General features: G+C 65.2%; 59 protein-coding genes and 2 tRNA genes (1 of these 61 running past the window's edge). 28 read left to right on the top strand and 33 right to left on the bottom strand.

Features of this window, described 5'->3' with window-relative positions; genetic code table 11:
• Positions 1–135 carry the 3' end of a choline ABC transporter ATP-binding protein gene (gene choV, locus WCJ41_RS04475; protein ID WP_336904635.1) on the top strand. 1,056 nt of this gene lie to the left of the window's left edge, so 135 of the gene's 1,191 nt are visible here — the last part of the coding sequence; its start codon lies beyond the left edge, outside the window; its stop codon occupies positions 133–135.
• On the opposite strand, the gene WCJ41_RS04470 is transcribed toward choV, so the two are convergent.
• From WCJ41_RS04470 to WCJ41_RS04435, 8 genes are all read right to left on the bottom strand, one after another.
• Positions 119–1,309 carry a phosphopentomutase gene (locus WCJ41_RS04470; RefSeq protein WP_336904634.1) on the bottom strand — a complete coding sequence of 397 codons (1,191 nt, stop codon included), beginning with the start codon at positions 1,307–1,309 and terminating at the stop codon, positions 119–121. The two genes, choV and WCJ41_RS04470, sit on opposite strands and share 17 nt — an antisense overlap.
• A gap of 12 nt (positions 1,310–1,321) precedes the next feature.
• Positions 1,322–2,629, bottom strand: a complete 1,308-nt coding sequence (gene deoA / locus WCJ41_RS04465) for a thymidine phosphorylase (protein ID WP_336904633.1) — start codon at positions 2,627–2,629, stop codon at positions 1,322–1,324.
• 1 nt (position 2,630) lies between these two features.
• Complete coding sequence (locus WCJ41_RS04460; RefSeq protein ID WP_336904632.1) at positions 2,631–3,413, bottom strand: purine-nucleoside phosphorylase; 783 nt, start codon at positions 3,411–3,413, stop codon at positions 2,631–2,633.
• Entirely contained in the window at positions 3,410–3,802 is a 393-nt protein-coding gene (gene cdd, locus WCJ41_RS04455) for a cytidine deaminase (protein WP_336904631.1), read from the bottom strand. The genes WCJ41_RS04460 and cdd overlap by 4 nt, the downstream gene beginning before the upstream one ends.
• A gap of 1 nt (position 3,803) precedes the next feature.
• Entirely contained in the window at positions 3,804–4,751 is a 948-nt protein-coding gene (locus tag WCJ41_RS04450; protein WP_336904630.1) for an ABC transporter permease, read from the bottom strand.
• Positions 4,748–5,857 carry an ABC transporter permease gene (locus WCJ41_RS04445; protein WP_336904629.1) on the bottom strand — a complete coding sequence of 370 codons (1,110 nt, stop codon included), beginning with the start codon at positions 5,855–5,857 and terminating at the stop codon, positions 4,748–4,750. The genes WCJ41_RS04450 and WCJ41_RS04445 overlap by 4 nt, the downstream gene beginning before the upstream one ends.
• Positions 5,857–7,374 (bottom strand): ABC transporter ATP-binding protein, encoded by a 1,518-nt coding sequence (locus tag WCJ41_RS04440; RefSeq protein ID WP_336904628.1) that lies wholly within the window; start codon positions 7,372–7,374, stop codon positions 5,857–5,859. The genes WCJ41_RS04445 and WCJ41_RS04440 overlap by 1 nt, the downstream gene beginning before the upstream one ends.
• A gap of 66 nt (positions 7,375–7,440) precedes the next feature.
• A complete protein-coding gene (locus WCJ41_RS04435; protein WP_336904627.1) occupies positions 7,441–8,439 on the bottom strand; it encodes a BMP family ABC transporter substrate-binding protein in 999 nt (332 codons plus the stop codon).
• A gap of 210 nt (positions 8,440–8,649) precedes the next feature.
• On the opposite strand from WCJ41_RS04435, the gene WCJ41_RS04430 reads away from it, so the two are divergent.
• Positions 8,650–9,072, top strand: a complete 423-nt coding sequence (locus WCJ41_RS04430; RefSeq protein ID WP_336904626.1) for an Hsp20 family protein — start codon at positions 8,650–8,652, stop codon at positions 9,070–9,072.
• Between the two features lie 4 nt (positions 9,073–9,076).
• Positions 9,077–9,331 carry a DUF1150 family protein gene (locus WCJ41_RS04425; protein WP_336904625.1) on the top strand — a complete coding sequence of 85 codons (255 nt, stop codon included), beginning with the start codon at positions 9,077–9,079 and terminating at the stop codon, positions 9,329–9,331.
• 345 nt (positions 9,332–9,676) lie between these two features.
• On the opposite strand, the gene ptsN is transcribed toward WCJ41_RS04425, so the two are convergent.
• The 8 genes from ptsN to WCJ41_RS04385 form a co-directional block, all read right to left on the bottom strand.
• Positions 9,677–10,153 carry a PTS IIA-like nitrogen regulatory protein PtsN gene (gene ptsN, locus WCJ41_RS04420; RefSeq protein ID WP_336904624.1) on the bottom strand — a complete coding sequence of 159 codons (477 nt, stop codon included), beginning with the start codon at positions 10,151–10,153 and terminating at the stop codon, positions 9,677–9,679.
• 30 nt (positions 10,154–10,183) lie between these two features.
• Complete coding sequence (gene raiA, locus WCJ41_RS04415; protein WP_336904623.1) at positions 10,184–10,753, bottom strand: ribosome-associated translation inhibitor RaiA; 570 nt, start codon at positions 10,751–10,753, stop codon at positions 10,184–10,186.
• Between the two features lie 196 nt (positions 10,754–10,949).
• On the bottom strand, positions 10,950–12,467 hold the full coding sequence (gene rpoN, locus WCJ41_RS04410) for an RNA polymerase factor sigma-54 (protein WP_336904622.1): 1,518 nt from the start codon (positions 12,465–12,467) through the stop codon (positions 10,950–10,952).
• 16 nt (positions 12,468–12,483) lie between these two features.
• Complete coding sequence (gene lptB / locus WCJ41_RS04405) at positions 12,484–13,266, bottom strand: LPS export ABC transporter ATP-binding protein (RefSeq protein ID WP_336904621.1); 783 nt, start codon at positions 13,264–13,266, stop codon at positions 12,484–12,486.
• 85 nt (positions 13,267–13,351) lie between these two features.
• The gene (locus tag WCJ41_RS04400) at positions 13,352–13,894 is read right to left on the bottom strand and encodes an LptA/OstA family protein (protein ID WP_336904620.1); all 543 of its coding nucleotides are present in this window, start codon (positions 13,892–13,894) and stop codon (positions 13,352–13,354) included.
• Entirely contained in the window at positions 13,891–14,523 is a 633-nt protein-coding gene (gene lptC, locus WCJ41_RS04395; protein ID WP_336904619.1) for an LPS export ABC transporter periplasmic protein LptC, read from the bottom strand. The genes WCJ41_RS04400 and lptC overlap by 4 nt, the downstream gene beginning before the upstream one ends.
• Positions 14,507–15,118, bottom strand: a complete 612-nt coding sequence (locus tag WCJ41_RS04390; protein WP_336904618.1) for a ribonuclease H-like domain-containing protein — start codon at positions 15,116–15,118, stop codon at positions 14,507–14,509. Before WCJ41_RS04390 ends, lptC begins: the two co-directional genes overlap by 17 nt.
• A 32-nt stretch (positions 15,119–15,150) precedes the next feature.
• Positions 15,151–15,235 (bottom strand) — tRNA-Leu (locus WCJ41_RS04385).
• Positions 15,236–15,359: 124 nt separating this feature from the next.
• Here WCJ41_RS04385 and WCJ41_RS04380 point away from each other — a divergent pair.
• Complete coding sequence (locus tag WCJ41_RS04380; protein WP_336904617.1) at positions 15,360–16,349, top strand: complex I NDUFA9 subunit family protein; 990 nt, start codon at positions 15,360–15,362, stop codon at positions 16,347–16,349.
• Here WCJ41_RS04380 and WCJ41_RS04375 read toward each other — a convergent pair.
• A complete protein-coding gene (locus tag WCJ41_RS04375; RefSeq protein ID WP_336904616.1) occupies positions 16,316–17,140 on the bottom strand; it encodes an undecaprenyl-diphosphate phosphatase in 825 nt (274 codons plus the stop codon). The genes WCJ41_RS04380 and WCJ41_RS04375 overlap by 34 nt on opposite strands.
• A 158-nt stretch (positions 17,141–17,298) precedes the next feature.
• Between WCJ41_RS04375 and WCJ41_RS04370 the strand changes: the two genes are divergently transcribed.
• The 3 genes from WCJ41_RS04370 to WCJ41_RS04360 are packed head-to-tail and all read left to right on the top strand — an operon-like array spanning position 17,299 to position 19,962.
• Complete coding sequence (locus tag WCJ41_RS04370) at positions 17,299–17,982, top strand: glutathione S-transferase family protein (RefSeq protein WP_336904615.1); 684 nt, start codon at positions 17,299–17,301, stop codon at positions 17,980–17,982.
• Positions 17,963–19,096 carry a tRNA epoxyqueuosine(34) reductase QueG gene (queG, locus tag WCJ41_RS04365; RefSeq protein ID WP_336904614.1) on the top strand — a complete coding sequence of 378 codons (1,134 nt, stop codon included), beginning with the start codon at positions 17,963–17,965 and terminating at the stop codon, positions 19,094–19,096. The genes WCJ41_RS04370 and queG overlap by 20 nt, the downstream gene beginning before the upstream one ends.
• Positions 19,093–19,962, top strand: coding sequence for an SDR family oxidoreductase (locus tag WCJ41_RS04360; RefSeq protein ID WP_336904613.1), 870 nt, complete (start codon positions 19,093–19,095; stop codon positions 19,960–19,962). The genes queG and WCJ41_RS04360 overlap by 4 nt, the downstream gene beginning before the upstream one ends.
• Here the strand turns inward: WCJ41_RS04360 and WCJ41_RS04355 are convergent.
• Positions 19,952–20,746, bottom strand: coding sequence for an alpha/beta fold hydrolase (locus WCJ41_RS04355; protein ID WP_336904612.1), 795 nt, complete (start codon positions 20,744–20,746; stop codon positions 19,952–19,954). The two genes, WCJ41_RS04360 and WCJ41_RS04355, sit on opposite strands and share 11 nt — an antisense overlap.
• 103 nt (positions 20,747–20,849) lie before the next feature.
• Between WCJ41_RS04355 and WCJ41_RS04350 the strand changes: the two genes are divergently transcribed.
• Genes WCJ41_RS04350 through WCJ41_RS04340 form a run of 3 tightly spaced genes read left to right on the top strand, consistent with a single transcriptional unit; the run spans position 20,850 to position 24,033 of the window.
• Positions 20,850–22,124, top strand: coding sequence for an efflux RND transporter periplasmic adaptor subunit (locus WCJ41_RS04350; protein ID WP_336904611.1), 1,275 nt, complete (start codon positions 20,850–20,852; stop codon positions 22,122–22,124).
• The gene (locus WCJ41_RS04345; RefSeq protein ID WP_336904610.1) at positions 22,121–22,825 is read left to right on the top strand and encodes an ABC transporter ATP-binding protein; all 705 of its coding nucleotides are present in this window, start codon (positions 22,121–22,123) and stop codon (positions 22,823–22,825) included. The genes WCJ41_RS04350 and WCJ41_RS04345 overlap by 4 nt, the downstream gene beginning before the upstream one ends.
• Complete coding sequence (locus WCJ41_RS04340; protein ID WP_336904609.1) at positions 22,825–24,033, top strand: ABC transporter permease; 1,209 nt, start codon at positions 22,825–22,827, stop codon at positions 24,031–24,033. Before WCJ41_RS04345 ends, WCJ41_RS04340 begins: the two co-directional genes overlap by 1 nt.
• Before the next feature lie 152 nt (positions 24,034–24,185).
• Here the strand turns inward: WCJ41_RS04340 and WCJ41_RS04335 are convergent, their stop codons facing one another.
• The 11 genes from WCJ41_RS04335 to WCJ41_RS04285 form a co-directional block, all read right to left on the bottom strand.
• Positions 24,186–25,394, bottom strand: coding sequence for a lytic murein transglycosylase (locus WCJ41_RS04335; RefSeq protein ID WP_336904608.1), 1,209 nt, complete (start codon positions 25,392–25,394; stop codon positions 24,186–24,188).
• Between the two features lie 150 nt (positions 25,395–25,544).
• Entirely contained in the window at positions 25,545–25,817 is a 273-nt protein-coding gene (locus WCJ41_RS04330) for a hypothetical protein (protein ID WP_336904607.1), read from the bottom strand.
• 66 nt (positions 25,818–25,883) lie between these two features.
• Positions 25,884–26,573, bottom strand: coding sequence for an ATP phosphoribosyltransferase (gene hisG / locus WCJ41_RS04325; RefSeq protein WP_336904606.1), 690 nt, complete (start codon positions 26,571–26,573; stop codon positions 25,884–25,886).
• A complete protein-coding gene (locus WCJ41_RS04320; protein WP_336904605.1) occupies positions 26,570–27,709 on the bottom strand; it encodes an ATP phosphoribosyltransferase regulatory subunit in 1,140 nt (379 codons plus the stop codon). The genes hisG and WCJ41_RS04320 overlap by 4 nt, the downstream gene beginning before the upstream one ends.
• Positions 27,709–29,145 (bottom strand): histidine--tRNA ligase, encoded by a 1,437-nt coding sequence (hisS, locus tag WCJ41_RS04315; RefSeq protein ID WP_336904604.1) that lies wholly within the window; start codon positions 29,143–29,145, stop codon positions 27,709–27,711. Before hisS ends, WCJ41_RS04320 begins: the two co-directional genes overlap by 1 nt.
• A 179-nt stretch (positions 29,146–29,324) precedes the next feature.
• Positions 29,325–30,170, bottom strand: coding sequence for a fumarylacetoacetate hydrolase family protein (locus WCJ41_RS04310; RefSeq protein WP_336904603.1), 846 nt, complete (start codon positions 30,168–30,170; stop codon positions 29,325–29,327).
• A 68-nt stretch (positions 30,171–30,238) separates the two neighbouring features.
• Positions 30,239–30,757: a hypothetical protein gene (locus WCJ41_RS04305; RefSeq protein WP_336904602.1), complete on the bottom strand. Its 519-nt coding sequence runs from the start codon at positions 30,755–30,757 to the stop codon at positions 30,239–30,241.
• Positions 30,720–31,388, bottom strand: coding sequence for a lactate utilization protein (locus WCJ41_RS04300; protein WP_336904601.1), 669 nt, complete (start codon positions 31,386–31,388; stop codon positions 30,720–30,722). The genes WCJ41_RS04305 and WCJ41_RS04300 overlap by 38 nt, the downstream gene beginning before the upstream one ends.
• On the bottom strand, positions 31,385–32,800 hold the full coding sequence (locus WCJ41_RS04295) for a LutB/LldF family L-lactate oxidation iron-sulfur protein (protein ID WP_336904600.1): 1,416 nt from the start codon (positions 32,798–32,800) through the stop codon (positions 31,385–31,387). The genes WCJ41_RS04300 and WCJ41_RS04295 overlap by 4 nt, the downstream gene beginning before the upstream one ends.
• Positions 32,800–33,564 carry a (Fe-S)-binding protein gene (locus WCJ41_RS04290; protein WP_336904599.1) on the bottom strand — a complete coding sequence of 255 codons (765 nt, stop codon included), beginning with the start codon at positions 33,562–33,564 and terminating at the stop codon, positions 32,800–32,802. Before WCJ41_RS04290 ends, WCJ41_RS04295 begins: the two co-directional genes overlap by 1 nt.
• Positions 33,565–33,628: 64 nt before the next feature.
• Entirely contained in the window at positions 33,629–34,009 is a 381-nt protein-coding gene (locus tag WCJ41_RS04285) for a cytochrome c family protein (RefSeq protein WP_336904598.1), read from the bottom strand.
• A 93-nt stretch (positions 34,010–34,102) separates the two neighbouring features.
• Between WCJ41_RS04285 and WCJ41_RS04280 the strand changes: the two genes are divergently transcribed.
• The 11 genes from WCJ41_RS04280 to WCJ41_RS04230 all read left to right on the top strand — a co-directional run bounded on the left by WCJ41_RS04280 (position 34,103) and on the right by WCJ41_RS04230 (position 43,218).
• Positions 34,103–35,593, top strand: a complete 1,491-nt coding sequence (locus WCJ41_RS04280; RefSeq protein ID WP_336904597.1) for an FAD-linked oxidase C-terminal domain-containing protein — start codon at positions 34,103–34,105, stop codon at positions 35,591–35,593.
• Positions 35,593–36,744, top strand: coding sequence for a glycolate oxidase subunit GlcE (gene glcE, locus WCJ41_RS04275; RefSeq protein WP_336904596.1), 1,152 nt, complete (start codon positions 35,593–35,595; stop codon positions 36,742–36,744). Before WCJ41_RS04280 ends, glcE begins: the two co-directional genes overlap by 1 nt.
• Complete coding sequence (glcF, locus tag WCJ41_RS04270) at positions 36,744–38,024, top strand: glycolate oxidase subunit GlcF (RefSeq protein ID WP_336904595.1); 1,281 nt, start codon at positions 36,744–36,746, stop codon at positions 38,022–38,024. The genes glcE and glcF overlap by 1 nt, the downstream gene beginning before the upstream one ends.
• Entirely contained in the window at positions 38,021–38,803 is a 783-nt protein-coding gene (locus WCJ41_RS04265; RefSeq protein ID WP_336904594.1) for an urease accessory protein UreD, read from the top strand. Before glcF ends, WCJ41_RS04265 begins: the two co-directional genes overlap by 4 nt.
• A 9-nt stretch (positions 38,804–38,812) precedes the next feature.
• The gene (locus WCJ41_RS04260; RefSeq protein ID WP_336904593.1) at positions 38,813–39,115 is read left to right on the top strand and encodes an urease subunit gamma; all 303 of its coding nucleotides are present in this window, start codon (positions 38,813–38,815) and stop codon (positions 39,113–39,115) included.
• 9 nt (positions 39,116–39,124) lie between these two features.
• Complete coding sequence (locus WCJ41_RS04255) at positions 39,125–39,430, top strand: urease subunit beta (RefSeq protein ID WP_336904592.1); 306 nt, start codon at positions 39,125–39,127, stop codon at positions 39,428–39,430.
• A gap of 1 nt (position 39,431) precedes the next feature.
• Positions 39,432–41,135: an urease subunit alpha gene (gene ureC, locus WCJ41_RS04250; RefSeq protein ID WP_336904591.1), complete on the top strand. Its 1,704-nt coding sequence runs from the start codon at positions 39,432–39,434 to the stop codon at positions 41,133–41,135.
• A complete protein-coding gene (locus tag WCJ41_RS04245) occupies positions 41,135–41,578 on the top strand; it encodes an urease accessory protein UreE (RefSeq protein ID WP_336904590.1) in 444 nt (147 codons plus the stop codon). Before ureC ends, WCJ41_RS04245 begins: the two co-directional genes overlap by 1 nt.
• The gene (locus WCJ41_RS04240; protein ID WP_336904589.1) at positions 41,562–42,212 is read left to right on the top strand and encodes an urease accessory protein UreF; all 651 of its coding nucleotides are present in this window, start codon (positions 41,562–41,564) and stop codon (positions 42,210–42,212) included. Before WCJ41_RS04245 ends, WCJ41_RS04240 begins: the two co-directional genes overlap by 17 nt.
• Positions 42,209–42,826 carry an urease accessory protein UreG gene (gene ureG / locus WCJ41_RS04235; protein WP_336904588.1) on the top strand — a complete coding sequence of 206 codons (618 nt, stop codon included), beginning with the start codon at positions 42,209–42,211 and terminating at the stop codon, positions 42,824–42,826. Before WCJ41_RS04240 ends, ureG begins: the two co-directional genes overlap by 4 nt.
• A 188-nt stretch (positions 42,827–43,014) precedes the next feature.
• The gene (locus WCJ41_RS04230; RefSeq protein WP_336904587.1) at positions 43,015–43,218 is read left to right on the top strand and encodes a hypothetical protein; all 204 of its coding nucleotides are present in this window, start codon (positions 43,015–43,017) and stop codon (positions 43,216–43,218) included.
• A 3-nt stretch (positions 43,219–43,221) separates the two neighbouring features.
• On the opposite strand, the gene WCJ41_RS04225 is transcribed toward WCJ41_RS04230, so the two are convergent.
• Both WCJ41_RS04225 and phaP read right to left on the bottom strand, forming a co-directional pair.
• Positions 43,222–43,298 (bottom strand) — tRNA-His (locus WCJ41_RS04225).
• Positions 43,299–43,458: 160 nt separating this feature from the next.
• Positions 43,459–43,917, bottom strand: a complete 459-nt coding sequence (phaP, locus tag WCJ41_RS04220) for a TIGR01841 family phasin (protein ID WP_336904586.1) — start codon at positions 43,915–43,917, stop codon at positions 43,459–43,461.
• Positions 43,918–44,135: 218 nt separating this feature from the next.
• On the opposite strand from phaP, the gene WCJ41_RS04215 reads away from it, so the two are divergent.
• Together WCJ41_RS04215 and WCJ41_RS04210 are read left to right on the top strand one after the other, a co-directional pair.
• Positions 44,136–46,679 carry a PAS domain-containing sensor histidine kinase gene (locus tag WCJ41_RS04215; protein WP_336904585.1) on the top strand — a complete coding sequence of 848 codons (2,544 nt, stop codon included), beginning with the start codon at positions 44,136–44,138 and terminating at the stop codon, positions 46,677–46,679.
• A 7-nt stretch (positions 46,680–46,686) separates the two neighbouring features.
• Positions 46,687–48,357: an iron ABC transporter permease gene (locus tag WCJ41_RS04210; protein WP_336904584.1), complete on the top strand. Its 1,671-nt coding sequence runs from the start codon at positions 46,687–46,689 to the stop codon at positions 48,355–48,357.
• On the opposite strand, the gene WCJ41_RS04205 is transcribed toward WCJ41_RS04210, so the two are convergent.
• Positions 48,347–50,287, bottom strand: a complete 1,941-nt coding sequence (locus tag WCJ41_RS04205) for an acetoacetate--CoA ligase (protein ID WP_336904583.1) — start codon at positions 50,285–50,287, stop codon at positions 48,347–48,349. The two genes, WCJ41_RS04210 and WCJ41_RS04205, sit on opposite strands and share 11 nt — an antisense overlap.
• 97 nt (positions 50,288–50,384) lie before the next feature.
• On the opposite strand from WCJ41_RS04205, the gene WCJ41_RS04200 reads away from it, so the two are divergent.
• The 3 genes from WCJ41_RS04200 (at position 50,385) to WCJ41_RS04190 (ending at position 53,192) form a co-directional block, all read left to right on the top strand.
• Positions 50,385–52,148, top strand: coding sequence for an AsmA family protein (locus WCJ41_RS04200; RefSeq protein ID WP_336904582.1), 1,764 nt, complete (start codon positions 50,385–50,387; stop codon positions 52,146–52,148).
• 31 nt (positions 52,149–52,179) lie between these two features.
• On the top strand, positions 52,180–52,629 hold the full coding sequence (locus WCJ41_RS04195) for a molybdenum cofactor biosynthesis protein MoaE (RefSeq protein WP_336904581.1): 450 nt from the start codon (positions 52,180–52,182) through the stop codon (positions 52,627–52,629).
• A 65-nt stretch (positions 52,630–52,694) separates the two neighbouring features.
• The gene (locus WCJ41_RS04190; RefSeq protein WP_336904580.1) at positions 52,695–53,192 is read left to right on the top strand and encodes a thermonuclease family protein; all 498 of its coding nucleotides are present in this window, start codon (positions 52,695–52,697) and stop codon (positions 53,190–53,192) included.
• Positions 53,193–53,231: 39 nt separating this feature from the next.
• Here the strand turns inward: WCJ41_RS04190 and WCJ41_RS04185 are convergent, their stop codons facing one another.
• A complete protein-coding gene (locus WCJ41_RS04185; RefSeq protein ID WP_336904579.1) occupies positions 53,232–53,585 on the bottom strand; it encodes a hypothetical protein in 354 nt (117 codons plus the stop codon).
• 12 nt (positions 53,586–53,597) lie between these two features.
• Between WCJ41_RS04185 and WCJ41_RS04180 the strand changes: the two genes are divergently transcribed.
• Positions 53,598–54,134, top strand: a complete 537-nt coding sequence (locus WCJ41_RS04180; RefSeq protein WP_336904578.1) for a hypothetical protein — start codon at positions 53,598–53,600, stop codon at positions 54,132–54,134.
• A gap of 96 nt (positions 54,135–54,230) precedes the next feature.
• On the top strand, positions 54,231–54,425 hold the full coding sequence (locus WCJ41_RS04175) for a hypothetical protein (RefSeq protein ID WP_336904577.1): 195 nt from the start codon (positions 54,231–54,233) through the stop codon (positions 54,423–54,425).
• The last annotated feature ends 186 nt before the right edge of the window (positions 54,426–54,611 follow it).

The following is a 54,611-nucleotide window of genomic DNA, read 5'->3' as shown; positions in this document are numbered from 1 at the left end:
TCACTGAAGGTGGTGATGCTGGCCATTCACAACACCGATGTTTCGCCCGTGGCGATCTTCGACGAGAACGACAAGTTCCTCGGCTCGATTGGCGTCCGGCACGTTCTGCAGGCCGTGCTCAAGCGGCAGGACTAGTCACGTCCCACGCGGTGCCCGCCGCGAGCGGGCCGACCCTCAAGTGCTGCGCAATGGTCTGGCCGATGTCGGAGAAGCTCCTTCGCAGGCCGAGGCTGCCGGGCCGCATGCCGGGCATGTAGCTCATCACCGGAATTTGCTCGCGCGTATGGTCCGTGCCCGTCCAGGTGGGATCATTGCCGTGGTCGGCTGTCAGGATCAGCAGGTCGCCCGGCATCAGCCTTTGCATGATGCGCGGCAGTTCCGCGTCAAAGGCCTCGAGCAATTTGCCGTAGCCGATCGGATCGCGACGATGGCCAAACTCGGTGTCGAAGTCGACGAAGTTGGCCATCAGAAAGCCGCCATCGCCCAAGCCATCCATGTTGGCGAGAGTCGTTTCGAGGAAGGCCGGATTGCCTGATACCTTGATCTCGCGCCCAGTGCCGACATGGGCATAGATATCGCCGATCTTGCCGACCGAAACGACATCCCTCCCCGCCTTGCTCAGGATTTCAAGAAGCGTCGGCGCGGGTGGCGTCACGGCGAAATCCTTGCGGTGGCCAGTGCGCCTGAACGCGCCCTGACGTTCTCCGACGAACGGCCTGGCGATGATGCGGCCGATGTTCATGGGATAGGTCAGTTCGCGCGCCACGCGGCAGACTTCGTAGAGACGCTCCAGCCCGAAATGTTCCTCATGCGCCGCGATCTGCAACACGCTGTCGGCACTGGTATATGCAATGGGTTTGCCGGTGCGGATGTGTTCTTCGCCGAAATCCTCGATCACCTGAGTGCCGGATGCATGGCACAGGGCAAGCAGCCCGGGCAGCTTGCAGCGGGTGACGATGGCCTCGATCAGGTCCGGCGGGAAGGCGGGGATCGCATGCGGGAAATAGCCCCAGTCGAAGGCCAGTGGCACGCCGGCGATTTCCCAGTGGCCGGTGATCGTGTCCTTGCCGCGCGAGACTTCGCGCGCCACGCCATACTGGCCGATGAGCTCTGCGTCAGCCAGCGGGTTGCGCCCCGTCGAGAGCGCGGCCGCGCGGCCCAACCCCAGCGAGGCCATGTGCGGCACATTGAGCGCCATGTGCTCGCAGATATGGCCGAGCGTGTTGGATCCTTCGTCACCGAAGCTCGCGGCATCCGGCGCGCCGCCAATGCCGAAGGAATCGAGTATCAGGAGAAAGGCCCGCGCCATTGCGTCTCCGCGTTACCCCGTGATGCGCGCCAGCACCGTTGCCGACTCACCCGGGCGCTCACCCGGAATGTAAGCACTTTTTATCAAGGCTGCAGCCCTTTCGAAGGAGGCCTCGTCCGCGGCGTGGATGAGGCAGAGCGGCGTTGCCCGGTCTGCCCGCGCACCTTTGCCGAGAAGCTGCGAGAGGCCGACACGGTGGTCGATGGCGTCCGAGGCCACCCGCCGCCCACCGCCAAGTTCGATGACGGCAAGACCGAGTTCACGGGTGCGGATGGACGCGATGAAGGCTTCTTCGTCGGCATGGACAGGGCGGATGATGGGCGCGGTGGCAAGCTGCGTTGTGTAATTCGACAGAAAACCCTTCGGCCCGCCCAGCGCCTGCACCATGCGCTCGAAATGTTCGGCTGCCTTGCCGGAGCTGAGCGTGGCCGCAAGACGCTCACGCGCTGTCGCGGCGTCCTGCTCAATGCCCGCACTCATCACCAGCTCCGCACCCAGGGCCAGCGTGATGTCCATGACGCGCGGGTCGCTGCGGCGGCCAAGCAGAAATTCGCAAGCGTGCGCCACTTCCAGCGTATTGCCAGCGCAGGGGGCGAGCGGCTCGCTCATGTCGGTGATGAGCGCCGTGGTGGGAAGCCCCGCGCCATTGGCGACGTCGACGAGGCTTTCTGCCAGCTCTTCTGCATCGGCCATGCGCGTCATGAAGGCGCCCGACCCCATCTTCACGTCGAGCACGAGATGCCCAAGGCCGGCGGCGAGCTTCTTCGAGAGAATCGATGCGGTGATGAGTGGCACGGATTCGACCGTCGCCGTCACGTCGCGGATGCCATAGAGGCGCTTGTCGGCAGGGGCCAAATCCGCCGTCTGCCCGATGATGGCGCAGCCCGCCGCGCGCGTGGCCTGGCGGAAGAAATCGAGGCCCGGCTGGGTGGCATAGCCCGGAATGGAATCGAGCTTGTCCAGCGTGCCGCCGGTGTGGCCGAGCCCCCTGCCCGAAATCATCGGCACGTAGCAGCCGCAGGCGGCGAGCATGGGGGCCAGCATGAGCGAGAGATTGTCGCCGATGCCGCCGGATGAATGCTTGTCGACCACGGGGCCGGGCAGGTCCCATTCGAGCACGGCGCCGGAGTCGCGCATGGCGAGCGTGAGCCCCACCGCCTCCTCGCGGCTCATGCCGCGGAAGAACACCGCCATGGCGAAGGCGGCGACCTGTCCTTCCGACACGGCACCGGACGTGAGGCCTGCGATGAAGTCCTTCACGTCCTCGCGCTTGAGCGAGGCGCCGTCACGCTTCCGGCGGATCAGCTCCTGCGGCAGCACCTCAAGTGTCCTCCAGGAAGCGGGTGACGAGCGCCTTCATGTTCAAGGCAGCCTTCGCGCCCTCGCGCTTGGTTTCCTCGTGGCTGGGCGAGGCGCCCTCGATGCCCGCGGCGAGATTGGTGATGACGGAGAGCCCAGCAACCTTGAGGCCGAAGCGGCGGGCAAGGATCGTCTCGGGTGCCGTCGACATGCCAACGGCCGAGCCTCCGATGATCTGGAACATGCGGATTTCGGCGGGCGTCTCAAAGGAAGGGCCAGAGTACCAGCAATAGACGCCTTCATGCAGGGCGATGCCCTCGGCTTTGGCGGCGGCGTGGAAGCGCTTGCGAAGCGCGGGGTCATAAGCATCCGTCATCGGCACGAAGTTCTCGTCGCCGTGCTGGCCGATGAGAGGGTTCATGCCGGAATAGTTGATGTGATCCGCGATCAGCATGATGGAGCCGGGGCGCATCTCCGGCTTCAGGCTTCCGGCGGCATTGGTGAGGATCAGCGTTTCGATGCCAGCGCCCTTCAGGGTTTCGATAGCCGGGCGCATGACGGCGGCGTTGCCGGATTCGTAAGGGTGGGCGCGACCGGCCAGCACGGCCACTTCCCTTCCGCCGAGCTGGCCGACGAAGAGCTTGCCCGCGTGGCCGGAAATCTTCGGAACGGGGAAACCGGGAAGCTCGGCGTAAGGAATGACCAGCGCATCCTCCACCGCATCGGCCAGCGCACCAAGGCTGGAGCCGAGGATGATGGCGGTCTTCGGCGTGCGGCCCTGCAGTTTCCCTGCGAGCGCGTTCACGCGAGATTCTCCGGGCCGAAGGAGAAGGGCAGCAGCTCCGCTAGCGTGAAGGTCTGGATCATCTTGCCTGCTTCGGTGCAGCAGTGGATCTTCACGTCAGGAGCGGCGAACTCGCGGATCTTCTGGCGGCAGCCGCCGCAGGGGGTGCAGAGCGTCGAACCATTGCCCATCACGGCGATCTCCGTGATCTTGCGGCCGCCCGCCATGATGAGGGCGGAGATGGCGGAAGGCTCGGCGCACCAGCCCTGCGGGTAGGCGGCGTTCTCGATGTTGCAGCCGCCGTGCACGCGGCCATATTCATCGCGCATCGCGGCTCCGACGAGGAACTTCGAATAGGGTGCGTGGGCACGCAGGCGCGCTGCCTTCGCCTCCTCAATCAAGTCATGCATGTCAGCGGTCCTTCACATAGGGAATGCCGGAGGCCTTGGGCGGCACCGACTTGCCGATGAAGCCGGCGAGCAGCACCACGGTGAGCACATAGGGCAGCATGTTGATGAACTGAACCGGAATCTGGAAGCCGCCGATGGAGGCGCCCTGCGTGAAGTTGCCCACCGCCTGCAGGAAGCCGAAGAGCAGGCAGGCGCCCAGTGCGGGAAAGGCGCGCCAGTTGGCGAAGATGAGCGCGGCAAGTGCCATGAAGCCGGAGCCCGCCGTCATGTCCCGCACGAAGCTGGACGATAGCGAGGTGGAGATGAAGGCGCCCGCCACGCCACACAGCACGCCCGCAATGATCACCGCGCGGTAGCGCAGTGCCGCCACCGAGATGCCCGCGGTGTCCACCGCCTGCGGGTTTTCACCCACGGCCCGCAGGCGAAGCCCGAAGCGGGTGCGGGCCAGCGCCCAGGCGCTGATCGGCACGATGGCGAAGGCGAAATAGGCGAGGATCGAGTGGGTGAGGAAAATCTTAGCGAAGGGTCCGACCACCGGGATGTCATAGAGCATCGGGAATTCGAAGGGCAGGAAGCGGCCCTCCGGCGGAAGCGCTGGCGTGCGGCCACCCTCCCTGAACCACTCGTTGCCAAGCACCACGGCGAGACCTGCGGCGAGCATGTTGATGGCAACGCCTGAGACCACCTGGTTGCCGCGTTGGTTGATCGAGGCATAGCCATGCACCAGTGCGAAGGCGAGCGAGGCGAGGATGGCGCAGAACAGCCCGATCCAGGCCGAGCCGAAGACGGCGGAGGCCGAGGCCGCGACGAAGGCGGCAATCAGCATCTTGCCCTCGAGCCCGATGTCGACGATGCCCGCCCGCTCCGACCACAGCCCTGCGATGCAGGCGAGGATCAGCGGCACGCTCATGCGGATCGTGGAGGCGAGGAGCTCGATATAGAGGTTCACTGGTTGCCCTCCCCGCCCAATGGATAGAACAGCGCCGAGAGTGCCGGCCTGAAGGCATATTCGAAGGCGCCCATGAACAGGATGACGAGGCCCTGGATGACCACCACCATGTCACGGTTGATCTCAGGCTTGGCGAAGGAGAGCTCCGAGCCGCCCTGGTACAGGAGGCCGAACAGCATGGCGGCAAGCAGGATGCCGATGGGGTGCGAGCGGCCCATGAGCGCCACGGCGATGCCGACGAAGCCCGCACCACCCACATAACCCAAGAGCAGCCGGTGCTGCACCCCGAGGATCTCGTTCACCGCCATCAGCCCCGCGAGGGCGCCCGAGATCGCCATGGCGATGATGATGATGCGGTCCGGCCTGATGCCGGCATAGATCGCGGCTGAAGGGTTGGCGCCAAGCGCGCGGATTTCATAGCCGAGCTTGGTGCGCCACAGCAGGTACCACACGGCCCAGGCCGCGATGAGTGCGAGGAAGACCGAGAAGTTCAGCGGTGAGGAGGCAAGCTTCACGCCGAAATATTCACGCGCCACCTCGCGGGCACTGAGGATATAGGCGCCGGTGATCTCGCGGCTTTCAACCGCCATCTTGCCCACCGGGCGGAACCAGTAGTTGATGAGGTAGCCGACGAGGCTCGCCGCGATGAAATTGAACATGATCGTGGTGATCACGATATGGCTGCCGCGCTTTGCCTGCAGCACGCCGGGGATCCAGGCCCAGAAGGCGCCCATGGCCATGGCGGCCAGGATGGCGAGGGGCAGCAGGATGGGCCATGGCAGAAAGTCGAGCCCAAGGCCGACGGTGGCCGCACCCACGCCCGCCATGTAGGCTTGGCCCTCGCCGCCAATATTGAAGAGGCCGGCGTGGAAGGCCACCGCCACGGCGAGGCCGGTGAACACGAAGTTCGTCGCGTAGTAGAGCATGTAGCCCCAGCCCTTGAGTGAGCCGAGCGAGCCCTGGACCATGATCCACATTGCTTCGAAGGGATTTTCCCCAATGATGAGCACGACAAGGCCAGAGGCGATGAGCGCCACGGCAAGATTGATGACCGGGATGAGGCCGACATCGACCCAGTGCGGAAGCTCTCCCCTCGATTGCATCATCAGGCTGCGTCCTGCCCGACGCCAGCCATGAGCAGGCCAAGCTCGCGCTCTGTCGCGCGCGGTCCGCGCTCGCCCATCACGCGCCCGGCGAACATGACGAGGATGCGGTCTGACAGCGAGCGGATTTCATCGAGCTCGACGGAGACGAGCAGAACGGCTTTCCCCTCATCGCGCAGCTGGATGATGCGCTTGTGGATGTATTCGATGGCCCCGATGTCGACCCCGCGCGTCGGCTGGCCGACGATGAGCAGGTCGGGGTTGGACTTGATCTCGCGCGCGATGATCAGCTTCTGCTGGTTGCCGCCGGAGAATTTGGCGGACTTGAGCAGCGGGTCCGGCGGTCGGACGTCGAACTCCTCCATCTCGGCCCTGGCGCGGGCCACGACCTTGTCACGGTCGAGGCGGAAGCCCTTGCCCAGCGACTCGAGGTGATGCCAGCCGAGGATGGCGCTTTCGGCGGCGTCGAAGCTGCCGATAAGGCCGCGGTGCTGGCGGTCCTCCGGCACGTGAGCGAGGCCCTCGGCGCGCACGTGGCGCGGGTCGCCCAGTATGCCGATGTCCTTGCCCTCGAAGATCACCTGACCCGACGTGGGGCGGGCAATCCCGGCGATCACGTCCAGGAGTTCCGACTGGCCATTGCCGGAGACCCCGGCGATGCCGAGGATCTCGCCCTTCCTGACGGAGAACGAGACATTGTCCACCCGGGCGATGCCCTTGCGGTCCTTCCAGGTGAGGTTCTTCACCTCGAGCACGGTCTCGCCCGGGTTCGAAGGCCCCTTCTCGACGCGCAGCAGCACATGGCGGCCGACCATCAGCTCGGCCAGTTCCTCCACCGTGGTGGCCTTCGTCTCGCGCGTGGCCACCAGCTCGCCGCGGCGCATGACCGAGACGCGGTCGGTGATGGCCATGATCTCGCGCAGCTTGTGGGTGATAAGAATCACCGTCTTGCCCTGGTCCTTCAGTATACGGAGGATACGGAACAGGTGGTCGGCCTCGTCCGGCGTGAGGACGCCGGTGGGCTCGTCGAGGATCAGCGTCTCGGCGCCGCGGAACAGCGCTTTGAGGATTTCGACGCGCTGCTGCAGACCGACGGGCAGTTCGCCGACGATGGCATCGGGGTCGACCTCGAGCTCATAGTCCTTGGCGAGGCGCACGAGTTCGGCACGCGCCTTGGTGAGCGCGGGGCCGATGAGGCGGCCACCCTCGGCGCCGAGCACCACGTTTTCCAGCGCGGTGAAAGGCTCGACCAGCATGAAGTGCTGGTGGACCATGCCGATGCCGAGCGCGATGGCGTCCGACGATGAGCGGATCTTGACCGGCTTGCCCTTGACGCGGATCTCGCCCGAGTCAGCCTGGTAGAATCCGAAGAGGATCGACATGAGGGTCGATTTCCCCGCGCCGTTCTCGCCGATGATGCCGTGGATTGAGCCGGGCGCGATGGCCAACGTCACGTCCTTGTTGGCGTGGACGGAGCCGAAGCGCTTGTCGATGCCGATGAGTTCGATGGCGGGAGTCATGCCGTTCCCGTTTCAGCAGGCAGAGAAAGAGCCGCCTCCCCTCTCGGAGAGGCGGCTCATGCTTACTTACTGCACGGGGCAGGTGTTGTCTGCGGTGTAGTCGTGAACCTTGATCGTGCCGGCGATGATGTCGGCCTTGGCCTTGTCCACGGCGGCCATCATTTCGGGCGTGATCAGCGGCTTGTTGTTGTCGTCCATCGCCACGCCCACGCCGTCTTCGGCGAGACCGAGCGCCTGGATGCCGGGCTTGAAGCCGGCATTGCCGCCCTTCATCACGTTGTAGACCGCGACGTCCACGCGCTTCAGCATGGAGGTGAGCACCTTGCCGGGGTGGAGGTAGTTCTGGTTGGCGTCGACGCCAATCGACAGCGCACCGCCATCGGCGGCGGCCTGCAGCACGCCGAGGCCAGTGGCGCCGGCTGCTGCATAGACGACGTCCGCACCCTGGGCCATCTGGCCCTTGGTGATCTCGCCGCCCTTGACGGGATCGTTCCAGGCAGCGCCGGTGTCGCCCGTCATGTTCTGGAAGATCACGGCGTCAGGCTTCGCCGCCTTCACCCCTTGCGCATAGCCGCAGCCGAATTTGCGGATGAGGGGAATGTCCATGCCGCCCACGAAGCCGACCTTGCCGGACTTCGACGCCATGCCGGCCAGCAGACCGGCGAGGTAGGAACCTTCGTTTTCCTTGAACACGATGGACTGGACGTTGGGCAGGTCCACCACCATGTCGACAATGGCGAACTTGAGGTCCGGATATTCCTTGGCGACCTTCTCGACCGCTGCGGCCTGGGCGAAGCCCGCCGCGATGATGGGCGAATAGCCCTGGTCGGCGAAGTTGCGGATGGCCTGCTCGCGCTGGGCCTCCTGGGCGATTTCGAACTCGCCATAGGCGGTGCCGGTCTCTGCCTTGAACTTCTCGGCGCCGTTGAACATGCTCTCGTTGAACGACTTGTCGAACTTGCCGCCGACATCGAAGACGATGGCGGGCTTCGAGTCATCGGCCAGCGCGGCGCCGGAGGTGATGGCGAGGGCCGCGGCGGCGGCCAGAAGTGTTCGTCTGAGCATCTTCGTCTCCCTTTTGTTGTGTTTCGCCGATCTAATCACAACCCCGTCGGGGGTGCGATTCCAATCTTGTTCGGGCGATCAAATCACCGTGGCTGCCGCTTGGTCAAGTCGGCGCCTTGAAAGCCGGGATCAGGTTTCACATATGAAGGTCAAAGTTGCGGATGCCACTTACGGGTCCGGGCTGATTGCTGCTTCACGAGGGCAAACCGAATGACACGTCTGTCTGTTTTCTCATCGCCCCTCCTGCTCGGCTTCGACGAGCTGGAGCGGATGCTCGACCGAGCCTCCAAGACCGCGGGCGACGGCTACCCACCCTACAACATCGAACGGCTGCACAAGGCCGAGGGCGAGGCCGAACGGCTTCGCATCACGCTGGCCGTCGCCGGCTTTGCACGCGACGAGATCGACGTGACGGTCGAGGAAAACCAGCTGGTGATCCGCGGCCGCCAGAAGGAAGAGGACGGCAAGGCCTACCTGCACCGCGGCATCGCGGCCCGCCAGTTCCAGCGGGCCTTCGTGCTGGCGGACGGCATGGAGGTGACCGGGGCCCGGCTGGAGAACGGCCTGCTGGAACTGCACCTCGAGAGGCCCGAACCGCGGCGGGTTGTCCGCCGTATTCAGATTGGAGGGTGATCACATGGAATTGAAGAAATCGACCGAACTCACGTCGCAGGACCTGGCACTGCTGGGCGAAGGCGCCCTCGGTTACATTCGCGAAATCGAGATCGACGAGGCCAAGCGGCTTCTGGGTAACGAGGCGAGCGTCGCGGCCGAGTCGAAGCTGTTCTGCCTGTACAACGCCGACGGCACGCCAGTGTCGATCTCGGGTTCGAAGGAAGCGGCCATGGGCAGCGCCTTCGAGCATGAGCTGATGGCGATGAGCGTTCACTGAACACAGGCCGTCACCCCGCAAGCTCGGGGTGACGGTATTCTTATTTCTTGACTTTAGTCCTAAAATGTGCTAGATGTCAGTCAGTAATTGCTGCTGATTGACATTGTGAATAATTTCCCGGGACGGCGCGCCAAAGCCCATCCCGGATGCTCCCTCCCCCCGGCCAAGGCCGGAGTGCGTGCGGGGAGACCCCCTTCCGGCGAGGAGGGAGGAGTGGGTCCACCGTCTTTCGCCGTCCATGGTCATCATCCCCGGGCCTGACCCGGCGGTCTTCTTTGGCGACCACGAAAGAGGATGCCCGGGTCGAGCCCGGGCATGATGGGTTGAGGGCGGCTCGGCGCCTGGTCAGGCCGCCGAGGCGGACTTCGGGTTGGCTGCGGGCTCGGTGAGGATGGCGTAGAGGCCCTGGGCATCGTCCGTGCCGCGCAGCTTGGCGACCACGGCAGGGTCGCGCAGCAGGCGGGAGATCTTGGCGAGCGCCTTGAGGTGGTCGGCACCGGCATCCTCGGGGGCGAGCAGCACGAAGACCAGGTCAACCGGCTGGCCATCAACCGAGTCGAAATCGACGGGCTGGGCGAGTCTGGCGAAGAGGCCATAGACGCGGTTGATCGACGGCAGCTTGCCATGCGGGATGGCGATGCCCTGGCCGAGCCCGGTTGAGCCCAGCTTCTCACGCTTCAGGAGGACTTCGAAAATCACCCGGTGGTCGATCGCCACCTGGGTGGCGAGCGCCTGGGAGAGTTCCTGCAGCAGCTGCTTCTTGTTCGGCGCCTTGAGGTTGGCGAGAACGGACTGCTTGTCGATCAGGGCATCGAGGGTCATGTCGGGTCAGGTCCCCGTGAAGGTCGCGCGTCAGGCCGCCGGCTTGGGATCGACCCAGCCGATGTTGCCGTCAGGACGCCTGTAGACCAGGTTGAGGCCGCCGTGGCCGCCATTGCGGAACAGCAGGAAGGGCTGGGTGGAAATGTCGAGCTGCATGACCGCCTCGCCCACCGAGAGTTCCGGCAGCTTGAGGCCGGTTTCGGCGATGATGACCGGATTGTCGCCCTGCGTGTCGTGCTCGTCCGAGGCGGGCTCGATGACGTAGCTCTGGGCCTCGAACTGGCGCACCGGCTCATTGCGCTTGCGGTGGTGGTCCTTGAGGCGCTGCTTGTAGCGGCGGAGCTGCTTTTCGAGGTGGGTTGCAGCCTCATCGAAGCTCGGATGGGCTTCCGCGCCCTTGCCCTCGGCCTGCAGCACGAGGCCGGTGGCCAGATGCAGCGCGCAGTCAGTGAGGAAGAAGCCACGCTGCTTCTCGACCGTCACGTTGGCGTGCACGGTGGCATCGAAATACTTCTGCTGGAGGAGGCTCAGGCGGGTCTGGATGTGCTCACGCAAGGCGCCGCCGACATCGAGGTTCTTACCGGTGACTTTGATCTGCATGGTCGTCGCAAATATCCCTGCTTCGCCCTGTCTCTACACATGGGCGCGTTTGCCTGACACGTCAACTGGCCTGTCTCGCTGGCCCGAGAAACGCGGTTGCGCTGCTTCGCTGACTTCCCTGGGCCAAGCCCCTTGGTCGAGGCCTGCCGTTACGAAGCGGGCGGAACCTAGTCGAGGGCGGGTGCCCCGTCAAACCCTATCGGGCCGACTGGACCCGGGCCTCGCGGCGGCGCTGCACGGAGGACGGAATACCAAGAGTTTCCCTGTACTTGGCGACGGTGCGGCGGGCGATTTCAATGCCCGATGCCTTCAACCTGTCGACGATAGTGTCGTCTGAAAGCACGTTCTCGCCCTCCTCCGCGATCAACTCACGGATGCGGTGGCGGACGGCCTCGGCGGAATGGGCGTCACCATCCGAATCGGAGGAGGCGATGGCGGTGGTGAAGAAATACTTCAGCTCGAAGATGCCGCGCGGCGTGGACATGTATTTGTTGGAGGTAACGCGGCTGACGGTCGACTCGTGCATCTCGATTGCATCCGCCACGGTGCGCAGGTTGAGGGGACGCAGGTGCTGGACACCCAGCATCAGGAAGGCGTCCTGCTGGCGGACGATCTCGCGCGCCACCTTGAGGATGGTCTTGGCGCGCTGGTCGAGGCTTTTCACCAGCCAGGTGGCGTTGGCCTGGCATTCCGACAGGTAGACCTTGTCCTCGCTCCTCTGGGCATTGGCGGAGACGCGGGCGAGGTACTGGTTGTTGATGAGCACGCGCGGCAGCGTCTCAGTGTTGAGTTCGACGATCCAGGCACCCTCGGGCGAGGGGCGCACGATGACGTCCGGGATCACCGGCTGCACCGGCTCGGCGCCAAAGGCGTGGCCGGGCTTGGGGTCGAGCGCGCGGAGCTCGGCCAGCATGTCCTTCAGGTCCTCGACGTCAACGCGACAGAGGCTCTTCAGCGCCACGTAGTCACGCCGTGCCACCAGGTCGAGGTGGGCGACGAGGGTGGCCATTGCAGGGTCGAAGCGGTCACGCTCCTTCAGCTGCAGGGCCAGGCATTCCTTGAGGTCGCGGGCGAAGACGCCGGGCGGGTCGCAGGCCTGGAGCCTCGTCAGCACCGCCTCGACATGATCCACCGAGGTGCCGAGCGTTTCGGCCATCGAGGCCACGTCTCCGATGAGATAGCCCGCCTCGTTGAGGCTGCCGATCAGGTGCTGGCCGATCAGCTGTTCGGCGGGTTCGCCGAGAACGAGGTGCATCTGGTCGGTGAGGTGTTCGGCGAGCGTCGGCTGGCGAGTGAGTGTCGCGTCGAAATCAGTACCCTCGGCATCGAGCGAGAGAGCCCCCTGCGGGCGGAGCGAGGCCCAGCCGGAATCGGGCGGAGGGCCCATCGACTCACGGTTGGCCGCATCGGCACGGGACTCGTGGGTGTAGACATTCTCGAGTTCGGTATCGAGTGTGCGCAGGCGCTCTTCGGCGCCGGTGTTGGAGGCGAGTGCGGAGACCATGTCCGTCTGCCCTTCGGGGGCGTCCGTCGCCTGCTTCTGGACTTCCGGGCGCTCGTCACGCTCCAGCAGCGGATTGCGCTCGAGCTCCTGGTCGACGAAGGCCTGAAGTTCCATGTTGGACATCTGCAGCAGCTTGATGGCCTGCTGCAATTGCGGCGTCATCACCAGGGACTGGCCCTGGCGGAGGTCGAGCCGCTGGTTCAGCGCCATGGGCTAGCGCTCCCCCTTACAGGGTGAAATCGGCGCCAAGATAATAGCGCCGGACATCCGGATGGGAGACGATTTCCTGTGGCGTGCCCTCGGTCAGGACCTGGCCCTCATGGATGATGAGGGCCTTGTCGATGAGTTCGAGTGTTTCGCGGACGTTGTGATCCGTAACAAGCACCCCGATTCCCCGAGAGGTGAGCTGTCGCACCAGGCGGCGAATATCACCGATCGCAATCGGATCAATTCCGGCGAAGGGTTCGTCGAGGAGCATGAATTCGGGATCGGCTGCAAGCGCTCGGGCGATTTCCACGCGGCGACGCTCGCCGCCAGAGAGCGCAACAGCCGGCGAATTCCGGATGTGGGTGATGGAGAACTCATCGAGCAACTCACGCAACTTGGCTTCGCGCTTCTGCTTCGAGCCCTCGGTCAGCTCCAGCACGGCGCGAATGTTTTCCTCCACCGTGAGGCCGCGGAAGATCGAGCTTTCCTGCGCCAAATAGCCAATGCCCAGCCGCGCGCGGCGGTACATGGGCAAATGGGTGATATCGGCGCCATCGAGGCTGATCCGGCCGCTGTCGGCGGCAATGAGCCCGGTGATCATGTAGAACACCGTGGTCTTGCCGGCGCCATTGGGTCCCAGAAGTCCCACAGCTTCACCACGCCTGACGGAGAGCGAGACATCCCGCACCACGGGCCGCCGCTTGTAGGACTTCCGCAGTCCCTCGACGACGAGGCCCGGACGCTCGCGGAAGGTAGAGGCGCTCGCGCTCGTCTGCGGAATCTGTGCCCGCCGGGGCGCCATTGCCTTTGCCTGCCTGTCTGCCACTACGTCTTCGTCACGCGCCAAATGAGTGTCCACCCAATAGGTTAATTTTAGATAAGGCGCCTCACTTCGGAAGGAAGCTGCCCTTGACGCGGCCACCCTTCATCTGGGTGCGGTTGGTCTTCATGTCGGTTTCGAGCAGGTTGCCCTGCAGCACGGTGGTTTCCTGCACGAGCTTCACATTGCCGCCGACCGTGAGCTTCTCGGTCTGCGGATCGTATTTCGCCCAGTCGCCGGTGATCGTCTCCTTGGGTGTGGTGATGGTCACGTTGCCCTTGGCATCAAGGTCGGTGGCATCGGTCTTGGTGGTGCCGTCCGGCTGCTTAACGTCGGCATAGGTGACGGTCAGCGTATCAGACTTGATATTGGTGTCGCCGCGCGTGGCATCCACCGCGCCGCGGAAGATGGCCTTCTTCTCGGCGTCGAGGATTTCCATTTCGTTCGACACGATATCGACGGGCGTGGCGGGCTTCGCCGGTTTGGCGTCCTTCTTGCCAACGGTCTTGGTGGCCGTGGGGGCGTCAGTCTTCGTCGCCTCCTGGGCGAGGGCCGGCGCGGCAGCGAACAGGAACAGTGCCGCAGCGCAGGCGGTGAGCCTCAAAGTCATGGATTCGTGTCTCCCTTGCCCTCTGACGCGGTGAACCGCGCCTTGACACCATTCAAGAACAGAATTCGGGCACCGTCATCGGTTATTTGCATGCCGTTGGCATTCACCGTGCCGGAGGCGAAATCCGCCGTCACGGCCGTGTCGGAGGTGAGCTTCTTCTCCTTCACGGCGATCTGGGCCTTTTCCATGCGGGCGGTGAAGCGGCCCTTTTGTTCCAGCACCACTTTGCCCTCCAATTGAAGCGACTTGGTGTCGGTGTTGTAAAGGCCGCTGGCGCCGGTGATCGAATATTTGGTGCCGCTGGCGCGCCGGAACAGGCCGACCGGATCCTCGAGATGGACGAGGTTGGGGGTGGTGCCATCCTGCCAGCCGCGCCTGGCGGTGACTTCATAGGGTTGCTTCTCGTCGTCGATGCCGGTGACGGTGGAGGAACCTGCGGTGATGCGGTCTGGCTCGACGTCGGGCAGCGGCGCCGTGGCCGGCTGCGGCAACAGCGCGTGGAACAATCCCGCCTGGGCGAGGAAGGTGATGACGAAGCCGATGCCAACCGCAGCCGCCAGCCAGCTGAGCAGGCGGGACAGCGCTGCGGCCCTGACGGCCTTCCTGGCTTGATCAGTGGGCGAAGACATCTTCCTCGGTCCAGCCCGAAAGATCGAGCGCGGCGCGCGTGGGGATGAAGTCGAAGCAGGCCCTGGCCACCGACTCGCGGCCCTCGCGGGAGAGCATCTGGTCGAGGCGGGACTTCAGCTCATGCAGATAGAGCACATCCTGCGCGGCATATTGCTTCTGCGGGTCGGAGAGCATGTGAGCACCCCAGTCCGAGCTCTGCTGCTGCTTGTTGAGCTCGATGCCCAAAAGCTCCTTCACCAGGTCCTTCAGGCCATGACGGTCGGTGTAGGTGCGGGTGAGCTTGGAGGCGATCTTGGTGCAGTAGAGGGGCGCCGTATCGACACCGAGGTATTGCTTGATCACCGCCACGTCGAAGCGCGCATAGTGGAAGATCTTGGTGACTTCCGGATTGGCGAACAGCGCCTTGAGGTTCGGCGCGTCATAAGTCGTGCGGTCGAGCTGCACGAGATGGGCATTGCCATCGCCCGAGGAAAGCTGGACGAGGCAGAGCTTGTCACGGCGGGGAACGAGGCCCAGCGTTTCGGTGTCAACGGCGACGGAGCTTCCGAAATCGATGCCCGGAGGCAGGTCGCCCTTGTAAAGCTTGATCGCCATCGAAGGGTCCCGCCGTAAGTAGACTATAAAAATGGTGCCCAGAACAGGACTCGAACCTGCACGCCTCTCAGCGCTAGTACCTGAAACTAGTGCGTCTACCAATTCCGCCATCTGGGCAGGCGAGGCGTCTCTTAGAGAGGCCCGGCGCGGCTGTCAACCGCAGTCCTGCGGACGGGTTTTCTTGGCCTTTGCATACTTTGGAAAGCAGCGCTAAAAGCTCACGCACAACCGAAAATCAGGGGTGACCTCCGTGCTCGTTCAGCCATCCGACAAACTCATCACCATCATCGGCGGTTCGGGCTTCGTGGGACGGCACATCGTCAGGGCGCTGGCCCGGCGCGGCTACCGCATTCGCGTGGCCTGCCGCAGGCCCGACCTCGCTGGCTACCTGCAGCCTCTTGGCAACACCGGGCAGATCATGGCGGTGCAGGCCAATGTGCGCTACCCCGCCTCGCTCGCTGCGGCCTGCGAGGGCGCCTATGCGGTGATCAACCTGACGGGCGTGCTCCACTCCGCTGGCGCCCAGAGCTTCGACGCGGTGCATGTGTTTGGCGCCGAGGCTTCCGCCAAGGCCGCCAAGGCGGCGCGCGCGCGCGTGTTCATACAGATGTCGGCGATCGGGGCGGATGCCGGCTCAACTGCCGCCTATGCGCGCAGCAAGGCCGAGGGCGAAAAGCTGGCGCGGGCCAATTTCCCCGGCGCCATCGTGCTTAGGCCGTCGATCGTGTTCGGGCCGGAGGACAGCTTCTTCAACCGCTTTGCCGAGATGGCGCGCTTCTCGCCCTTCCTGCCGCTGATCGGCGGCGGCGAAACGCAGTTCCAGCCCGTTTTCGCCGGTGACGTGGGCGAGGCCGTGGTTCGCCTCATCGATGCCGGCGAGGCTGACGGCAAGACCTATGAGCTGGGCGGGCCGGAAGCCTTCAGCTTCAAGCAGCTGATGCAGTTCACCCTGGACACCATCGGCCGCAGCCGCGCGCTGCTGCCGCTGCCGTGGGGCATCGCCAAGGTGCAGGCCGCGATCATGGGCCTTTTGCCCAACCCGATGCTGACGGTGGACCAGGTGGAAATGCTGCGCCACGACAACGTGGTGAGCGAGGAAGCACGCCGCGAGCAGCGCACGCTGGAGGGCCTCGGCGTGGTACCGCAGGGGATCGAGGGGATCGTTCCGGGCTATCTCTACCGCTACCGAAAGGCCGGTCAGTTCACCGCGCCCAAGGGCATTCCCGAGTAAATCAGCGCCAGCAGGATGACGCCCAGCCCCACGCGATAGATGGCGAAGGGCAGTAAGCTCATGTGGCGGATGAGCTTCATCAGCACGGTGATGGTGCCGAGCGCCACGAAGAAGGTGAGGACCGCCGTCAGGATCATCGAGGTGCTGATGGTGGCGCCGGTATGCAACGCCTCGCCCAGTTTCAGCACGCCCGCCCCGGCAATGGCCGGGATGCCGAGCAGGAAGGCGAAGCGCGCCGAATCAGGCCGCTCGAAGCCCAGCGCGCGCGCCGCCGTCATCGAGATGCCGGAGCGGCTGACGCCGGGGATGAGCGCCACGGCCTGCGCCATGCCGATGATGAGGGCTGGCATCGCTGTCATGTCAGCCATGCGCCGCTGGATCATGCCGAAGCGGTCGCACACATAGAGCAGGATGCCGAAGATGATGGCGTTCCACGCCACGATGATCGGCATCTGGCGAACGAGATCCATGAAGCCCAGCTTGTCGAGGATGACACCCAGGACAACCGCCGGGATGGTGCCGAGGATGATCAGCAGTGCCAGCCGGCCCCAGGCATTCTTTTGGCCCCGCGCCATGTCGATGAGGCCCATGAGCAGTTTCACGCAGTCCTTCCAGAAATACACGATGACAGCGAGGAAGGACCCCATGTGCACCATCACGTCGGTCAGCACGCCCTGGTCCGGCCAGCCGGTGAGCACCGGCACCAGCAGCAGGTGGCCCGAGGATGAAATGGGCAGGAATTCGGTGATGCCCTGAATGAGCGCCAGCACGACGATCTGGAGGATAAGCATGTATGGCAACTCTGGGCTTGGGGCGTGGGCAGTTGAATCGGATTTTCTTGCCGCGGGGGTCGCGTGCGTTTTATACGCGCGCAACATCCCGGGCAAATGCGGCTTTTGTTTCGCTGTCTGCCCATAGTTGCCAATGACAGGGTTAAATTCGTCCTAACATGCCGTCACTCATCCACTTCACGCTCGATCCCTTCAGCCGCAGGTTGCGGCTTGCCCTTGCGGAATATGGCGTGCCGGTGGAACTGATCGACGAGGAACCCTGGGCGCCGATGCCAGACATTTTCGAATTGAACCCCGCGGGCACGCTGCCGGTCTATCTCGAGGATGCCTCAACGGCGCTCTCCGGCATCGAGTCGATCACCGAATATCTCGAAGAGACCAAGGCAACGCGCATCTCCCTCATTCCCGGTGACGCCTTCGAGCGCGCCGAGGTGCGGAGGCTTGCGGGCTGGTTCGACGGCAAGTTCTATGCCGAGGTCTCCGAACCGGTGCTGACCGAAAAGCTGATCCGCCGCTTTCTCAAGCGCGACAGGGGCGGTGGCGGGCCGGACACGGGCCGCGTGCGCCAGGCGATGGTGCGGCTGCGCGACCACCTCGACTACATCTCGCATCTGGTGGACCACCGCGTGTGGCTGGCGGGAGAGGAACTTTCCATTGCCGACCTCGCGGCGGCGGGGCACATCTCGGCGGTGGACTATTTTGGCGATGTTCCGTGGGCGGATTACCCGATCGCGAAGGGGTGGTACCAGCGTGTCAAGTCGCGCCCCTCCTTCCGGCCGCTGCTGGCCGACACGATCCGCGGCATGGCGCCAGGCCCGCACTATGCGGACCTCGATTTCTGACGTGAACACGCTCCGCCAGGCAATCGGCGAGAGAGCCTCGGGCGAAGGCTTCAGCGCGGTGCGCATCGTCAAGCTCTCTGCCGACCCGCTGCAGGCCGAACGACTGCGCCAGTTCATCGCGCAAGGCCACAACGGCAGCATGGCGTGGATGGCCGAGACGGAAGCCCGCCGTGCCAGCCCGCTGGTTCTCTGGCCGGAAGCGCGCACCGCGATCGTGCTGGCGCAGAACTACGGGCAGGACCTCGACCCCTTCGAACGCCTGAAGGACAAGGGCTCCGGCGTCATCTCGCTCTATGCGCTGAACCGCGACTACCATGATCTCGTGAAGGGCAAGCTGAAGCGCATTGCGCAGTGGCTGAAGCACCGCACCAAGAAGGAGATCAAGGTGTTCATCGACACGGCACCACTGATGGAAAAGCCGTTGGCGCAGAAGGCAGGCCTTGGCTGGCAGGGCAAGCACACCAACCTCGTCTCACGCGACATCGGCTCTTGGTTCTTCATCGGCACGATCTTCACCGAGGCAGAAATCGAACCCGATGCGGCCGAGGAAGACCGTTGCGGCAGTTGCCGCGCCTGCCTCGACATCTGCCCGACCAATGCCTTTCCTGCCCCCTACCAGCTCGATGCGCGGCGCTGTATTTCCTATCTCACCATCGAGCACGAAGGCCACATCGACAGTGCATTCCGGCAGGCGATGGGCAACCGCATCTATGGCTGCGACGACTGCCTTGCCGCCTGCCCGTGGAACAAGTTCGCGCAGGCCTCACATGAGGTGAAGCTGATGGCGCGCGAGGAGCTGAAGGCGCCGCGGCTGGCCGACCTGCTGGCGCTCGATGATGTGGGATTCCGGGCCCTGTTCACCGCCTCGGCCATCAAGCGCATCGGTCGTGACCGCTTCATCCGCAATGCGCTGATCGCGGCGGGCAACAGCGGCGATGCCGGACTGGTGCCGAGGGTGATGGCGCTGCTTGGCGACCCGGCACCCGTCGTGCGGGCCATGGCGGTGTGGGCGCTGTCGCGCCTTATCGGCGAACCGGACTTCGCGCAGTTGCGTAACGAGCGCATGAATGGCGAGACGGACGATGGCGTCCGCCGCGAGTGGGAGACGGCATGAACCACATTCTCTTTTTCGGGCTGGGCTTTTCGGCAAAGGCGCTGGCGGAGCGGCTGGCGGCCAAGGGCTGGACGGTGAGCGCCACCAGCCGCAGCGCGCAAGGTGCGGCGGCGATCAACGACATGGGCTATCGCGGGCTGGTGTTCGATGGTTCGCAGCCGCTGCCCGCCGGGGCTCTTGACGGCGTCACGCATGTCGTGGACTCAGCGCCGCCGGGAGACGACGGCGACCCGGTGCTGCGCCAGCACGCGGCAGACTTCGCGGCCCGCGCGGGTCAGTTCCAGTGGGTTGCCTATCTCTCCACCACCGGGGTCTATGGCGACCACGCAGGCGGGCTCGTCACCGAAGAGACGCCACTCACCCCCAACACCGAGCGCGGTCACAAGCGACTGCTGGCTGAGACGCAGTGGCTCGACCTGTGGCGCGCGCATGGGCTGCCGGTGATGATCTTCCGGCTGGCCGGCATCTATGGACCGGGGCGCAACCAGCTGCTGTCACTGCTCGATGGCTCGGCGAAGCGGGTGATCAAGCCACGCCAGATCTTCAGCCGCATCCATGTGGCAGACATCGCCAACACGCTGGAAGCCTCGATCGCGCATCCCGACCCGGGGCGCGCCTACAATGTCTGTGACGACGAAGCCTGCCCGCCGCAGGACGTGGTTGAATATGGCGCGAAGCTGCTGGGGCTTCCGGTGCCGCCCGACGTGCCCTTCGAGGAGGCCAGCCTGTCACCCATGGCGAAGAGCTTCTATGCCGATTCAAAGCGCGTCTCGAATGAGCGTATCTTGAAGGAGCTGGGCGTCAAGCTCAGTTACCCGAGCTACCGCGAGGGCCTCGCGGCGCTCGCCAACGACCTCAGACGCTGACACCCTCCGAACGCTCCGCCAGGCGCAGTACCGTCTCGCGCAGCAGGGCGAGGTTGCCGGGCGTCGACAGGCGGTGGTCGCCGCCCTTGATGAGGGTGAGCGTCACGTCGGGGCCGCTCAGGGCGCCGAACACCTTCACGGCATGGGTGGCGGGCACGTCCGGGTCTTCATCGCCCTGCAGGATGCGGACGGGGCAGGAAACATCGAGACTGTCGTGCAGCATCAGGTGCTTGCGGCCATCCTCGATCAGCCGCTTCGTGATGGCATAGGGCTCGCCATAGGCCGAGGGGCGCATCCACACGCCTTTCTGGTTCAATTCCTCGCGCACCGCGTCGGGGAAGGCGTCCCACATCAGCTCCGACGTCATGTCGGCGGCGGGGGCAAGCAACACCAGACCTTTGATGAACGGGGCGGCCTGCGGGCTGGCGCGCTGCAGGTGGCGGTAGAGCAGCAGGGTGAGCCAGCCGCCCATCGAGGAGCCGACGAGAATGCGCGGGCCTCTGCCATGGGTGAGGACCATGTGGACCGACTGTTCCAGCCATTTGGAGATGGTGCCGTCGACGAACAGGCCCCCCGAGGCCCCGTGGCCCGAATAGTCGAAGCGCAGGCAGGGGCGGCGGGTTTCGCGCGCCAGGGCCGCCAGAGCCTCCGCCTTGGAGCCCTCCATGTCGGACTTGTAGCCGCCCAGCCAGACGAAGCCGCAGCGGCCCAGATCGTCCCGCCCGTCGGTGCGGAAAGCGATGGGCGTGCCGTCCGGGGCCTTTTCGAACTTGATATCTGTCATGGCAGGGTCATATCAGGCGGTGCAGAGATTTAAAATCCGGGCGCGCCGGATTTGCGCCGTCATTCACATCTCGCCCTAGGGCCCGGATAAAGCATTGAACCAGATGAACATTCAGACCCCCCCCGGCCCCACCGAGATCGAGGCCATGCTGGGCCTCGACGCCAAGAGCCGCGCCAAGACGCGGAACCGGCGACTGTTCTGGCTGGCCCTTCTGGCGCTGGCGTTGGCGGGTATCGCCTGGTGGATGCTGCACGGCCAGTCCGCCGGCAAGGCCGTCACCTATGAGACGGCGCCGCTGGAGACCAAGACCATCGTGGTTGAGGTTCAGGCCACCGGCAACATCCAGCCCACCACCGAGGTGGAAGTGTCGAGCGAGCGTTCCGGCGTCATTCGCACCGTCAACGTCAAGGCCAACAGCGAGGTGAAGAAGGGCGACGTGCTGGCGGAGCTTGACACCGAGCGGCTGCAGGCGGAATTGACTCGCGGCAAGGCGGCGATCGCGGCGGCGGAGGCGCGGCTTGCCGATGCCAAGGCCACGCTGCTCGAGAAGCAGCTCCTTTTCAACCGCGCCGAAAAGCTGAGCGCCCGCGGCGTGTCCTCAACGCAGGACGTCGACACCGCGCGCGCAGCGCAGTCACGCGCCGAAGCAGGCGTGGTGGCAGCACAGGCCGATATCGAGGTGGCCAAGGCCGACCTGGCGATGACCCAGACGGACATCACCAAATCGCGCATCCTGTCGCCCGTCGACGGCATCGTGCTGAAGCGCGATGCGGAGCCCGGGCAGACGGTTGCCTCATCCTTCCAGGCGCCGGTGCTGTTCATTCTCGCCGAGGACCTGATGCACATGCAGCTCGAGGCCGATGTCGACGAGGCCGACATTGGCGCGGTGAAGGAAGGCCAGAAAGCCACCTTCCGTGTCGATGCCTATCCGGGCAAGAGCTTTCCTGCGGTGATCGACACCATCGAGTATTCACCGAAGGTGACGGACAATGTCGTCACCTACAAGGCGGTGCTGACGGTGGACAACAACGCGCTGCTGCTGCGGCCGGGCATGACGGCGACAGCACAGATCGTGGTGCAGGAAGTGCCCGATGCGCTGGCCGTGCCCAATGCAGCACTGCGCTACGCGCCACCCAAGGAGCAGAAAGCCCAAAGCTTCAGCGTGATGAACCTGTTCATCCCGCGCATGCCGCCCGCCACCAAGAACTCCGCACCCGGGGCAGACGGCATGCGTACGCTCTATGTGCTGGACAATGGCGCACCCAAGCCCATCACCGTGCATGCCGGCGTGTCCGACGGCAAGGACACCGAGATCCTGTCAGGCGAGGTGAAGGCGGGCGACCAGGTCATCATCTCGTCCAAGGCCGCCGGCTCGTGACGGGTAACAACCCTCTCGTCTCCTTCACCGGCGTCACCCGCACCTACGGCGAGGGCGGTGGGCTGGTGCGGGCACTGGCGGGCGTCGACCTGACCATCAACAGGGGCGAGTTCATCGCCATCATGGGCCCATCTGGCTCCGGCAAGTCGACCGCCATGAACATCATCGGCTGCCTCGACCGGCCGACCGGCGGCAGCTTCAGGTTCCTCGGCGTCGAGGTGAACCATTTGGGCCAGGACCAGCGCGCGCTGCTGCGCCGCAACTTCATCGGCTTCGTGTTCCAGGGCTTCAACCTGCTGAACCGCACCACCGCAATCGAGAACGTCGAGCTGCCGCTGATCTACCGCGGCATGGCGCGCCATGAGCGGCGCGAACGCGCCATGGAGGCGCTGCACCTCGTGGGCCTTCAGGGCCGCGAGCACCATACGCCGGGCGAGCTTTCCGGCGGCCAGCAGCAGCGCGTGGCGATTGCGCGCGCCATCGTCACCGACCCGCTGCTCCTGCTCGCCGATGAACCCACCGGAAACCTCGACAGCCAGCGCAGCCTCGAGATCATGGAACTGATCGCGCGATTGAACGAAGAGCGCGGCATCACTGTCGTCATGGTCACGCATGAGCCCGACATGGCGGCTTTCGCGCATCGTATCATCCGCTTCGTCGACGGGCACATTGCAAGTGACGAGCAGAAGGTGGCCGCCTGATGCTGTGGGAGACGGTCAAGCTCGCCATGTCGTCGATCCGGCGCAACGTGCTGCGCTCGATCCTGACGCTTCTCGGCATCGTCATCGGCGTCGGCGCGGTGATCGCCATGGTGACGCTGGGCAATGGCGCTTCGAGCAAGGTGACCGAGAACCTCTCGAAGCTCGGCTCCAACATGCTGATCGTCAGGCCGGGGCAGATCAACTTCGGGCCGGGCGGCGCCACCGACGCGCGCGCCTTCGACGAGCGTGACGTGACGGCGCTGAAGAACAACCTCGCCGGTATCAAGGGCGTGGCCCCCACGGCGCAGAAGCAGATGAAGGTGGTTTCGGGCGCGCTGAATTACGACGCGACGGTGACGGGCACCAACGTCGACTGGTTCACCGTGCAGGACTGGACGCTGGAGGATGGCCGCGTGTTCTCCGACAGCGAGATGCGCGCCGGGGCTTCCGTCTGCGTGATCGGGGCCACCATCCGCCGCGAACTCTTCGCGGGGCAAGACCCGATCGGCGAGCGGCTTCGCATCGGCAACTTCTCCTGCGAGGTGATCGCGAGCATGGCGCCCAAGGGCCAGTCGGCCTTCGGCACCGACCAGGATTCGATCGTGGTGCTGCCGCTGCGCACCTATCACCGACGCATCGCCGGGAACACGCGCATCGGCACGATCTCCATCTCGGTGACGGAGGCTGCCGACATTCCGCGCGTGCAGCGCGACGCCGAGGACGTGCTGCGCGAGCGCCGCCGTATCGCGCCGGGCGAGGAAGACGACTTCACCATCCGCGACCTGACGCAGATTCTCGCCACCATGGCCTCGACGACGACGATCCTGACGGGGCTTCTCGGCGCAGTCGCCGCCGTGTCACTTCTCGTGGGCGGCATCGGCATCATGAACATCATGCTCGTCTCGGTGACCGAGCGCACGCGCGAGATCGGCATCAGGCTCGCCATCGGCGCGCTGGAGCGACAAGTGCTGACGCAGTTCCTGGTGGAAGCCGTGGTGCTCGCCCTGTTCGGCGGCGTGCTGGGCATTGCCATCGGGCTGGGGCTTGCGGCAGCGGGGGCAGCCGTGATGGACGTGCCCTTCAACGCCGACCTGCGCGTCATCGCGCTGGCCTTCGCCGTGTCAGCCCTGATCGGCGTGATCTTCGGCTTCTTTCCGGCGCGCCGCGCGGCGCGCCTCGATCCGATCGAAGCGCTGAGAAGAGAGTAGCGTCCTGTGCGTCGCACCACCTCGACCGTCTTACTGCTCCCAACTCTTCATCTTCGCCGGGCTTGACCCGGCGATCTTCTTGCACCCCGCAAAAAGGATGCCCGGGTCCAAACCCGGGCACGATGAGTCTTGGAAAGGTCTCGGCCGCGTTCTCAGCCGTTCTGCAGTTTGTCGAGGAAGGGCACGGTGGGATAGGAATCCGCTGGCCAGCCCATCTTGAGCTGCTCCTGCTTCACTGCATCGCGCGTGGACTTGCCAAGCTTGCCGTCGACCGTGCCAACGTCATAGCCCTTGCCCTCGAGAATCGTCTGCAGCTGCTTGATCTGGTCGTAGGACAGGGCCTGCACCGGCGCACGGCCGGGGTTGAAGGGCCCGTCGCCGGCGATGCGGTTGGCAAGATAGCCAGCCGTCAGCGAATAGACGAGGGACTCGTTCCACTTCAGGTAAGCCGTGGTGAAGTTCTCGTAGGCGAGGAAGGCCGGGCCGTCCTTGCCCATGGGCAGCAGCAGCGAGGCGGGGAACTTGTCAGACTTGAGCTTGCGGTCAACACCCACCACACCCCACTTCACCCACTGGCTGCGCGGCAGCTGGATGGCGATGTCGGCCTGGTCCCAGGGCAGGTCCTTGGTGAGCTTCACCTCATCGAGCCACGGCTGGTTGGCCTGCCAGCCATGCTTCACGAGGAGGGCCGCGCCCGAGGCCATGGCATCGGGGATCGACTTGCGCAAATTGCGGTGGCCGTCGCCGTCGAAGTCGACGGCAGTCTCGAAATATTCCTTCGGCAGGAACTGGGTGTGGCCGATTTCGCCGGCCCAGGCGCCCTTCATGTCCGCGCGCTCGAGGTCGCCGTTCTGATAGAGCATCAGCGCGCCGATCAGCTGCTCGCGGAACTTGTCAGGCCGGCGGCAATCCCACGACAGGGTGGCGAGGGACGAGATGGTGTCGAAGTCGCCCATGTTCTTGCCGAAGTCGGTCTCGAAGGCCCAGAAGGCGATGAGCACTTCGCCCGGCACGCCATACTGCTTCTGGATCGCATCGAACAACTGCTTGTTCTTGGCGAGGATGTTGGCCCCTTCGGTGATGCGGTAGTTCGACACCATGCGCTTGGTAAAATCGATGAAGGACAGCGAGAACACGCCCTGCGCCCGGTCCTTCTTGATGATGCCCGGCTGGTACTGCACGCCGTCCAGCGCGGAGAGGCCCTTGGCGTTGACGCCGGCGGCGGCTGCTTCCTTCCTGAACTGCTTGATGAAGCCATCGAAGCCCGCAGCCGAGTCGCCGCAGGTGGCGCCCGCATGGGCCATGCCGCTCGCCACCATGAGGGCCGCAAATGCCGCCGCCGCCAGTTTGAAATTCCGCATTCCTGTCTCCCGATTCGTCTGCCGTTGATCCTGACCTTTGGCGCTAAGTCGCCTCTTGGTCAAATTCAAGGCCGGCGCGCCTCAAGCGAAAACCCCTCCGGCAGGGACATGCAGGAGGGGTTGGGGAACCGGCCGGCTTTGGGGGAACTCTCAGTTCGTCAGATAAACCGTGGTCTTGGAATGGCTGCAGCCGCCACCGCGGGCCGGGGGGGCGCCGTTCGATTCGAGCGGCACGGACATGGGAACCACCTTGACTGCCTCGGACTGCGGCAGGACGGCGGGTGCAGCACCATCCTGTGACGGCGCAAGCGCGGCCTGGGTCTGGGGCGGTGGTTGGTTTGTTGTGGTGGTGGTGGCTTCCTCCGCCAAGGCGGGAGTGGCAAGGCCAGCCAGAAGGGCTGCAACCGTCAGGATGGACTTCATCAGCTTTCTCCCTGTTCAACCGTCATCCGCAGGATAACGCCGGACGCAAAAAAACGCTCAACACATTCAGGTGATGGCGGAAAGGACCTCGATCAGCCGGCGGACACGGGGGTCCGACAGCGTCTCGTTGCGACCCGCCAGCACGGCGCAGGACTTGAGGATGACTCCATCGTCGAGGATTTTCAAGCTGTTGGCGCTAAGTGTCGAGCCGGTGGTGGTGATGTCGACAATGATCTCGGCGATGCCTGCGGCGGGCGCACCCTCGGTGGCGCCCAGGCTTTCGACGATGCGGTAGCCGGTCACACCCTTTTCCGCGAAGAAGCGGCGGGTGAGGTTGTGGTACTTGGTGGCCACCCGCAGACGCCGTCCGTGGCGCTCGTAGAAGCTCTCGGCGATCTCGTCCAGGTCCGCCATCGTGGCAACGTCGAGCCAGATTTCCGGCACGGCCACCACCACATCCGCCGGGCCGAAGCCAAGGCGCACCAGCAGCTGGACGGCCTTGTCATCGAGCGGGATCTTTTCGGTGAGCAGGTCCTGACCGGTGACTCCTAAGTCCACCTTCCCGTCGCGCAGGTTCTGGGCGATCTCGGAGGCGGAAAGAAAGGCGATTTCCACGCCATCGAGCCCGTGCAGCAGGCCACGATAGCCACGGTCGGCGCCCAGCCTGTCGATGGTGAAGCCGGCCTTGGCCAGCAATTCGGCAGTCGCCTCCATCAGGCGGCCCTTGGAGGGAATGGCGAGGGTGACGACGCTCATGCCAGCACCGCCTTCAGGCGATCGGTGTGGATGGCGCAGCCAACGGCGGGAACGGTGACAGGCGCGCCCATGTCGGAGAGCAGGTTGTCATAGCGACCACCACCCGCCACGGCGACAGGCCCATGCGGCGTGTCCGCCTCGATCTGGAAGGTGAAGCCCGTGTAGTATTCAAGCTCGCGGCCGAAGCCCGCGGCGAAGTGGAAGCGGCGCGGGTTGAGACCCAGCTCCTCCATTTCATAGAGGCGCTTGGCGTAAGTCTCGCGCGCAGTGGTGAAGCGGGCGCCGCCGTTGATCGCGGCGAACTGTGCATCGATGGAGGACGCCTCGCCCGAGATGGCGAGATAGGCGTTGAGCGTGTTGGCCTTGGGCAGCGCGAGCGGCCTCTCCTGCCGGTCGGCTGCTTTGTTGGCGAGGCGCGCGGCGATCTCCGGCAGATCGCGGCCACCGACGAGTGGCAGCTTGCGGCTTTCGATCTCGGCTTCGACGATGGCCAGCGTATCGCCCGCCGCCGCGCGATCGACGAGCGGCGAGACGGAGGTGCGCTTCGCGCCGCGTCCGGCGCAGAAAGAATCAAGCAGCTCACGGAAGGCATGCGGGCGCCAGAAATGATGGCGCAGACGCTGGCGCCAGCGCTCCGGCATCTCGGTGTCTTCGAGCAGCGCGGAGAAGAGCCCCAGATCACCGAAGCTGACGCGGTAGCGCGACAGGCCAGCAGCTTCGAGTGCGGAAATGGTGAGCTTCAACACGCGCGCTTCTGCCGCGATGGCTTCAGGTGCGCCGAACCATTCGAGGCCCGCCTGCGTGAATTCCTGCGGGCTCAAAAATTCGTCGGGAAAGCGGAAGGCGGGGCCCAGATAGCAGTAGCGGCGCTCGGCGGCGGGGTTTTCCGCGTGGCTCAGATGATAGCGGCAGGCGGGCACGGTAAGGTCCGGCCTCAGGCACATCTCCGCACCAGAAGGATCGGTGAACACGAAGGTCCGTGCACGGATGTCTTCGCCGGAGCGCTCGAGGAAGATGTCGGCGGGCTGGATGATGTCGGGTGCGATGTGGTCAAAACCGCTACGCTCGAACACCGCCATCAGCGCCACGTTCTGGCGCTCCAGCGCTTCGCGTTCAGCGCTCGACTTTCCGGCCATTACTCCGCCAGTGCCTTCTTCACCGCAGCGACGAGTTCGGCCTCGGGCACCGAGAACTGTGCAAGACGCTGCGAGGCATATTCTTCACGCGATGCGATATTGCTGGCGAGTTCTGAACCCAAACGCAGGTCCTTGATCTGGACCTGGCCACTGGCCTTCTCATCACCGCCTTGAATCACGACGAGCGGGCTCCCACGCTTGTCGGCATATTTCATCTGCGCCTTCATGCCCGCCGTGCCCGCATACATTTCGGCGCGCACGCCACCGACACGCAGCTGCTGCACCATGCGCCAGTAATCGCCCTGCCGGTCCTTGTCCATGACGAGCACGACGACGGGGGCGAGCGTGGACGACTCCTGCGCCAGTCCCGCCAGCTTCAGAGCCGAATAGAGGCGCGACACGCCAATCGAGAAGCCCGTCGCGGGCACCTGCTGGCCGGTGAAGCGCGCCACGAGATCATCATAACGGCCACCGCCGCCCACCGAACCGAAACGCACGGTGCGGCCGTCCTCGTCCTTCGTCTCCATCAGCAATTCGCATTCGAAGACGGGGCCGGTGTAATATTCGAGGCCGCGCACAATCGATGAGTCATAGCGAATGCGGTCCGCGCCGCAGCCGGCGGCGGTGAACAGCGCCTGCATGGCCTCGAGGTCGCGAAGCCCTTCCTCGCCGTTCTTGCTGCCGCTGACGAAGGCGGCATCGAGCGTGGTCGCGGTGGCGAAGTTCAGGCTCGCCTCGATCTGCTTGTCACTGAGGCCCGCACCCTTGGTGAAGTCGCCCGATTCATCCTTGCGGCCCGCGCCGAGCAGAAGAGCGACACCTTCCCTGCCCAGCCGGTCCAGCTTGTCGAGCGCGCGGAGCCAAGTGAGCTTCACCTCCTCGCCGATGGCGAAGGTTTCGGTGAAGCCGTCGAGCAGCTTGCGGCTGTTGAACTTCATCACATACTGACCGCGCTTGAGGCCCAGCGCCTCCATCGTGTCCGCCGCCATCATGCAGACTTCGGCGTCGGCCACCGGCGAGGCCGAGCCCACCGTGTCGGCGTCGAACTGCATGAACTGGCGGAAACGGCCGGGGCCCGGCTTCTCGTTCCTGAACACCCAGCCCTGGCGATAGCTGCGATAGGGGGTGGGGATCTTCTGGCTGTTCTCGGCCACAAAGCGCGCGAGAGGCGCCGTCAGGTCATAGCGCAGGCTCAGCCACTGTTCGTCATCGTCCTGGAAGGAGAAGACGCCGGCATTGGGACGGTCCTGGTCGGGCAGGAACTTGCCCAGCGCGTCGGTGTATTCGATGAAGGGCTGCTCCACCGGCTCGAAGCCATAGGCCTCGTAGACCTGCTGGATGGTGGCCAGCATGCGGCGGGTGCCGCGGATCTCGTCGGCGGAAATGTCACGAAATCCCTTGGCAACGCGCGCCTTGGGGCGGAGGTCTTTATTCATCTGGGCAACCCGGCTTGATTGGCGGGTTATCTAGAGGAACGGGGGCCGGGGGGCAACCTTGCAAAAGCCGTCACCCCGGCGAAAGCCGGGGCCCAGCTTTGCTGACCCAAAGGTAGCTGGGTCCCGGCTTTCGCCGGGATGACGGAATTAAGTAGAGCGAGACGGCTCCCTTTGAGCCGTCACTTATCGCGAACCACCTTCTGGCCCTGCTCGCCCAGGCCCTCGATGCCAAGGCGCATGGTGTCGCCGGGCTTCAGGAAGCGCTGCGGCTTCATGCCCATGCCGACGCCCGGCGGCGTGCCGGTGGTGATGATGTCGCCCGGCATGAGCGTGAAGAACTGCGAGAGATAGGCCACGATGTGGGCGACGCCGAACACCATGGTGGAGGTCGAACCGTCCTGCACGCGCTTGCCGTTGAGATCGAGCCACATATGCAGCTTCTGCGGGTCCTTGACCTCATCCGCCGTGACGAGCCACGGGCCCACGGGCCCGAAGGTGTCGTAGGACTTGCCCTTGGTCCACTGGCCGGAGCGCTCCGCCTGGAACTCGCGCTCCGAGAGGTCGTTGATGGTGCAGTAGCCGGCGACATGTTTCAGCGCGTCGGCCTTCTTGATGTTCTTGGCCTTGGTTCCGATGATGACGCCCAGCTCCACCTCCCAGTCCGACTTCTTGGACTTGGGCGGAATGGTCACGTCGTCGAAGGGACCCGACACACAGCTCACCTGCTTGGTGAAAACGACGGGCTCCTTCGGCACAGCCAAGCCCGACTCGGCGGCGTGATCGGAATAGTTGAGGCCGATGGCGATGAACTTCTGCGGATTGGCGATGCAGGCGCCGATGCGTGGCTTGCCGCGCACGAGGGGCAGCGATTCCGGCTTGATCTTCTTGAGGCGGGAGAGGCTCTTCGGCGAGATCGTCTCGCCCGAAATGTCCGGGATCACCGCAGAGAGATCGCGCAGCTTCCCGTCCTTGTCGAGAATGCCCGGCTTTTCCTTGCCTATCGCACCGTAACGCACCAGCTTCATCTGACGTTCCATCCCATTTGTATGACGATGGGCGCAAAATGCCGATGAATTGGCACTAAGTCAAAAGATCACTTGCGTTGCGGGGGAACCTCGCCGCAGCCGGCCGCGCCAAAGGGGTTGTTGAGGTCGCAGCCCGCCGCCTTCCGGATATCCGCCGTCATGGCATAGGGGCGTTCGCCGCACATCACCTGCGCCAGCCGCTTCTTCTTGCGCCAGACCTCCACCCCGGCATCATCGCCCATGCCGAACAGCCGGTAGGTGTAGCCCTCATTGGCGAAGCGCAGCGACCAGACATAAGCGTTGCCATCGAAGGCATGGGCGAACGACATGGCCCCCCTGCCCTCGTCGCGGTTCTCGGGGAAGGTGAGCTCTGCCCTCTCCGCCGTGCCATAGCGGTATTGCAGCGACTGGAAGCCGCCCGCCGCATCGTCCCTCACCGCGCAAAGCTCGATGGTGTGGGACTGGTCCTTGGCGAGGCAGGAAAACAGCGTCGCCTCATCGTCGGCACAGGCCAGTGCCGCGCCGGACGAGAGCAGAAGCACGAGCAGGCTAGCGGACGATGATGACGTGCATGTTCTTCGGGCCATGGGCGGGCCTCACGATGGTTTGCTCGATGTCGGCGGTGCGGGACGGGCCCGAGATCATGTTCACGGTGCGCGGCATGTTGCCCTCTCCCATCTGGCTGCGCAACTTGCTCCACGCCTCTTCATAGCTGCCAAAAAGGGCGGCGGATTCGAGCACCACGATATGCGCTTCGGGCAGGAAGTTGAGCGTTGTTGGGTTTTCCGGCCCTGAAATCTGCACGATGGTGCCAGACTCGGCCACACCCGCAAAGGCATGGGAAATCGAGGCGCGGTCAGCGTCGACCGCCGGGCCTTCCGTCACCTCCAGCGTGCCGCCGCGATGCCAGGGCAGCTTCGCCAGCAGTGGATCGCTTCCGCGCCGCACCACGGCGGGCAGGTTGCCGTCACGCAGATAGACGGCCACGTGGTGTGGCACCTCGTTCACGTCATCGATGATCTCCACCGTGCCGCCCACCGCCACCATCATCTCGGTGAAGACGCGGATGCGGTGGTCGATGTCGCCCTCGCCGCGCGCCGGAATGAGGTTGCGCGGGTGCTGTGCCATGTGCAGTTCCACCGCCTCGCGGCGCGCGCCTTCCGGTCCCTTCGGCAGCTTGGCGCGCACGCGGGCCATGATGGTTTCACGCGCGCTCATGAGCGGCGCTCCTTCCACAGCTGGTGGAAGGTCTTGCCCTGCGGTGCGGGCATGTCACGGAACTCCGTCCAGCCCGAGGCGAGCGGTACTTTCTTCAGGCGCCCCTTGCCGAATGCCTGGTTGGCGAGAATACGCGCCGCAAGGGCCGTGGCCTTGCGATAAAGCTTCGGATGCTTCGCCATCCAGGCCCAGAGCCCGAGGCCCCAGCGCATCGAAGTGGGCTGCAGGTGGCGCTCGAACTCCTTCTCGCGCCAGTGGCGCAGCATCTTGGGGATGGGGATGCGCATCGGGCAGACTTCCTCGCAGCGGCCGCAGAAGGTCGATGCGTTGGGAAGGTGCTTTGCATTTTCAATGCCGATCAGTGCCGGTGTCACCACCGAGCCGATGGGGCCGGGATAGACCCAGCCATAGGCGTGGCCGCCCACTGCATTGTAGACAGGGCAATGGTTGAGGCAGGCGCCGCAGCGGATGCAGCGCAGCATGTCCTGGAACTCGGTGCCGAGCACGGCCGAGCGGCCATTGTCGAGCAGGATGACGTGATATTCGACCGGACCATCCGGGTCGCCCGGGCGGCGGCCGCCGGTGGAGAAGGTCGTATAGTTCGAGAAATCCTGCCCCGTGGCGGAGCGCGCCAGCACGCGCAGGATGGTGGTCGCATCCTCCAGCGTCGGCACCAGCTTCTCGATCGAGGCCAGCACGATGTGGACCTTCGGCAAAGTCTGTGTGAGGTCGCCGTTGCCCTCATTGGTGACGATGATCGAGGTGCCGGTCTCGGCGATGAGGAAGTTGGCACCGGTGATACCGACATCAGCTGTGAGATATTTCTGCCGCAGAACGGCGCGCGCCTCCTCAACCAGCGCCGGGATCTCGGTCAGGTCGCGCTTCGGATCGAGGTGGGTGTGGACGCGGCGGAAATCAGCTTCTACCTGGTCGCGCGTCAGGTGCACGGCGGGGGCGATGATGTGGCTGGGCCGCTCGTTGCGGAGCTGGATGATATATTCGCCGAGGTCGGTCTCGACCGGCGTGATGCCATTGGCTTCGAGATGCTGGTTCAGGTCGATCTCTTCCGAGATCATCGACTTGCCCTTGGTGACCATCTTCGCGTTGGCCTTGCGGCAGATTTCCAGCACGGCGGCGCGGGCATCATCCGGCGTTTCCGCCCAGTGCACGTGGCCGCCCGTTGCCTTCACCTTCGCCTCGTATGTCTCGAGGTAGATGTCGAGGTGGTCGAGCACGTGGTCCTTGATGTCGCGCGCCTGGTCGCGCAGCGCGTCGAACTCCGGCAGTGCATCGCGGGCCTTGGTGCGCTTGTAGATGAAGCGTGGGCCCGTTTCGGTCATGGCATTCTGGAGCTTGTCGTCAGCCAGCGCCTTGCCGACATTGTCCTTGAAGTTGGCGGCACCCAGATCCATCACTCGGCCTCCGCAATGGGGGGCGTTCCATAGTCGCCCGCCAGCACTTCCGCCACGTGGCGCACCTTGATGGCGGAGCCGACGCGCTTCAGCTTGCCGGCCATGTTCATCAGGCAGCCAAGGTCACCTGCAATCAGCGTGTCGGCCCCCGTCGCCTCGATGTGGCGCAGCTTCTTCTCCAGCATCTTGTCGGAGATGCCGGGATACTTCACGCAGAAGGTGCCGCCGAAGCCGCAGCACACTTCCGCATCCGTCATTTCGCGGAGCGACACGCCTTCAACCGAGGCCAGCAGCTTGCGCGGCTCGTTGCGGATGCCGAGTTCGCGGAGCCCTGAGCAGGAGTCATGGTAGGTGGCGCGCGCCGGGAACTGCGCCTCGACCCGCTCCACCTTCAGCACGCGGGTGAGGAATGACGTGAGCTCATGGGTGCGGCGGCTCAGGTCCAGCGCCTCTTCATGGTCGGTCGAGCCGGGCTCGAAGAGTTCCGGGTAATGCTTCACCATCATGCCGCCGCAGGAGCCGGATGGCGCCACCACGTAGTCATAGCCCTTGAAGGCGGCGATGACGTTGCGGGCAATGGCGCGGGCGCTGGCCGTGTCGCCTGAGTTGTAGGCGGGCTGGCCGCAGCAGGTCTGGGCCTCGGGCACTTCCACCGTGCAGCCGGCATCCTCCAGCAGCTTCACCGCGGCAAAGCCGACGGAGGGCCGGAACATGTCGACGAGGCAGGTGACGAACAGGCCAATGCGCGGGGAAGTGTCAGGCATGGAACCTCGGGGGTGTACGGGGGAAGGGTTTTGCCAGCCCCCGCGGGTGGCCGCAAGGCTTCCCTCAGTTCTTGGTCTTGAGATAGGCGAGCAGGTTGGCGCGGTCGTCAGGTTTCTTCACGCCGCCGAAGGCCATCTTGGTGCCCGGAACCTCTTTCTTGGGGTTCTCGATATAGATGAGGAAGAGTTCGTCGGTCCAAGCCGGATGGGTCTTGGCGAAATCCTGCATGGCCGTGGAATACTTGTAGTCCGGCACCGAGGCGACGTTGCGGCCGATCACGCCCTTGAGCGTGGGTCCCACCTTGTTGACGCCCTTGTCGACCTCGTGGCAGGCCTTGCACTGGGCGAAGACCTTCTCGCCCTTGGCGGCGTCGCCCGAATCCTGGGCGAATGCGGCGGCGGGAAGCGCCAGAAGGGACAGCAGCGTGATCGTCAGTCGGGTCATGTGGGTCACTCCGTTGATCTTTCGTTGCAATGGGTGTTCGGACGAGGTTTAATTCCGTTTCTTCTAACGCTGCAGGCTGCGAAAAGATCACCCATGCTCACAATGCCCGTCCCCGACCAGGACACGATCGAGCGCCGTTCGGTCATCGCTGCGGCGCTGCGCCGCATCGTTCCCGGCGAAGGCGTGATCGAGTTGCCCGTCGAAATGCGGGCCTTCGAGACCGATGGCCTCACCGCCTATCGCCAGATGCCGCTCGTGGTGGTCCTGCCGGAGACGGTGGCGCAGGTCTCCGCCGTGCTGAAATATGCCCATGAGAATGAGATCAAGGTGGTGCCGCGGGGCGCGGGCACGTCGCTCTCCGGCGGTGCGCTGCCGCTGGCCGATGGCATCCTGCTGGGGCTGGCGAAGTTCAACCGGGTGTTGGAGATCGATTACGCCAACCGCTGCGCCGTGGTGCAGCCCGGCGTCACCAACCTCGCCATCACCAAGGCGGTGGAGCACAAGGGCTTTTACTACGCGCCGGACCCCTCATCCCAGATCGCCTGCACCATCGGCGGCAATGTTGCGGAGAATTCGGGCGGCGTGCACTGCCTCAAATACGGCCTCACCGCCAACAACGTGCTGGGAATCGAGATGGTGCTGGTGACCGGTGAGGTGATCAGGCTGGGTGGCAAGCACCTCGACTCGGAAGGCTATGACCTCCTTGGCATCATGACGGGCTCCGAGGGCCTGCTCGGCGTCGTCACCGAGGTGACCGTGCGCATCCTGCAGAAGCCCGAGACGGCGCGCGCCGTGCTGGTGGGCTTCCCCTCGAGCGAGGATGCCGGGCAATGCGTGGCTGATGTCATTTCGGCCGGCATCATTCCGGGCGGCATGGAGATGATGGACCGCCCGGCGATCCACGCGGCGGAAGACTTCGTCCATGCCGACTACCCGCTCGACGTCGAGGCGCTGCTGATCGTCGAGCTCGACGGGCCGCAAGTCGAGGTCGACCATCTGATCGAGCGCGTCTCCGAGATTGCGCGCGCCAACAAGGCCACGACGCTGCGCATCTCGACGTCCGAGGAAGAGCGCATGCTGTTCTGGGCAGGCCGCAAGGCGGCCTTCCCGGCCGTGGGGCGCATCTCGCCGGACTATCTCTGCATGGACGGCACCATTCCGAGGAAGCGCCTGCCGGAAGTGCTGCAGGGCATGGCAGAGCTTTCGAAGCTGCACCGGCTGCGTGTGGCCAATGTCTTCCACGCAGGCGACGGCAACCTACATCCGCTGATCCTCTATGATGCCAACAATGCGGACGAACTCGACCGCGCGGAAAAATTCGGCGCCGACATCCTGCGCCTCTGCGTGAAGGTGGGCGGCGTGCTGACGGGCGAGCATGGCGTGGGCATCGAAAAGCGCGACCTGATGCCGGAGATGTTCACGGAAGGCGATCTCGCCCAGCAGATGCGCGTGAAGTGCGCCTTTGACGACAAGGGCCTGCTGAACCCCGGCAAGGTGTTCCCCACGCTTCACCGCTGTGCGGAGCTGGGCCGCATGCATGTGAAGGGCGGGGCGCTTCCCTTCCCGGAGATCCCAAGATTCTGATGATCGCCGTGCTGAAGCCTGCCACCGAAACCGAATTGTCGGACATGATCGCCGCGGCAAAGGCGCCGCTGGAGATCATCGGCAGCGGCACCAAGCGCCACCTGGGCCACCCGGTGCAGGCGGCGGCGACGCTGGACATGTCTGCCTTCTCCGGCGTCATCGCCTATGAACCGGAAGAGCTGATCCTCGACGTTGGCGCCGCAACGCCGCTGGCCGAGATCGAGCGCATGCTTGGCCAGCGCGGCCAGCAGCTGGCCTTCGAGCCCCCCGACTGGTCGGCGTTGCTGGGGTCTCATGGCAACGGCACAGTGGGTGGCCTCGTGGCCTGCAACCTGTCCGGCCCGCGCCGCCTCAAGGCCGGTGCCGTGCGCGACCATATCCTCGGCATTCATGGCGTCACCGGTGCGGGCAATGTGTTCAAGGCGGGCGCGCGCGTGGTGAAGAACGTGACGGGCTATGACATGCCGAAGCTGCTGACCGGCTCTTACGGCACGCTCGCCGCACTCACCTCGGTGATCCTCAAGGTGTTGCCCGCGCCCGAGACGGAAGAGACGGTGGTGCTGACCGGCCTCGACGACGCGCAGGCGGTGGAGGCGATGAGCCTTGCCATGCAGTCGGCCTGCGAGGTCTCCGCTGCGGCCTACATTCCGGGCGAGGCCGTCTATCTGCGCCTTGAAGGAATCGCGCCTTCGGTGGCCTATCGCCGCGACCAGCTGGGCAAGGTGCTGAAGCGCGGCATCGAGGTGATGGCGGCGAAGAGTTCCATCGCCAAGTGGCAGGCGATCCGCGACGGTGCGATGTTCGCCGAGAACCCGCGCCACCCGCTGTGGCGCATCTCGGTGGCGCCCTCCGCCGCGCCGGGCATGATTCGTGTACTGAAGGACAAGCTCGACATTCGCTATCTCTTCGACTGGGCGGGCGGCCTCGTCTGGCTGGAGGTGCCACCGTCGCATGATGCCGCGGCGGTGCTGGTGCGCTCAAGCTTCGCTTCGGGCCATGCAACGCTGATCCGTGCGCCGGAAGCAACCCGCGCGGCGGTCGACGTGTTCCAGCCGCAGGCGCCAGCGCTTGCAGCCCTCTCAGGCCGGGTGAAGGATGCCTTCGACCCGCGCCACGTCCTCAATCCCGGCCGCATGTATCGGGGCATCTGATGCAGACCAGTTTCACGCCTGAACAATTGACCACCCCGCGCATCGACGCGGCCAACAACATCCTGCGCAAGTGCGTGCATTGTGGCTTCTGCACGGCCACCTGCCCCACCTATGTGCTCCTGGGCGATGAGCTCGACTCACCCAGGGGCCGCATCTACCTCATCAAGAACATGCTGGAGTCCGGCGAGCCCGCGACGGCCGAGACGGTGAAGCACCTCGACCGCTGCCTCTCGTGCCTGTCCTGCATGACCACCTGCCCCTCGGGCGTCAACTACATGCACCTCGTGGACGAGGCGCGCGCCCATGTTGAGGAAACCTATAACAGGCCCTTGTTCGAGCGGCTGTTGAGGGACGTGCTGGCCTACACCATGCCGCGCCCGAAGCTGTTCCGCCTGTCGCTGATCGGCGCGAAGCTCGCCTCGCCGCTGGCACCGGTGGCAAAATCCTTCGGTGCCACGCGCATCGCGGCACTGCTTGGCCTCGTGCCGAAGCGCATGCCCACGCCGGAGCGCATCGGCCAGCCCGGCACCTATCCGGCAATCGGTAAGAAAAAAGGTCGCGTGGCGCTGCTCATGGGCTGCGTGCAGAGCGTGCTCGACCCCGGCATCAACGCCGCCACCATCCGGCTGCTGAACCGGCTGGGCTTCGAGGTCGTCGTCTCGGGCGAGGAGGCCTGCTGCGGCTCGCTCACCCACCACATGGGCAAGGAAGAGGATGCGCTGGCCCGCGTCCGGCGCTCGGTGGACCAGTGGACCAAGGCCGACGTCGATGCGGTGATCGTCACGGCATCGGGCTGCGGCACCACCATCAAGGACTATGGCCACATGCTGCGCCTCGACCCGGCTTATGCGGAGAAGGCCAAGGCCATCAGCGCCAAGGCGAGGGACGTCACCGAATACCTCATCGCGCAGGAACTGCCGGAGGCGACGGGCGGCCTGCGCCTTGCCTATCACTCCGCCTGCTCGATGCAGCATGGCCAGAAGATCAAGACTGAACCACAGAGGCTGCTGCGACGTGCCGGCTTCACGGTGATGGAGGTGCCCGAGGGCCACCTGTGCTGCGGCTCGGCCGGCACCTACAACATCCTGCAGCCGGAACTGGCCACCAGGCTGCGCGAGCGCAAGGTGGCGAACATCGAGTCTCTCAGCCCCCAGGCCGTCGCCACCGGCAACATCGGCTGCATCACCCAGATCGGCCTCGGCACAAGGATCCCCATCGTCCACACGGTGGAACTGCTCGACTGGGCCTATGGCGGGCCGAAGCCCGAAGCCCTGCCATGACGGCGGCGCCCGTCCGCCACCAGCGCTCCGAGGGGTCGATCCACCTGAGCATGGGGCCGAACGGCATCGTAAGATTGCGCGAGGCACATGCAGCGAAGGTGCGCATTCCTTTCGGCGTGCCCGAGGCCATTCTCATCAACACGGGCGGAGGCCTGGCAGGGGGCGACCGCTTCAGCTTCGACATCACGACAGAGGCGGACACCACCCTCACCGTCACCTCGCAGACCGCAGAGCGCGTCTACCGGTCGCTGGGGCCCTCCGCGCAGGTCGACGTCACGCTCAGCGCCCGCGACGGCGCCCGCCTGATGTGGCTGCCGCAGGAGACGATCCTGTTCGACGGCGCTGCACTCTCCCGCACGATCACCGCCGATCTGGCCGCCTCGGCGCGCTTCCTTGCGGTCGAATCGGTGATCCTCGGGCGCGAGGCGATGGGAGAAAGCGTGCAGGAGGCGCGGCTCACCGACCGCTGGCGCATCCGGCAGGGGGGAAGGCTCATCTTCGCCGATGACATCGCTTTCGCTGGCGCGCCTCCCGCCACACCGGCAACGCTGGGCACGAAGCGCGCCTTCGCCACCGTGGTGCTGGTGGCACCGGAGGCCGAAGACCTGCTCGACCGCGTTCGCGCTGCAATCGGCGAGAAAGGCGCGGCCAGCGCCTGGTCTGGCAAGCTCGTTGCAAGGCTCGTCGCAACAGACGGGTTCGACCTTCGCAAATCCCTGATTCCGGCCCTCACGGTGCTGGCGGGAGGGGGCGGCCTGCCTAAAACCTGGTCGTTCTGAGGAATAATTATGCAACTGACGCCGCGCGAGAAGGACAAGCTGCTCGTCAGCATGGCCGCCATGGTGGCGCGCCGAAGGCTTGAGCGCGGCGTGAAGCTGAACCACCCCGAGGCCATCGCCCTCATAACCGACTATGTGGTGGAGGGCGCCCGCGACGGCCGTTCCGTCGCCGACCTGATGGAGGCCGCAGCCCATGTCGTCACCCGCGGCCAGGTGATGGAAGGGGTGGCCGAGATGATCCACGAGGTGCAGGCGGAGGCCACCTTCCCGGATGGCACCAAGCTCGTCACCGTCCACCAGCCGATCCGCTAGGAGCACCTCATGATCCCCGGTGAAATCATCACGCTTGCGGGCGACATCGACCTGAACGTCGGCGCACCCACCGTGACGCTCGAGGTCGCCAACACCGGCGACCGGCCGATCCAGGTGGGCTCGCACTACCACTTCTTCGAGACCAACGCCGCGCTGCGCTTCGACCGTGACAAGGCGCGCGGGTTTCGCCTCGACATCGCGGCGGGCACCGCCGTGCGCTTCGAGCCGGGCCAGCGCCGCGAGGTGACGCTGGTGCCGCTCGGCGGCGAACGCAAGGTTTACGGGTTCCGGCAGAAGATCATGGGAGCGCTCTGACATGGCCCGCATTTCCCGCGCCACCTATGCCGCCATGTATGGCCCCACGGTGGGCGACCGCGTGCGCCTGGCCGACACCGAACTCTTCATCGCCGTCGAGAAGGACCTGACGGTGCATGGCGAAGAGGTGAAGTTCGGCGGCGGCAAGGTCATCCGCGACGGCATGGGCCAATCCCAGACGACGCGCGCCGAGGGCGCACTCGACACCGTCATCACCAATGCGCTGATCCTCGACCACACCGGCATCTACAAGGCCGACGTGGGCCTGCGCGACGGCCGCATCGCAGGCGTCGGCAAGGCAGGCAACCCGGATACGCAATCCGGCGTCAGCATCGTCATCGGGCCGTCGACGGAGATTATCGCCTGTGAGGGCCGCATCCTCACCGCCGGCGGCATCGACTGCCACATCCATTTCATCGCGCCCCAGCAGATCGAGGAGGCGCTGTACTCCGGCATCACCACCATGCTGGGCGGCGGCACGGGCCCGGCGCATGGCACGCTCGCCACCACCTGCACCGGCGCGTGGCACACCATGCGGATGATCGAGGCGGCAGATTCCTTCCCGATGAACTTAGGATTCATGGGCAAGGGCAACAGCTCGCTGCCTGCAGCACTCGAGGAGATGATCCTCGCCGGCGCCTGCGGCCTCAAGCTGCATGAGGACTGGGGCACCACGCCTGCGGCCATCGACAACTGCCTCGCCGTCGGCGACCGTTTCGACGTGCAGGTAGCGATCCACACCGACACGCTGAACGAATCGGGCTTCGTCGACGACACCATCGCCGCCTTCAAGGGCCGCACCATCCACACCTTCCACACCGAAGGTGCTGGCGGCGGCCATGCGCCGGACATCATCAAGGTGGCAGGGCTTTCCAACGTGCTGCCCTCCTCCACCAATCCCACACGGCCCTATACGATCAACACGGTGGCCGAACACCTCGACATGCTGATGGTGTGCCACCACCTCAGCCCACGCATTCCGGAGGACATTGCCTTCGCCGAAAGCCGCATCCGCAAGGAGACCATCGCGGCGGAGGACATTCTCCACGATCTCGGCGCCATCTCGATGATCTCGTCGGACAGCCAGGCCATGGGCCGGGTGGGCGAGGTCATCATCCGCTGCTGGCAGACGGCCCACAAGATGAAGGTGCAGCGCGGCAGCCTGCCCGGTGACGGCGCTGCCGACAACAATCGCGTCAAGCGCTACGTGGCGAAATACACGATCAACCCGGCCATCGCGCAGGGCATCGCGCATGAGGTGGGCTCGATCGAAGTTGGAAAGCGCGCCGACCTCGTCATGTGGAACCCGGCCTTCTTCGGCGTGAAGCCGGAGATGGTGCTGCTGGGCGGCTCCATCGCGGCGGCACCCATGGGCGATCCCAATGCGTCCATCCCCACGCCGCAGCCGGTACACTACCGCCCGATGTTCGCGAGTTTCGGCAAGCTGATGACCAATTCCGCCGTCACCTTCGTTTCCAAGGCGGCCCTGCAGGACGGTCTGCAGGCCAAGCTTGGGACGCAGAAGAAGATGGTGGCGGTCGATAACACACGCGGCGGCCTGTCCAAGGCCTCGATGATCCACAATGACGCGACGCCGGTGATCGAGGTGAACCCCGAGACTTATGAAGTGCACGCCGATGGCCAGTTGCTGACCTGCGAACCCGCCCACGTGCTGCCGATGGCGCAGCGCTACTTCCTCTACTGATGGCCCTGCGCGCCACATCCTTCCGCCGGGCAGAGCCACTGGGTGACGAGCCCTTCGGCATCGTGGTGCTGGATGCGGATGAGCGCCACATCCGGCGCAAGCGCATCACGCTGGCCAATGGCGAGGACATTCTCGTCGATTTCGAGAAGCCGGTTCACCTCGAACAGGGCGACCGGCTGGTGCTGGAGGATGGCCGCACGGCGAAGATCGTCGCGGCGCCGGAAGAGCTGATGGAGGTTCGCGCACGTGACGCGCAGCACCTCGTCACGCTGGCCTGGCACATCGGCAACCGGCACCTCTCCGCACAGATCGATGCCAATCGCATCCTGCTGCGCCGTGACCGCATCATCCGCGTGATGCTGGAGCAGCTTGGCGCCAAAGTGTCGGATGTGACGGAGCCCTTCACTCCTGTCCACGGCGCCTATCATGCGCACGAACACTGAGGCCGCGCAGCTTCTGCTGCTGCTCACCTGGATGTCACCCGCCTTCCCCGCCGGCGCCTTCGCCTATTCGCACGGGCTCGAATGGGCCATCGATCAGCGCGCTGTCACCACGGGCGCGGAGCTGAAGGACTGGATCTCGGACCTGCTGACGCGCGGCTCCGGATGGAACGATGCCGTGCTCTTCGCGCGGTGCTGGGACGATGATGCCGGAGAGTTGAACGAACTCGCCCTCGCGCTAGCAACCTCGCGCGAGCGCCACCTTGAAACCACGCAGATCGGCCGCGCCTTCCGCATCGCGGCAGGCATTTTCGCGGCGCCCTCGCTCGATGACGAGGAGATCGCCTATCCCATCGCAGCCGGCACCGCCTGCGTCGCGATGGGCATCGACAAGGATCACGCGCTGCTGGCCTGGTTGCAGGGCTTCGCGGCAACCCTCACCTCCGTCGCGGTGCGCCTCGTGCCCATCGGCCAGACGGCGGGGCTCGAGGTGCTGCGCGACCTTGCCCCCGTCATCGCCCGCACGGCGGAGCGAGCAAGTATAGCCACGCTCGATGACCTCGGCGCCATCACGCTTGGCGCAGACATTGCCGCGATGAAACACGAGACGCAGTACAGCCGGGTGTTCCGCACATGACGAAATCCTCCCACGGCCCGTTGCGCGTCGGCATCGGCGGGCCGGTCGGCTCCGGCAAGACGACGCTCACCGAAAAGCTGTGCAAGGCAATGCGCGAGAAATACTCCGTCGCCGCCATCACCAACGACATCTACACCAAGGAAGACGCGCTCATCCTCAACCGGCTGCAGGCGCTGCCGGAAGATCGGATCATGGGGGTGGAAACCGGCGGCTGCCCGCACACCGCGATCCGCGAAGATGCATCGATCAACCTTGCCGCGGTGGACGAGATGGTGTGGCGCCATCCGGACCTTGACGTGATCTTCATCGAATCCGGCGGCGACAACCTCGCCGCCACCTTCTCGCCGGACCTCGCTGACATCTCGCTCTATGTGATCTCGGTCTGCCAGGGCGAGAAGATCCCGCGCAAGGGCGGCCCCGCCATCACGCGGTCCGACCTGTTGGTCATCAACAAGGCTGACCTTGCGCCGCATGTGATGGCCGACCTCGGCATCATGGAACAGGATACGCGCAAGGTGCGCGGTGACAGGCCCTATGTGTTCACCGACCTGCTGCGGCAGAAAGGCCTTGCCGAGGTTGTCACCTTCATCGAGCGAGCCGGCGGATTGGCGTGACGGCAAGTGAACCTTGGTCTGGATTGCCCGGGCGCAGGAAGACCATTCAGCCGTCGTTGAAGTAGTCAGATTCCCTTACGTCACATGTATGAATACTTATCTTTGGTGAATTTCTTTGCTTGTACATTCACGCGGCTTCAAATTATTTCGAAGTCTGCGATTGCAAATCAGGGCTGCGGGGGAATTCCGTGACGACGGACATCACGAACGCCGACGACGATACCGCGCTCAAGGAACTCCATGATGCCCTGGCGCGGGTGAAGGCGCAGACCCATGTGGTGCGCCTTGCAATGTCGGGCATGGAGGATGAGCGCGACATCCGTGCCATCATGTCCTCGCTCGACGCGATCAATGACGATCTCGCGCAAGCAGCTGAATTCTTGAGGCGCTGAGAGTGGTACCGCCTGCCCGGTTCGAACGGGCGACCCCTAGATCCACAATCTAGTGCTCTAACCAACTGAGCTAAGGCGGCATCACTGGGCTGAAAGGCCAAAAGCCTTTCGCACGGGGCGTTCCTAGCCCCAGTCGCTGGCGATTTCAAGCCAACAAAAAGGCCCGCATCGAAACCGAGCGGGCCTTGGAGGGTTAATGCATCGGCCGGGGAGGCCCCGGCCGGGCATCAGCTGTTTGGCTTAGGCAACCTTGGAAAGGGTGGCGAAGGACTTGGACATCTGGTCCTGCACCGGCTTCAGCGATTCCTTGGCGAGAGCGACGGAGAGCTCGGAGAGCTCGCTGGCCTGGCGCTGCAGCGTCTCGGCCTGCTCCTTGAGGAAGCTCTGCTGCAGGTTCATGACCTCGGACGGGTCACGAACCGAGAAGAACTTGCGCGCAAAGGCGAAGCCGGAATTGATGTTCAGCTGCACGAATTCCATCGACTTCAGCTGGATGTCGGTCACGCGGTTCTTGTAGGCATTGGCGGCGGCGTCCATCAGCTGGACGTTGCCGTGGGCCACTTCCGAGACCTTCTCGAAGGCGCCCTGCGCCTGGTCGAGGGTCTTCTGGGCGAAGCTTGCAACCTGCTCGGCAACCTGCTCGGTGGCCTTGGTCACGGTTTCATTGGTCATTTCGGGCTTGGCCGTCTTGGTCGACATGGGTGTTTCTCCTGTTGGCCAGGCTTGGCTCTGCCTGCCTGATGAACAGAATATAGGCCCACAAATGGTGCGATGCAATATAAATATTGCACTGCGACCTCTCCGATGCCCCCCGTACCCCTGAAAATTAACCGGATGTTGCCGAATTCCTTTATTTTTTGGGTTAAGGCATCGTAAACAGATTGGGCTGAGTTTGGGCTGGTTGTAGGGGTGAACTGTTGGCCGACGTCGCCACACCGACGCTGGAAGACCTGAGGGACGTGCCAGAAGCCGCCTGGCTGTGGGACGCCGGGCGGGCACGCATCGTCTGGGCCAATCCGGCCGGCATCGCCTTTTTCGGCGGCGCCTCGCTGTTCGACCTGATCGACCGCCCCTTCGACGAGCAGGAACCGGGCGTCGAGGCGATGATGGGCCTGTCGCGCACCCTGCATCGCGGCCAGGTTGAAACCGTCGATCTCACCTTCCCGTCTGCCGCCACCGAAGGCGCCATCACCTGCCGCTGCATGATCCATGCGCTGGCAGATGGCCGCCCGGGCGTTCTGGTCGTCGCCCGTGCGTCTGGCAGCGCCGAGGTGGCCCGTGCGGATGCCGACATGGCCGCCGCCTTCGACCTCCTGCCCTCTGCCGCCATTCTTGTCGGGCGTGACGGCAGCTTCCACCACCTCAATGCCGCAGCGCTCATGCTGCTGGGCGCCAACCAGCGCGGCAGCCTTGCCGAACTGATGGGCGACCAGCCCCAGGCCGATGCGCTGCTGGCGCGCATCGCGGCGGCAGGCACCGTGGTGCAGCACCGCGCGCTCGCCGTGCGCATCGGCACCCGCGACATCCGCCTCACGGCGCGCCGCCTCAATCGCGAGGCCGAAGGCGCCGCCTTCGCCATGCTGCTGCTCGATGACGTGACGGAGCGCCGCGCGCTGGAGCTGAAGCTGTCAGGCACCGAACCCGCAGCTCCTGCGGCCGCACCCGCGCCAGCCGCGCCGGCGGCTTCCCCAACGTCAGCAGCCGCCGCAGCGAAGAACGCCGCCGCACTGTCAGAAGCTGATGCCGCCGCCTTCGAAAAGCTGGGCAAGGTGCTGCAGGATGAACTCCGCCAGCCGAAGCCGGCTGTGCCGCGCGCGCCGCAAGCCGCCGCGCCGGAAGCGCCGCCGCCCGCCCCGCGTCGCAAGCTGCAGCGCATACCCGACCAGGTGCGCCTGCCGCTGGAGAACCGGCCCGAGGCCGTGCTGGTGGCCAAGGACGGCCAGCTGCTCTTCGCCAACCCTGCCGCGGCGCGGCTCTTCGGCTACGAAACCGGCGAGGACGTAATCAACGACCAGGCGCTCTCCAACCGCTTCGGCCAGCTTGGCCAGGCCCTGCCGCGCGCCAGCATCCTCACCGACCAGGGCAGCGAGATCGAGGCCAGCGTGCAGATGGTGGTGATCCCCTGGCTGGGCGGCCCGGCCCGGCAGTTCCTGCTCCATCCTGCCGAGGCGGCACGCCCCGAACTTCGCCTCGCTCTCACTCCCACCGTACCGTCGTCCCCCATGTCGACGACTGCCGAGGCCCAGACCGTCGTCGAGACCGTCGTCGAGACCGTCGCGCCGCCGGAAGCCCCACGCACCAGCGCCGAGGTGATCCAGCTTCCAACGCGCAACCCGGGCGCGGACGCCGACCAGGAGTTGCGCGCCATTCTCGACACCGCGGCCGACGGCATCATCACGCTGGACCAGGACGCGAAGATCCACACCTTCAGCGCCGGAGCCGAAGCGATCTTCGGCTACCGCATCGCCGAGGTTACCGGAAAGCCGCTGTTCGACCTGCTGTCGCCCGACTGCCGCAAGGTGGTGCGCGACTATCTGGCAGCACTGCAGGGCCCCGGCCTCGCATCCGTCTTCAACGATGGCCGCGAAGTCACCGCACTGGTCAGGCAGGGCGGAACGGTTCCGCTGTTCCTCACCATCGGCCGCCTGCAGGCCACGCGCTCGCAGGCCGCCTTCTGTGCCGTGGTGCGCGACATCACGCAGTGGAAGAAGACCGAGCAGGAACTGCGCGAGGCAAAGGAGAAGGCGGAGGCGACCAGCCGCCAGAAGTCCGAGTTCCTCGCCAGCGTCAGCCATGAGCTGCGTACACCCCTCAACGCCATCATGGGTTTCTCGGAAGTGATGCGGCTCGGGCGCTTCGGCGAAATCGAAAACGAGAAATACCGCGGCTACGTGCAGGACATCCACGCCAGCGGCGCGCATCTGCTGTCGCTCATCAACGACCTGCTCGATCTTTCGAAGGTCGAGGCGGGTAAGCTCGATCTCAATTTCACCGCCGTGTCGCTGGCCGACGTCACCGACTACGTGCTGAAGCTGCTGCAGGAGCAGGCCACGGCGGCGCGGGTGGTGATGCGCAAGTCGATGCCGCCCGATCTTCCCAACGTGGTGGCCGACCTGCGCTCCATGCGCCAGGCGCTGCTCAACCTCGTGTCCAACGCCATCAAGTTCACCGATGCGGGCGGCCAGGTGGTGGTCTCCGCCCAGGTGATGAACAACGGCGAATTGAAGCTGCGCGTCAAGGACACCGGCATCGGCATGGATGAGGACCAGCTGAGGGGCGCGCTCGAACCCTTCGGCCGCGTCATTACCGAAGGTCGCGACGTGCAGGGCACCGGGCTTGGCCTGCCGCTCACCAAAGCGCTGGTCGAGGCCAACCGCGCGCGGCTCAGCCTCTCCAGCGAGCCGCGCAAGGGCACGCTGGCCGAAGTCACGTTCCCCACCACCCGCGTGCTGGCGGAATAACCCAATCATGACCGCCGCCGCGATGCCCAAGGGCCCGCCCCGCCCGGCAAGCGAAAGGCTGTTCGCCGCGGCAGCTCTCGTCATCGGACTGGCGCTGGTGCTGCCGGTCGTCACCATCATCGTGCTGGCGCTGGCGCCCACTGAAAATGTCTGGCCGCACCTGCTCTCCACCGTGCTGCCGGGCTATGTGATGCGCACTGTCGCGCTGATGGCGGGCGTGGGCCTCATCACCTTCGTGGTCGGCACCGGCACGGCGTGGCTCGTCACAATGTGCCGCTTTCCCTTGCGGCCGCTGTTCGTCTGGGCCTCGCTGCTGCCCATGGCCATGCCGGGCTACATCGTCGCCTATGCCTATGTCGATTTCCTGAGCTACGCAGGCCCGGTGCAGACGCTGCTGCGCGAAGTCATGGGCTGGACGACCAAGTCCGATTACTGGTTCCCCGAGATCCGCTCGCTGGGCGGCGCCATCTTCGTGCTGTCGATGGTGCTCTATCCTTATGTGTTCCTCACCGCGCGGGCGAGCTTCATCCGCCAGCCGGCAACGCAACTCGAAGTGGCGCGTGCCTTGGGCCGCACGCCGTGGGGCGCCTTCCGCGCCGTGGCGCTGCCGCTCGCGCGCCCCGGCATCGCGGTGGGCGTGTCGCTCGCCCTCATGGAATGCCTCAACGACATTGGTGCGGCGGGCTTCTTCGGCGTGCGCACGCTGACGCTCGGCGTCTACACGACGTGGCTGTCACAGGGAAACCTCGGCGGTGCGGCGCAGATCTCCGCCGTCATGCTGCTCTTCATCTTCGTGCTGCTGTGGATCGAGCGGCAGGCGCGGCGGCGCCAGTCCTTCGTGCTGCCCGCCCAGCGCCCGCGCCAGCCGGACCGCATAAGGCTCAACGGCTGGCAGCGCGCGCTCGCCGTCGTCGCCTGCGGCCTTCCCATCCTCATCGGCTTCGTGCTGCCGGCCCTCGTGCTGCTGAACTTCGCGGCACCCCGGATGGGTGATGCGCTGTCCACCACCTACCTCAGCGCCGTCTATCATTCGCTGCTGCTGGCCGTTGTCGCCGCCGTCGTGGCAGTCCTGCTGGGCCTCGTGCTCGGCTATGCCAACCGCACCGTGCGCAGCGGCCTCACCCGGCGCGTCATCCGCCTTGCCGCCACGGGCTATGCCATTCCCGGCACGGTCCTGGGCATTGGCGTGCTGATCCCGCTCGCTGCCTTCGACAATTCACTCGATGGCTTCCTGCGTGAGCAGATCGGTGTGTCGTCAGGCCTATTGCTGTCGGGCACCATCGCGGCGCTGGTCTTCGCCTATGTGGTGCGCTTCCTCGCCGTCTCCTTCGGCGCCATCGAGGCCGGACTGCAGAAGGTGACGCCCAGCGTGGCCGCCGCGGCGCGCATGCTGGGGCGCGGCCCCATCGCCGCCTTCATCGAAGTGCATCTGCCGTTGCTGAAGCCCGCACTTGCCTCCGCCGCACTGCTCGTCTTCGTCGACTGCATGAAGGAGCTTCCGGCGACACTGATCCTCAGGCCCTTCGACTTCGAGACGCTCGCCACCACGGTCTTCATGCTGGCCTCCCTCGACCAGCTGGAGGAAAGCGCGCTGCCGGCCCTCACCATCGTCGCCGTCGGCCTGCTGCCGGTGATCCTGCTCTCGCGCACGCTGCACGAGCCGCACATCACGAGCTGAGTTCGGGCAGGTCCTTGTAAAGGTCCAGCGCCTCCGGGTTGGCCAGCGCCTCCTTGTTCTTCACCACGCGGCCATGCACCACGTCGCGCACCGCAAGCTCGGTGATCTTGCCGGACTTGGTGCGCGGAATGTCGGCGACGGCGACGACTTTCGCCGGCACGTGGCGCGGCGAGGCGCCGTCGCGGATCTTCTTCCTGATGCGGGCGACCAGCTCATCATTCAGCGCCACGCCGGGCCGCAGGCGCAGGAACAGCACCACGCGAACGTCCGAGTCCCAGTCCTGACCGATGGCCAGCGCCTCGATCACCTCCGGCACCTGCTCCACCTGGGCATAGATTTCGGCCGTGCCGATCCGCACGCCGCCGGGGTTGAGCGTCGCGTCGGAGCGGCCATGGATGATCATGCCATTGTGCGGCGTGATCTCGGCGAAGTCGCCATGGCACCAGATGCCGGGGAAGCGGGCGAAATAGGCGTTGTGATACTTCGAGCCGTCGGCATCGTTCCAGAACATCACCGGCATCGACGGGAAGGGCTTCACGCAGACGAGTTCGCCCTTCTCACCGCGTACCGGCTTTGCGTTCTCATCATAGACATCGACCGCCACGCCCAGCATGGCGCCCTGGATCTCGCCGCGCCACACCGGCGACAGCGGGTTGCCGCCCACGAAGCAGCCGCAGATGTCGGTGCCACCCGAGATGGAGGCGAGCTGGATGTCGGACTTGATGCCGGCATAGACGAAGTCGAAGCTTTCCGCCGACAGCGGCGAGCCGGTCGACAGCATGGCGCGCAGGGCTGACAGCTTGTGCGTCTCCTTCGGCACGAGGCCGCTCTTCTTCACCGCATCGATATACTTGGCGGAGGTACCGAAGATGGTCATGCCCTCGTCATCGGCATAATCGAACAGCACGCGCTCGGACGGGTGGAAGGGCGAGCCGTCATAGAGCAGAAGCGTTGCGCCCGCAGCGAGACCGGAGACCAGCCAGTTCCACATCATCCAGCCGCAGGTGGAGAAATAGAACAGCTTGTCGGAAGGCTTGGTGTCGGTATTCAGCACATGCTCGGACAGGTGCTTCAGCAATATGCCGCCCGCACCATGCACGATGCATTTCGGGATGCCCGTCGTGCCGGAGGAATAGAGGATGTAGAGCGGATGGTCGGGCGGCAGCTGCGCGAAGCTGATCGGCGCGTCGCTCTGCCCGCTCATGAAGCCTGCCAGCGTTTCACCCTTCGGCAGCGCCTGGGCCACAGCGTCCGCCTCGCCGATGTAGTCGATCACCAGCGCCCGCTCGACGCTCTTCAACTCCTTCAGCACGTTGCCGATCTTCTCGGCCATGCGGATGGTCTTGCCGGCATAGTAGTAACCGTCGCAGGTGATGAGGATCTTCGGCTCGATCTGCCCGAAGCGGTCGAGGATGCCGCGCTCGCCGAAGTCCGGCGAGCAGGATGACCAGATGGCGCCCAGTGAAGAGGCCGCGAGGAAGGCCACGATCGATTCCGGCATGTTGGGCACGATGGCGCAGATGCGGTCACCCGCCTTCACACCCGCAGTGGCGAAGGCACGGCTGAGCTTCGCCACGGCCTTGTGGAGTTCGGCCCAGCTCATCCGCCGCCTGACCTTGTCCTCGCCGCGGAACACCAGCGCATCCATGTCGTCGTTCCGGCGCAGCATGTTCTCGGCATAGTTCAGGCGGGCATCGGGGAAGAACTTCGCCCCCGGCATCTTCGTGCCATCGACCAGAACGCGGCTGCCGCGGGTCTCGGCCTTCACCTCGCAGAAGTCCCACAGGCGCGACCAGAAGGCCTCGGGCTCCTCCACCGAATAGCGCAGCACCTCCTCGAAACTCCTGAGGCCCAGCGGCGCCATGAAGCGGGCGAGGTTGGAACTGGCCATCCGTTCGGGGGCGGGGGTCCACAAAGCACGTTCGGTCATGTAAGGCACTCCGGAGTGGCGGTTCGTTGCGGGTCTAGTCATGTCACGAAAGGGCCGCAAGTCCCGCCCAAAAGCGGCGCGATTTCAGGAGTTTCCGATGTACAACCGACGGCTCATGGCAGGTGGCGCGGCGTTTGGCCTTTTGGTGCTGGTGGTTGTCGCCTTCGTGCTCGTGGCGCCGCGCGGGGTGGCGGGCAGGCTCAATGCGCTGGCGCAGCAGCAGCTGGGCCGCAGCCTAGCGGTCAATGGCGGCACCCACCTCGACTTCTCGCCCCTGTCGGTACGCCTTGACGACGCCACCCTCTCCGGTGCTGCGCCGGAGGATGACAGCCTCGCCACCGTCAAGTCCGCCGTCATTCCGGTGACGCTGGGCCAGCTCTTCGGGGCCGCGCCGGAGATTGCCAGCATCACCCTCACCGAGCCCGAATTCGCACTGCTGATCAATGACCGCGGCGAGGCGAACTGGGATTTCCCGGGCTTCACACCCGGCGGACCGCTGCGCATCCAGCTGGAACAGGCCCGGTTCCGCTACTTCGACACCCGCAACAGCCAGAGCATGGCGCTCACCCATGTCGATGGCACGCTGGACATGCGCGCCGATGGCGGTGCCAGTTTCGCCGGCACCGCCGTGATCAACGGCCGGCTGGTGCGCATCGATGCCGACCTCAAGTCGCTGGCCCGCATCAATGCCGATGGCTCGCCGCTGGAAATCGCCCTTGCCGCCGATGATGGCAACGCCAGTTTCAGCGGCCGCCTGTCCACCGCCGAAGTCCTGAGTCTCGCAGGCCCCGTCAGCCTGTCGAGCCAGACGCCGGGTCCCGGGCTGCGCCTCATCGGGTTGCCGCTGCCCGCCGGCATCACGGCCACCGGCGCCATCGCCATCGACGGCGCGCTTGACAGCGCAGGCCGCGCCTATGCGATCCGCAATGCCACGCTCTCGATGGGCAACTTCCGCGCGGCGGGCGAGCTGGGGGCAGACCTCCGCAACGCCACGCCCAAGCTGCAGGCGAGGCTTGTTGCCGACAGGCTGTGGCTTGATCCCTTCATGCCAGCATCCGGTGCCAAGAATGGCGACTGGGGCCGCGTGCCCCTGCCCTTCGCCCTTCTGAAGGCCTTCGACATTGAAGCCACCATCGATGCCCGCAGCATGTCCTTCGGGGGCTTCACCGCGGGCGGGTCCGAGCTTCGCATCGCGCTCACCGACGGCAAGCTTGACGTGACCAGCGTTTCCGACCTCGACACGGACGGAACATTGAACGTCACCGTCAAGGCCGATGCCAATGCGGCACCCCCCAGTGTTGCCGTCAACATGATCGCCAATGACATTGCAGCCCAGCCTCTGCTGGGCGCGCTCACAGGGGCCACGCAACTCACCGGCACCGGCGGCTTCACGGCGAACTTCACTGCCGGCGGCACAACGCAGGAGGAACTCGTCGGCATGCTGAAGGGCACGGCCAGCATCGACCTCGTCAACGGCAGCATTGCCGGAGCCGACCTTGCTGGCCTCGTCCTCGCGGCCAAGCAGAAAGTGCTCGAAGGCTGGCAGGCGGCGCCCGGCGATACGCCCTTCACCAGCCTCCGGGGCGAGACCACCATCCAGGACGGCATCGCCAACTTCCGCAACGCGACGATCGAGGGTCCTGTCAGCTTCACCCTCGAAGGCCTCATCGACGTGCTTCGCCAGGGCATCGCCGTGTCGACCACGGCAACCACCAACGGCCAGCCGCTGCTGCCCGTGGCGGTCATCGCGCGGGGGCCGTGGGGCGCGCCGAAAATCTTTGCGGATGTTCCCAGCTTCATCGCCAACCCCGATGGCAGCACGGCACCCCTGCAGGATCCCGCGTCACCGCAAGGCAATTGAACCGGCGCGCAGGCCGGGGCATGAAGGACAGATGATCCGCATCCAGCAACAGCCCTTCGACCCGGGCCACGAACTCGCCGAGGTGAAGAGAGGCAGGCCGGGCATCGGCGGCACCGTCATGTTCCTTGGCACGGTGCGTGACCTGTCGGATGGCACCGACGTCAAGGCCATGACGCTCGAGCACTATCCCGGCATGACCGAGAAGGCCCTCGAAGACATCGAGCAGGAAGCGCACCGCCGCTGGCAGCTCGATGCCACGCTCATCATCCACCGCCATGGCCGGCTGGAGCCGGGCGAGGATATCGTGCTGGTCATCGCCGCCTCGGCCCACCGCGAAGCCGCCTTCGAGGCCTGCCACTTCCTCATCGACTGGCTGAAGACCAAGGCGCCCTTCTGGAAGCTCGAGGAGAATGACCAGGGTGCGAGCTGGGTCGCCGCCAAGGACAGCGACGACGACGCGGCGCGGCGCTGGAGCAAGTGAGGCACTGGCGGCCACCACGCCGGTCGCCCAGGCCCTGGTGGCGCAGCCTTGCCGAGGGCGCGGGCATGCTGCTGCTGCTTGCCGTCATCACCTATGGCGCGCGCCAGGCCGGCTGGCTTCCCGACGAGACGGGGTCCTTCACCGCGGTCGACGGCGACTCGCTCCGCAAGGACGGGAAAGACTATCGCCTGCACGCCATCGACGCGCCGGAACTGTTCCAGACCTGCTGGAAGGCCGATGGCAAGGAATATGATTGCGGCCATGCAGCGCGCGATGCGCTGCGCGGCCTGGTCCGCAATGCCACCGTCACCTGCAACATCCTCGATACCGACCGCTACGGCCGCGCGGTTTCAGAGTGCAGCGCCGGGAAGGCGAACATCAACGATGCCATGGTGCGCGCCGGATGGGCGGTCGCCTACACCCGCCACGGCCAGGATCATGCCGCGGCGCAGGCGGAGGCCCGCGTTGCTGGCCGCGGACTTTGGCAGGGCCGTTTCCAGACGCCGGAAGACTGGCGCAATGCCAACCGCAACAGCCTGCTCCAGCAGCAGGAAGAGGATTGAGCGGCGGGCACAACGTGCCTCGCCGCTCGCTTGGCCGCGTCAGAAGTTGTTGGGGTTGCCCTTGACGATCGTGCCGGTGCCGTCGTCCTTGCCGTCCTTCACCCAGGTCACCTGGTCGCCATCGAGCTTGACCTGCCAGCACGCCTCGGGGTCCTGGCCATACTGGAAGCACATGGTGTCGGCGTTGATGCGCCACTTGCCCGCATAGTCCTTGCCCTTGATGACGCCGTCAGCGCCGTAGAATTCCGTGTAGGCTCCGGCCGCCATCATGCTGCCCTGCACGGTGTTGCCGGAGATTGCCGCGCCGATCTGCTCGCCCGTTGCCATCGCGCCCGCAAACGCCGTTCCGCTTGCCGCAAGCATGACCGCGGCTGCCATCAGGATGTTCTTCATATCAGTTCCCCTTTGTTAATTTTTTTCCTACGGCGGAACTGGCCGCGGGGATTACAGCGGCGGAAGCCAGGCGGCCGGAAATTCACGGCAAGCTGCCCCACCGGCATCACGGTCAAGTCCAACGGCAGCGGCAAGGTCAGGATCAATGGCACCAAGGCCACGGTGAAGACCTTCAGCGCCACCGCCTGGGAGGCCCGCATCAAGGGCATCGCCATCGACTTCGGAATGGACGGGTCAGCACTCACCGTCACCTACACGGCAAAGGGCGGCGCCAACGGCATCTGCCAGGTCACGAGCAGTGCGGCGTCCGGGGACGCCGGTGGCGGGGCCAACCTCACGCTCGCCCCCGCCAAGGACCAGGAGGCCTGCCTTGCCGCCGTCTCCAACAAGACCAACAATGGCGAGGTCACGGTTCTCGACACCAACAGCTCGGAAGCCAACAACACGGTCATCGTCGGCGTGGGCGAGCAGAAGGCCAAGTGGCGGTGCCTGGTCAAGAACGGCCGCGTCGCCGACGTGATGTCGCTCACCGATGAAGGCGCTCTCTGAGGCACCCGCTTCGGGATCGCAAACGCAATTGCTTTCCACCGCACAAACACGCCGTCCATTCACGGCTATCTCCGGCCCGACGCCACGAGGGCCTGAATGGACGCGACTGCCGATGACGATACCGGGAACATTCTCGGCCATGTTGACTATCGTCACATCGTGGCCATCCTGCAGAAGCACTACCCTCAGATGAGTGCCGAGGAGGCTGCGCGGCTGGTCTTCGAATACCTGCGGCCGCAGGATGCAGATGCCCCGCTCAACAACATGGCAGAAGACCCGGAAGCGGCCTGACTGGCCCGCCGCGCCGTCCAGCAGCGCGATCATCTCGCGGAAGACAGTGGTGTTGCTCTGAGTCTGACCGGGCGCACAGCCCACGGCGACAAAGCGCCAACCGTCCGGAAGCTGTCGATGCAGCCTCGGTTCGCCAATGAATGGTGCTGCCAGGGGGAATCGAACCCACGACCTCTCCCTTACCAA

This window comes from Aestuariivirga sp. (assembly GCF_037139295.1).
Lineage (GTDB): Bacteria > Pseudomonadota > Alphaproteobacteria > Rhizobiales > Aestuariivirgaceae > Aestuariivirga.
This window is presented reverse-complemented; position numbering and strand designations above follow the sequence as displayed.

Bases quoted from the DNA above. Each gene is read 5' to 3' on its own strand.
- WCJ41_RS04470 (WP_336904634.1), bottom strand. From the start codon at position 1,309: ATGGCGCGGGCCTTTCTCCTGATACTCGATTCCTTCGGCATTGGCGGC.
- cdd (WP_336904631.1), bottom strand. From the start codon at position 3,802: ATGCATGACTTGATTGAGGAGGCGAAGGCAGCGCGCCTGCGTGCCCAC.
- WCJ41_RS04445 (WP_336904629.1), bottom strand. From the start codon at position 5,857: ATGATGCAATCGAGGGGAGAGCTTCCGCACTGGGTCGATGTCGGCCTC.
- WCJ41_RS04440 (WP_336904628.1), bottom strand. From the start codon at position 7,374: ATGACTCCCGCCATCGAACTCATCGGCATCGACAAGCGCTTCGGCTCC.
- WCJ41_RS04435 (WP_336904627.1), bottom strand. From the start codon at position 8,439: ATGCTCAGACGAACACTTCTGGCCGCCGCCGCGGCCCTCGCCATCACC.
- WCJ41_RS04430 (WP_336904626.1), top strand. From the start codon at position 8,650: ATGACACGTCTGTCTGTTTTCTCATCGCCCCTCCTGCTCGGCTTCGAC.
- WCJ41_RS04425 (WP_336904625.1), top strand. From the start codon at position 9,077: ATGGAATTGAAGAAATCGACCGAACTCACGTCGCAGGACCTGGCACTG.
- ptsN (WP_336904624.1), bottom strand. From the start codon at position 10,153: ATGACCCTCGATGCCCTGATCGACAAGCAGTCCGTTCTCGCCAACCTC.
- raiA (WP_336904623.1), bottom strand. From the start codon at position 10,753: ATGCAGATCAAAGTCACCGGTAAGAACCTCGATGTCGGCGGCGCCTTG.
- rpoN (WP_336904622.1), bottom strand. From the start codon at position 12,467: ATGGCGCTGAACCAGCGGCTCGACCTCCGCCAGGGCCAGTCCCTGGTG.
- lptB (WP_336904621.1), bottom strand. From the start codon at position 13,266: ATGGCGCCCCGGCGGGCACAGATTCCGCAGACGAGCGCGAGCGCCTCT.
- WCJ41_RS04400 (WP_336904620.1), bottom strand. From the start codon at position 13,894: ATGACTTTGAGGCTCACCGCCTGCGCTGCGGCACTGTTCCTGTTCGCT.
- lptC (WP_336904619.1), bottom strand. From the start codon at position 14,523: ATGTCTTCGCCCACTGATCAAGCCAGGAAGGCCGTCAGGGCCGCAGCG.
- WCJ41_RS04390 (WP_336904618.1), bottom strand. From the start codon at position 15,118: ATGGCGATCAAGCTTTACAAGGGCGACCTGCCTCCGGGCATCGATTTC.
- WCJ41_RS04375 (WP_336904616.1), bottom strand. From the start codon at position 17,140: ATGCTTATCCTCCAGATCGTCGTGCTGGCGCTCATTCAGGGCATCACC.
- WCJ41_RS04370 (WP_336904615.1), top strand. From the start codon at position 17,299: ATGCCGTCACTCATCCACTTCACGCTCGATCCCTTCAGCCGCAGGTTG.
- queG (WP_336904614.1), top strand. From the start codon at position 17,963: ATGCGGACCTCGATTTCTGACGTGAACACGCTCCGCCAGGCAATCGGC.
- WCJ41_RS04360 (WP_336904613.1), top strand. From the start codon at position 19,093: ATGAACCACATTCTCTTTTTCGGGCTGGGCTTTTCGGCAAAGGCGCTG.
- WCJ41_RS04355 (WP_336904612.1), bottom strand. From the start codon at position 20,746: ATGACAGATATCAAGTTCGAAAAGGCCCCGGACGGCACGCCCATCGCT.
- WCJ41_RS04350 (WP_336904611.1), top strand. From the start codon at position 20,850: ATGAACATTCAGACCCCCCCCGGCCCCACCGAGATCGAGGCCATGCTG.
- WCJ41_RS04340 (WP_336904609.1), top strand. From the start codon at position 22,825: ATGCTGTGGGAGACGGTCAAGCTCGCCATGTCGTCGATCCGGCGCAAC.
- WCJ41_RS04335 (WP_336904608.1), bottom strand. From the start codon at position 25,394: ATGCGGAATTTCAAACTGGCGGCGGCGGCATTTGCGGCCCTCATGGTG.
- WCJ41_RS04330 (WP_336904607.1), bottom strand. From the start codon at position 25,817: ATGAAGTCCATCCTGACGGTTGCAGCCCTTCTGGCTGGCCTTGCCACT.
- hisG (WP_336904606.1), bottom strand. From the start codon at position 26,573: ATGAGCGTCGTCACCCTCGCCATTCCCTCCAAGGGCCGCCTGATGGAG.
- WCJ41_RS04320 (WP_336904605.1), bottom strand. From the start codon at position 27,709: ATGGCCGGAAAGTCGAGCGCTGAACGCGAAGCGCTGGAGCGCCAGAAC.
- hisS (WP_336904604.1), bottom strand. From the start codon at position 29,145: ATGAATAAAGACCTCCGCCCCAAGGCGCGCGTTGCCAAGGGATTTCGT.
- WCJ41_RS04310 (WP_336904603.1), bottom strand. From the start codon at position 30,170: ATGAAGCTGGTGCGTTACGGTGCGATAGGCAAGGAAAAGCCGGGCATT.
- WCJ41_RS04305 (WP_336904602.1), bottom strand. From the start codon at position 30,757: ATGGCCCGAAGAACATGCACGTCATCATCGTCCGCTAGCCTGCTCGTG.
- WCJ41_RS04300 (WP_336904601.1), bottom strand. From the start codon at position 31,388: ATGAGCGCGCGTGAAACCATCATGGCCCGCGTGCGCGCCAAGCTGCCG.
- WCJ41_RS04295 (WP_336904600.1), bottom strand. From the start codon at position 32,800: ATGGATCTGGGTGCCGCCAACTTCAAGGACAATGTCGGCAAGGCGCTG.
- WCJ41_RS04290 (WP_336904599.1), bottom strand. From the start codon at position 33,564: ATGCCTGACACTTCCCCGCGCATTGGCCTGTTCGTCACCTGCCTCGTC.
- WCJ41_RS04285 (WP_336904598.1), bottom strand. From the start codon at position 34,009: ATGACCCGACTGACGATCACGCTGCTGTCCCTTCTGGCGCTTCCCGCC.
- WCJ41_RS04280 (WP_336904597.1), top strand. From the start codon at position 34,103: ATGCTCACAATGCCCGTCCCCGACCAGGACACGATCGAGCGCCGTTCG.
- glcE (WP_336904596.1), top strand. From the start codon at position 35,593: ATGATCGCCGTGCTGAAGCCTGCCACCGAAACCGAATTGTCGGACATG.
- glcF (WP_336904595.1), top strand. From the start codon at position 36,744: ATGCAGACCAGTTTCACGCCTGAACAATTGACCACCCCGCGCATCGAC.
- WCJ41_RS04265 (WP_336904594.1), top strand. From the start codon at position 38,021: ATGACGGCGGCGCCCGTCCGCCACCAGCGCTCCGAGGGGTCGATCCAC.
- WCJ41_RS04260 (WP_336904593.1), top strand. From the start codon at position 38,813: ATGCAACTGACGCCGCGCGAGAAGGACAAGCTGCTCGTCAGCATGGCC.
- WCJ41_RS04255 (WP_336904592.1), top strand. From the start codon at position 39,125: ATGATCCCCGGTGAAATCATCACGCTTGCGGGCGACATCGACCTGAAC.
- ureC (WP_336904591.1), top strand. From the start codon at position 39,432: ATGGCCCGCATTTCCCGCGCCACCTATGCCGCCATGTATGGCCCCACG.
- WCJ41_RS04245 (WP_336904590.1), top strand. From the start codon at position 41,135: ATGGCCCTGCGCGCCACATCCTTCCGCCGGGCAGAGCCACTGGGTGAC.
- WCJ41_RS04240 (WP_336904589.1), top strand. From the start codon at position 41,562: ATGCGCACGAACACTGAGGCCGCGCAGCTTCTGCTGCTGCTCACCTGG.
- ureG (WP_336904588.1), top strand. From the start codon at position 42,209: ATGACGAAATCCTCCCACGGCCCGTTGCGCGTCGGCATCGGCGGGCCG.
- phaP (WP_336904586.1), bottom strand. From the start codon at position 43,917: ATGTCGACCAAGACGGCCAAGCCCGAAATGACCAATGAAACCGTGACC.
- WCJ41_RS04210 (WP_336904584.1), top strand. From the start codon at position 46,687: ATGACCGCCGCCGCGATGCCCAAGGGCCCGCCCCGCCCGGCAAGCGAA.
- WCJ41_RS04205 (WP_336904583.1), bottom strand. From the start codon at position 50,287: ATGACCGAACGTGCTTTGTGGACCCCCGCCCCCGAACGGATGGCCAGT.
- WCJ41_RS04200 (WP_336904582.1), top strand. From the start codon at position 50,385: ATGTACAACCGACGGCTCATGGCAGGTGGCGCGGCGTTTGGCCTTTTG.
- WCJ41_RS04195 (WP_336904581.1), top strand. From the start codon at position 52,180: ATGATCCGCATCCAGCAACAGCCCTTCGACCCGGGCCACGAACTCGCC.
- WCJ41_RS04190 (WP_336904580.1), top strand. From the start codon at position 52,695: ATGCTGCTGCTGCTTGCCGTCATCACCTATGGCGCGCGCCAGGCCGGC.
- WCJ41_RS04185 (WP_336904579.1), bottom strand. From the start codon at position 53,585: ATGAAGAACATCCTGATGGCAGCCGCGGTCATGCTTGCGGCAAGCGGA.
- WCJ41_RS04175 (WP_336904577.1), top strand. From the start codon at position 54,231: ATGGACGCGACTGCCGATGACGATACCGGGAACATTCTCGGCCATGTT.